Origin of the sequence: Flavobacterium sp. ABG, assembly GCF_001027725.1 — a bacterium.
Taxonomy (GTDB): Bacteria; Bacteroidota; Bacteroidia; order Flavobacteriales; family Flavobacteriaceae; genus Flavobacterium; species Flavobacterium cupriresistens.
Map to the genome: position 1 here is coordinate 1 of NZ_LEKS01000023.1, position 57,671 is coordinate 57,671.

The 57,671-nt window shown below is 35.1% G+C and carries 48 protein-coding genes and 1 pseudogene; 26 read left to right on the plus strand and 23 right to left on the minus strand.

All coding sequences use genetic code 11. The annotated features are described in order from the left end of the window. From AB674_RS19075 to AB674_RS19085, 3 genes and pseudogenes are all read right to left on the minus strand, one after another. Positions 1 to 266, minus strand: a pseudogene (locus AB674_RS19075) (flagellar motor protein MotB); the annotation flags it as partial. An 11-nt stretch (positions 267 to 277) separates the two neighbouring features. Further along, positions 278 to 1,348 (minus strand): type IX secretion system membrane protein PorP/SprF, encoded by a 1,071-nt coding sequence (locus tag AB674_RS19080; RefSeq protein ID WP_047778881.1) that lies wholly within the window; start codon positions 1,346 to 1,348, stop codon positions 278 to 280. 135 nt (positions 1,349 to 1,483) lie between these two features. Beyond that, positions 1,484 to 1,831, minus strand: coding sequence for a helix-turn-helix domain-containing protein (locus AB674_RS19085; protein WP_047778882.1), 348 nt, complete (start codon positions 1,829 to 1,831; stop codon positions 1,484 to 1,486). Between the two features lie 376 nt (positions 1,832 to 2,207). Between AB674_RS19085 and AB674_RS19090 the strand changes: the two genes are divergently transcribed. The 3 genes from AB674_RS19090 (at position 2,208) to AB674_RS19100 (ending at position 7,601) form a co-directional block, all read left to right on the plus strand. Further along, positions 2,208 to 5,639, plus strand: a complete 3,432-nt coding sequence (locus tag AB674_RS19090) for a hypothetical protein (RefSeq protein WP_047778883.1) — start codon at positions 2,208 to 2,210, stop codon at positions 5,637 to 5,639. Between the two features lie 62 nt (positions 5,640 to 5,701). Next, positions 5,702 to 6,295 (plus strand): hypothetical protein, encoded by a 594-nt coding sequence (locus tag AB674_RS19095; RefSeq protein WP_047778884.1) that lies wholly within the window; start codon positions 5,702 to 5,704, stop codon positions 6,293 to 6,295. A gap of 235 nt (positions 6,296 to 6,530) precedes the next feature. Further along, on the plus strand, positions 6,531 to 7,601 hold the full coding sequence (locus AB674_RS19100) for a glycosyltransferase (RefSeq protein ID WP_047778885.1): 1,071 nt from the start codon (positions 6,531 to 6,533) through the stop codon (positions 7,599 to 7,601). A 2-nt stretch (positions 7,602 to 7,603) separates the two neighbouring features. Here the strand turns inward: AB674_RS19100 and AB674_RS19105 are convergent, their stop codons facing one another. The 3 genes from AB674_RS19105 to AB674_RS19115 form a co-directional block, all read right to left on the minus strand. Beyond that, a complete protein-coding gene (locus tag AB674_RS19105) occupies positions 7,604 to 8,899 on the minus strand; it encodes a porin (protein ID WP_047778886.1) in 1,296 nt (431 codons plus the stop codon). A gap of 168 nt (positions 8,900 to 9,067) precedes the next feature. Next, positions 9,068 to 10,147, minus strand: a complete 1,080-nt coding sequence (locus AB674_RS19110) for a sensor histidine kinase (protein ID WP_047778887.1) — start codon at positions 10,145 to 10,147, stop codon at positions 9,068 to 9,070. A 230-nt stretch (positions 10,148 to 10,377) separates the two neighbouring features. Beyond that, entirely contained in the window at positions 10,378 to 11,061 is a 684-nt protein-coding gene (locus AB674_RS19115; RefSeq protein ID WP_047778888.1) for a response regulator transcription factor, read from the minus strand. 231 nt (positions 11,062 to 11,292) lie between these two features. Between AB674_RS19115 and AB674_RS19120 the strand changes: the two genes are divergently transcribed. The 4 genes from AB674_RS19120 to AB674_RS19135 all read left to right on the plus strand — a co-directional run bounded on the left by AB674_RS19120 (position 11,293) and on the right by AB674_RS19135 (position 17,533). Then, positions 11,293 to 14,064 (plus strand): TonB-dependent receptor, encoded by a 2,772-nt coding sequence (locus tag AB674_RS19120; RefSeq protein WP_047778889.1) that lies wholly within the window; start codon positions 11,293 to 11,295, stop codon positions 14,062 to 14,064. 337 nt (positions 14,065 to 14,401) lie between these two features. Continuing rightward, the gene (locus AB674_RS19125) at positions 14,402 to 15,595 is read left to right on the plus strand and encodes a hypothetical protein (RefSeq protein ID WP_047778890.1); all 1,194 of its coding nucleotides are present in this window, start codon (positions 14,402 to 14,404) and stop codon (positions 15,593 to 15,595) included. A gap of 106 nt (positions 15,596 to 15,701) precedes the next feature. Next, positions 15,702 to 16,043 (plus strand): T9SS type A sorting domain-containing protein, encoded by a 342-nt coding sequence (locus AB674_RS19130; RefSeq protein WP_047778891.1) that lies wholly within the window; start codon positions 15,702 to 15,704, stop codon positions 16,041 to 16,043. Positions 16,044 to 16,552: 509 nt separating this feature from the next. Continuing rightward, positions 16,553 to 17,533, plus strand: a complete 981-nt coding sequence (locus tag AB674_RS19135; protein ID WP_047778892.1) for an acyltransferase — start codon at positions 16,553 to 16,555, stop codon at positions 17,531 to 17,533. Here the strand turns inward: AB674_RS19135 and AB674_RS19140 are convergent. Both AB674_RS19140 and tyrS read right to left on the minus strand, forming a co-directional pair. After that, complete coding sequence (locus AB674_RS19140; protein ID WP_047778893.1) at positions 17,530 to 17,874, minus strand: hypothetical protein; 345 nt, start codon at positions 17,872 to 17,874, stop codon at positions 17,530 to 17,532. The two genes, AB674_RS19135 and AB674_RS19140, sit on opposite strands and share 4 nt — an antisense overlap. Positions 17,875 to 17,913: 39 nt before the next feature. Beyond that, the gene (gene tyrS / locus AB674_RS19145) at positions 17,914 to 19,209 is read right to left on the minus strand and encodes a tyrosine--tRNA ligase (protein ID WP_047778894.1); all 1,296 of its coding nucleotides are present in this window, start codon (positions 19,207 to 19,209) and stop codon (positions 17,914 to 17,916) included. 247 nt (positions 19,210 to 19,456) lie between these two features. Between tyrS and AB674_RS19155 the strand changes: the two genes are divergently transcribed. Together AB674_RS19155 and AB674_RS19160 are read left to right on the plus strand one after the other, a co-directional pair. After that, positions 19,457 to 20,704 (plus strand): outer membrane beta-barrel protein, encoded by a 1,248-nt coding sequence (locus tag AB674_RS19155; protein ID WP_047778896.1) that lies wholly within the window; start codon positions 19,457 to 19,459, stop codon positions 20,702 to 20,704. A 176-nt stretch (positions 20,705 to 20,880) separates the two neighbouring features. Continuing rightward, a complete protein-coding gene (locus tag AB674_RS19160; protein WP_047778897.1) occupies positions 20,881 to 21,882 on the plus strand; it encodes an NAD-dependent epimerase/dehydratase family protein in 1,002 nt (333 codons plus the stop codon). Between the two features lie 2 nt (positions 21,883 to 21,884). Here AB674_RS19160 and AB674_RS19165 read toward each other — a convergent pair whose 3' ends face one another. Genes AB674_RS19165 through AB674_RS19175 form a run of 3 tightly spaced genes read right to left on the minus strand, consistent with a single transcriptional unit; the run spans position 21,885 to position 24,463 of the window. Further along, entirely contained in the window at positions 21,885 to 22,376 is a 492-nt protein-coding gene (locus tag AB674_RS19165; RefSeq protein ID WP_047778898.1) for a DUF4296 domain-containing protein, read from the minus strand. 10 nt (positions 22,377 to 22,386) lie between these two features. Beyond that, complete coding sequence (locus AB674_RS19170) at positions 22,387 to 23,727, minus strand: dihydroorotase (RefSeq protein ID WP_047778899.1); 1,341 nt, start codon at positions 23,725 to 23,727, stop codon at positions 22,387 to 22,389. A gap of 10 nt (positions 23,728 to 23,737) precedes the next feature. Further along, a complete protein-coding gene (locus AB674_RS19175) occupies positions 23,738 to 24,463 on the minus strand; it encodes a polyprenol monophosphomannose synthase (RefSeq protein ID WP_047778900.1) in 726 nt (241 codons plus the stop codon). Between the two features lie 105 nt (positions 24,464 to 24,568). Between AB674_RS19175 and AB674_RS19180 the strand changes: the two genes are divergently transcribed. The 3 genes from AB674_RS19180 (at position 24,569) to AB674_RS19190 (ending at position 26,612) form a co-directional block, all read left to right on the plus strand. Further along, complete coding sequence (locus tag AB674_RS19180; RefSeq protein WP_047778901.1) at positions 24,569 to 25,237, plus strand: DUF4271 domain-containing protein; 669 nt, start codon at positions 24,569 to 24,571, stop codon at positions 25,235 to 25,237. A 14-nt stretch (positions 25,238 to 25,251) separates the two neighbouring features. After that, on the plus strand, positions 25,252 to 26,001 hold the full coding sequence (locus tag AB674_RS19185; protein WP_047778940.1) for a uroporphyrinogen-III synthase: 750 nt from the start codon (positions 25,252 to 25,254) through the stop codon (positions 25,999 to 26,001). A gap of 140 nt (positions 26,002 to 26,141) precedes the next feature. Then, positions 26,142 to 26,612, plus strand: a complete 471-nt coding sequence (locus tag AB674_RS19190; RefSeq protein ID WP_047778902.1) for an Lrp/AsnC family transcriptional regulator — start codon at positions 26,142 to 26,144, stop codon at positions 26,610 to 26,612. 122 nt (positions 26,613 to 26,734) lie between these two features. On the opposite strand, the gene AB674_RS19195 is transcribed toward AB674_RS19190, so the two are convergent. The 5 genes from AB674_RS19195 to leuS form a co-directional block, all read right to left on the minus strand. Continuing rightward, positions 26,735 to 27,424, minus strand: coding sequence for a zinc metallopeptidase (locus AB674_RS19195; RefSeq protein WP_047778903.1), 690 nt, complete (start codon positions 27,422 to 27,424; stop codon positions 26,735 to 26,737). 99 nt (positions 27,425 to 27,523) lie between these two features. Next, complete coding sequence (locus AB674_RS19200; RefSeq protein ID WP_047778904.1) at positions 27,524 to 28,120, minus strand: hypothetical protein; 597 nt, start codon at positions 28,118 to 28,120, stop codon at positions 27,524 to 27,526. After that, positions 28,110 to 28,580: an RNA polymerase sigma factor gene (locus AB674_RS19205; protein WP_047778905.1), complete on the minus strand. Its 471-nt coding sequence runs from the start codon at positions 28,578 to 28,580 to the stop codon at positions 28,110 to 28,112. The genes AB674_RS19200 and AB674_RS19205 overlap by 11 nt, the downstream gene beginning before the upstream one ends. Beyond that, a complete protein-coding gene (locus tag AB674_RS19210; protein ID WP_047778906.1) occupies positions 28,580 to 29,431 on the minus strand; it encodes an alpha/beta fold hydrolase in 852 nt (283 codons plus the stop codon). Before AB674_RS19210 ends, AB674_RS19205 begins: the two co-directional genes overlap by 1 nt. Positions 29,432 to 30,046: 615 nt before the next feature. Then, complete coding sequence (leuS, locus tag AB674_RS19215; protein ID WP_047778907.1) at positions 30,047 to 32,950, minus strand: leucine--tRNA ligase; 2,904 nt, start codon at positions 32,948 to 32,950, stop codon at positions 30,047 to 30,049. Between the two features lie 749 nt (positions 32,951 to 33,699). Between leuS and AB674_RS19220 the strand changes: the two genes are divergently transcribed. The 4 genes from AB674_RS19220 to truB all read left to right on the plus strand — a co-directional run bounded on the left by AB674_RS19220 (position 33,700) and on the right by truB (position 36,455). Continuing rightward, complete coding sequence (locus AB674_RS19220; protein WP_047778908.1) at positions 33,700 to 34,575, plus strand: cell division protein FtsX; 876 nt, start codon at positions 33,700 to 33,702, stop codon at positions 34,573 to 34,575. A 58-nt stretch (positions 34,576 to 34,633) separates the two neighbouring features. Further along, on the plus strand, positions 34,634 to 34,879 hold the full coding sequence (locus AB674_RS19225) for a DUF3098 domain-containing protein (protein WP_047778909.1): 246 nt from the start codon (positions 34,634 to 34,636) through the stop codon (positions 34,877 to 34,879). Positions 34,880 to 34,962: 83 nt separating this feature from the next. Continuing rightward, entirely contained in the window at positions 34,963 to 35,760 is a 798-nt protein-coding gene (locus AB674_RS19230; protein WP_047778910.1) for an undecaprenyl-diphosphate phosphatase, read from the plus strand. Next, positions 35,760 to 36,455 carry a tRNA pseudouridine(55) synthase TruB gene (gene truB / locus AB674_RS19235; protein ID WP_047778911.1) on the plus strand — a complete coding sequence of 232 codons (696 nt, stop codon included), beginning with the start codon at positions 35,760 to 35,762 and terminating at the stop codon, positions 36,453 to 36,455. The genes AB674_RS19230 and truB overlap by 1 nt, the downstream gene beginning before the upstream one ends. 362 nt (positions 36,456 to 36,817) lie before the next feature. On the opposite strand, the gene AB674_RS19240 is transcribed toward truB, so the two are convergent. Further along, positions 36,818 to 37,435: a thioredoxin family protein gene (locus tag AB674_RS19240; protein ID WP_047778912.1), complete on the minus strand. Its 618-nt coding sequence runs from the start codon at positions 37,433 to 37,435 to the stop codon at positions 36,818 to 36,820. Between the two features lie 191 nt (positions 37,436 to 37,626). Between AB674_RS19240 and pyrH the strand changes: the two genes are divergently transcribed. The 3 genes from pyrH (at position 37,627) to AB674_RS19255 (ending at position 41,585) form a co-directional block, all read left to right on the plus strand. Further along, positions 37,627 to 38,334 (plus strand): UMP kinase, encoded by a 708-nt coding sequence (pyrH, locus tag AB674_RS19245; RefSeq protein ID WP_047778913.1) that lies wholly within the window; start codon positions 37,627 to 37,629, stop codon positions 38,332 to 38,334. 75 nt (positions 38,335 to 38,409) lie between these two features. After that, entirely contained in the window at positions 38,410 to 38,973 is a 564-nt protein-coding gene (gene frr / locus AB674_RS19250; RefSeq protein ID WP_047778914.1) for a ribosome recycling factor, read from the plus strand. 116 nt (positions 38,974 to 39,089) lie between these two features. Further along, positions 39,090 to 41,585 (plus strand): DUF5686 family protein, encoded by a 2,496-nt coding sequence (locus AB674_RS19255; protein ID WP_047778915.1) that lies wholly within the window; start codon positions 39,090 to 39,092, stop codon positions 41,583 to 41,585. A 674-nt stretch (positions 41,586 to 42,259) separates the two neighbouring features. Here the strand turns inward: AB674_RS19255 and AB674_RS19260 are convergent. The 4 genes from AB674_RS19260 to AB674_RS19275 form a co-directional block, all read right to left on the minus strand. Further along, the gene (locus tag AB674_RS19260) at positions 42,260 to 44,530 is read right to left on the minus strand and encodes a cation:proton antiporter (RefSeq protein ID WP_047778916.1); all 2,271 of its coding nucleotides are present in this window, start codon (positions 44,528 to 44,530) and stop codon (positions 42,260 to 42,262) included. 190 nt (positions 44,531 to 44,720) lie between these two features. Continuing rightward, complete coding sequence (locus AB674_RS19265; RefSeq protein ID WP_047778917.1) at positions 44,721 to 45,440, minus strand: LytR/AlgR family response regulator transcription factor; 720 nt, start codon at positions 45,438 to 45,440, stop codon at positions 44,721 to 44,723. Continuing rightward, on the minus strand, positions 45,403 to 46,164 hold the full coding sequence (locus AB674_RS19270; protein WP_047778918.1) for a sensor histidine kinase: 762 nt from the start codon (positions 46,162 to 46,164) through the stop codon (positions 45,403 to 45,405). The genes AB674_RS19265 and AB674_RS19270 overlap by 38 nt, the downstream gene beginning before the upstream one ends. Positions 46,165 to 46,595: 431 nt before the next feature. Then, a complete protein-coding gene (locus AB674_RS19275; protein ID WP_047778919.1) occupies positions 46,596 to 46,925 on the minus strand; it encodes a DMT family transporter in 330 nt (109 codons plus the stop codon). A gap of 178 nt (positions 46,926 to 47,103) precedes the next feature. Between AB674_RS19275 and AB674_RS19280 the strand changes: the two genes are divergently transcribed. The 4 genes from AB674_RS19280 (at position 47,104) to rpoN (ending at position 53,613) form a co-directional block, all read left to right on the plus strand. Then, complete coding sequence (locus AB674_RS19280; protein WP_047778920.1) at positions 47,104 to 49,467, plus strand: efflux RND transporter permease subunit; 2,364 nt, start codon at positions 47,104 to 47,106, stop codon at positions 49,465 to 49,467. Positions 49,468 to 49,717: 250 nt separating this feature from the next. Next, the gene (locus tag AB674_RS19285) at positions 49,718 to 50,383 is read left to right on the plus strand and encodes a hypothetical protein (RefSeq protein ID WP_047778921.1); all 666 of its coding nucleotides are present in this window, start codon (positions 49,718 to 49,720) and stop codon (positions 50,381 to 50,383) included. Positions 50,384 to 50,618: 235 nt separating this feature from the next. Continuing rightward, entirely contained in the window at positions 50,619 to 52,052 is a 1,434-nt protein-coding gene (asnS, locus tag AB674_RS19290) for an asparagine--tRNA ligase (RefSeq protein ID WP_047778922.1), read from the plus strand. A gap of 100 nt (positions 52,053 to 52,152) precedes the next feature. Further along, a complete protein-coding gene (gene rpoN / locus AB674_RS19295; protein ID WP_047778923.1) occupies positions 52,153 to 53,613 on the plus strand; it encodes an RNA polymerase factor sigma-54 in 1,461 nt (486 codons plus the stop codon). A gap of 90 nt (positions 53,614 to 53,703) precedes the next feature. On the opposite strand, the gene AB674_RS19300 is transcribed toward rpoN, so the two are convergent. Both AB674_RS19300 and AB674_RS19305 read right to left on the minus strand, forming a co-directional pair. Then, complete coding sequence (locus AB674_RS19300; RefSeq protein WP_047778924.1) at positions 53,704 to 54,147, minus strand: hypothetical protein; 444 nt, start codon at positions 54,145 to 54,147, stop codon at positions 53,704 to 53,706. A gap of 44 nt (positions 54,148 to 54,191) precedes the next feature. Beyond that, positions 54,192 to 54,782, minus strand: a complete 591-nt coding sequence (locus AB674_RS19305; protein WP_047778925.1) for a thymidine kinase — start codon at positions 54,780 to 54,782, stop codon at positions 54,192 to 54,194. Between the two features lie 241 nt (positions 54,783 to 55,023). Here AB674_RS19305 and AB674_RS19310 point away from each other — a divergent pair, with 241 nt between their 5' ends. The 3 genes from AB674_RS19310 to AB674_RS19320 all read left to right on the plus strand — a co-directional run bounded on the left by AB674_RS19310 (position 55,024) and on the right by AB674_RS19320 (position 57,621). Next, positions 55,024 to 56,136, plus strand: a complete 1,113-nt coding sequence (locus AB674_RS19310; protein ID WP_047778926.1) for a hypothetical protein — start codon at positions 55,024 to 55,026, stop codon at positions 56,134 to 56,136. Between the two features lie 106 nt (positions 56,137 to 56,242). Then, positions 56,243 to 56,962 (plus strand): 16S rRNA (cytidine(1402)-2'-O)-methyltransferase, encoded by a 720-nt coding sequence (gene rsmI, locus AB674_RS19315; RefSeq protein WP_047778927.1) that lies wholly within the window; start codon positions 56,243 to 56,245, stop codon positions 56,960 to 56,962. Between the two features lie 314 nt (positions 56,963 to 57,276). Then, positions 57,277 to 57,621, plus strand: coding sequence for a HopJ type III effector protein (locus AB674_RS19320; RefSeq protein ID WP_047778941.1), 345 nt, complete (start codon positions 57,277 to 57,279; stop codon positions 57,619 to 57,621). Positions 57,622 to 57,671: the final 50 nt, after the last annotated feature.

Below are 57,671 nucleotides of genomic sequence, written 5' to 3' on the forward strand. Positions count from 1 at the left end.
ACATTGGTATTCATGGCAAATAATTCGCCGTACCATTTTGCTGCACCTTCAAAAGCAGAGTTAAAATAATAGGAGTTACCAAGTTTTTTGAACATATCTTCAGACTTGTATCCTTTTTCGGCCACACGTTCATAAGTCTTTATGGCATCGATATAGGCATAATGATCGTATTTTTTATCGGCGGAATTTACTTTCGACTGCTGAGAATAACTGTCAAATGAAAAAACAATAATAATTGTCAGACAAAGTAGGATATAATTTTTCATGATTATCATTTTTAGAAGAAACGAGGAGTTGTCATTTTACCTTTATTGGAGAAGAATTCATATCGTAAGAATATTTCATGCGATCCTGAATTGTAGTTGTTTAGTCTCGTAGTTTCACGATCGTAACCATATCCAATATATAAACCATCTGTGACTTGAAATCCGACCATTGCACTGAGTGAAGCGCTCCATCTGTAGGCTAAACCGGCAACAAATTTATCGTTGAACATAAAGTTGGCTGAAACATCTACTTGTAAAGGAGCACCTTGTACCATTTTAACCAGTGCAGCCGGTTTGAATTTGATGTATTGGTAATGATCTAAATTAAAAACGTAACCGGTCATGAAATAATAATTGATTTTATCTTTGTAGATCGCGATATCATTGTCATCATAACGATTGGTTTCAATAAAGTTTGGTACCGATAGTCCAACATAAGCTTTATCAGAATGCCAGTAAACCCCGGCTCCGATATTAGGAGAGAATTTACTGCTGAAATCCTGAAATTGCGGATCTCCCTGATCGGCTGGGTTCAATTTATTGATATCTAAATTGAATAAATTAGCAGACCCCTTGATTCCAAACGAAATTTTAGATTCGGCAGAGACCTGAATGCTATACGAGAGATCTGGATTGAATTTATTGCTGAAATCTTGAAATTGCGGATCTCCCTGATCGGCTAGGTTCAATTTATTGATATCTAAATTGAATAAATTAGCAGATCCCTTGATCCCAAACGAAATTTTAGATTCGGCAGAGACCTGAACACTATACGAGAGATCTGCAGAAAGCGTGTTTTCATTGGTCGGTCCGATTTTGTCGCTAACCAATGAAACTCCAACTCCCACATGACTATTGTTTATAGGTGTGTTAACCGAAAGAGTACCCGTCTTAGGTGCGCCGTCAAGTCCAACCCATTGTGTACGATATAAACCGAAAGCACTTAATACTCCTCGGGATCCCGCATAAGCCGGATTGATGTTTATGGTGTTGTACATGTATTGCGTATACTGTGCATCTTGTTGCGCATGACTGGCAATCGCAGTAAACAGTATGACGAATAAAATTAATTTTCTTCTCATAGTAGTTATTTATTATACCAATTGTTTTTATCAATGTTTGTGATTCGATCTCTTTTTTTCTATTTGCTCTTATTTCTTGTCTCTAAGCGCTCTGATTCGGCTTATGTGGTTTCACTACAAGTCGAACCTTTTTTATTACTGTTTATCTTCCTTTAAATCCTTAATTACTTGCTCCAATTCTAAGATTTGCGTTTCATATTTCTTTATTATTTTTTGATAAACACTGAGTAAAGCATTTTGAGTCATTTCATCGTGTCCGGTTTCCACGCTCTTTATTTCTTCTTCCCTTTTAAATAACGCTTCTGGTTTTATCTCAAAGATTTTACATATGTTATCAATATGACCTGCCCACGATTGACTTTGACCATTTTCCATGCGAGCATATGCCGACTGCGAAATAAATAATTGATCAGACATCCGCTCTTGTGTCCATCCTATATTCTTTCTGAGAATCTTTAATTTATAACCTACAAATAAGTTCATTGTCTATAAAAAAATAAAATCTTACCAAGTTGTTACTTTATTTACGTTCAAACCTAAACTAAGATTATTCTTTACCATACAATTATTTTACAGATCAACACATCTACTTTATTTCTGTTACTGAATAAAAACTGACCGTACAAAAAAACAGTCAGAAATAACTATCTGCAATAGATACATTATTGTGCCCTTTCCATAGTGAGTAAAATAGAAAAGCGAATCCTCTTTAAAAAAATACTTAAAGACGCTCCTTTGAAAAAGATTAAGTCACAAAATCAAAACAACCCAGCCAATTCCACTAAATCACAGTGGCATAAAAGCGCCCTGATTTCCCAATTATAAATACTACTTTTGACTTTTTAGAGTTAAAGTATTTATGTTGAAAAAATTACTGTTTTTTGCGGTGTTTCTTTGGTATTCCGGACTACAGGCCCAGAATACAGAATCAGCATACCAAACCAAAAAAGTAATTGTAACGCGGGATACTATTCACCTCGAAAAATTCAGCATCAATTCCAGTTTTTTTGAGCTTTTAAATACTAAAAAAGAACCTATTGATTCTACTTTCTATAAAATTGACTTCCAAAAGGGAACTTTACTTCTCAACGAAAAATTCACCTCAGCATCCGATACTTTAATCGTAAACTATTTAAAATATCCTGATTTTTTAACCAAAGAATATGGACTTTATAACGAAAGTCAGGTGGTTAGTAATGATATTGGTTCCGAAAAACTATACAAACTGGAGAATACCAATTCAAAAAAAGTCACTCCGTTTGATGGTTTAAATACTTCCGGGAGCATTACTCGCGGTGTGACCATTGGCAATAACCAGAATGCCGTTTTAAATTCAAATTTAGATCTTCAGATTACCGGAAAAATATCCGATAAAGTCAGTTTAAGAGCCTCACTTCAGGACAGTAATATTCCGTTGCAGGATGGTGGTTATTCTCAAAAGCTGGATCAGTTTGATAATATTTTCATGGAACTTTTCAGCGATGATTGGAACATTCGCGCAGGTGATGTCTTTTTAGAAAACAGAAAAACGCAATTTTTGAGCTTTAACAAAAAGGTACAAGGACTCTCAACAAGTTTTAATTTTGATACCGAAAAAAGCAAAACCAATATTTTTGCCTCGGTTGCTTTTGTAAAAGGACAATACGCCAAAAGCACTTTTACCGGTCAGGAAGGCAATCAAGGTCCTTATAAATTAAAAGGTCAGAATGGCGAGCTCTATGTTTTAGTTATTTCCGGTTCTGAGCGTGTTTATGTCAATGGTATACTGCTCAAACGTGGCGAAAACAATGACTATGTGATTGATTATAATGCCGGCGAAATTGTTTTTACTTCACTCTTCCCGATTACTTCAGAAATGCGAATCACTATAGAATACCAATATTCAGATCGTAATTACAACCGACTGGTAACCTATGCCGGTGCAACGCATGAAAACAAAAGCTGGAGTTTTGGTGGTTATTTATATTCCGAGAATGACTTAAAGAATCAGCCTTTACAACAAAACCTTTCTACAGAACAGGTTCAGATTTTAAGCCAAGCCGGAGATGATCCGAATTTAATGACCGCGCCATCGGCTTACGAAGACAAATATGCGGACAATAAAATTTTATACAAAAAAACAACTCTTAACGGTATTGAAATTTACGAGTATTCCAACATTCCTACTGATGTTTTATACAATGTAAAATTTAGTCTGGTTGGAAATAATCTGGGCAATTACATCATACAAAACAATAATTCGGTAGAACGCATTTACAAATACGTAGATCCGATAAACGGAATTTTACAAGGAAATTACGACCCAATCGTAAAACTGGTAGCTCCTATGAAAATTCAGGTGGCCACTTTCTTAGGGAAATACAATCCGGATGAAAAGACACTGGTTGATTTTGAAATCGCCATGAGCAATAACGATAAAAATTTATTCTCTCAAATTGATGACTCCAACAATACAGGAATTGCCCTAAAGACCACTATTAAAAAACGTCTTTTTTCCAGAGAATGGACCTTGGATGCTTTTGCCAATTATCAATTTGTACAAGACGATTTCAGATCTGTAGAACGTTTGTATACAATTGAATTTAATCGGGATTGGAATTTAAACGCGACACTTCTGGGCAATCAGAGTTTATTGGTAACGGGCTTAAACTTTGATTTATTCGCCAAGAAAAAAACTGCCAATACTGCTTTTATTACCTATCAGTTTGAGAAATTAGATTTCACAGCAAGCTACTCGGGATCACGACATACGGTAAATGTTTTCTCTAAATTAAATAAATGGACAATTGAAAATCAGGGTAGTTTCCTGAATTCTGATGCTACTACTTCGACTTCTAAATTTATTCGGAATCTAACTAAAACCAAGTATCATTTTGGTAAAAACTGGGTTGGCGGAAGTATTCAAATTGAAGACAACCAACAAAAAGACAAAGTTACCAATCAGTTTTCGGCCTTGAGTCAACGGTTTTCAGAATATGGTGTTTTTGTTGGCCGTGGCGACAGTACCAAAGTTTTTGTAGAACTGGGTTATTTGCAACGTCGCAATGACAGTTTGCAAAATGGTTTGTTACAACACGTAAATGATTCGAAAATGTATGTTTTGAAATCAAAATTAATTCAGAACAAAAAAACAGATCTGGCGGTTTATGCCAGTTACCGAACACTGGCCTTTACGGATCCTTCCCGGAAGAATGAACCTTCGTTGAATTCCAGAGTACTTTATAACGATCGTTTTTTTAATCAACTCCTGCAAATCGGAACGGTTTACGAGACCAGTTCGGGAACTATTGCACAACAGGAATTTACTTATATTGAAGTTCCAACGGGACAAGGAGTTTATACCTGGAATGATTATAACGGCAACGGCATACAGGAATTAGAAGAGTTTGAAGTTGCTCTTTTTCCGGATCAGGCAAAGTTTATCCGTCTCTTTTTACCCAACCAAGTTTACATCAAAACCAACCAGAATAAATTCTCGCAATCGGTGACTTTGAATCCGTTGCAATGGCAAAACGAAACCGGTTTCAAAAAATTGGCCTCCTATTTTTACAACCAGACTTCGTTTATTATGGATCGAAAAGTAAAAAATAACGGCGGTCGTTTTGAACTCAATCCGTTTAATTCCTCGGATGAAAATTTACTGGGCCTCAATTCAAGTTTTAGAAACAGTCTTTTTTACAACCGTGGCAAACAAAAACATTCGGTAACCTACTCGTACCTCATTAATAAAGGAAAAAACCTGCTTTCGATTGGCTCGCAGGACGTCCGAAACAAATCGCATCAACTGCAATACACGCATCTGTATCAAAAAAGCTGGTTGTTTAATTTCTTTACCAAAACAATTAAAACCACCTTAGTTTCTGAAGATTTTACCGAAAAGAATTATGATTTGGAAGGCTATCAGATTGCCCCGAAAATCAGTTATTTGTTTTCTAAAAATACCAGTTTGGATTTCTTTTACGAATTACAAAATAAAAAAAATCAGATTGGAAACTTCGAGACTTTAGTACAAAACCGACTGGGAACCTCTTTTTCTTATGCGGGAGACAAAAAAGTAACGGTAAACGGAGAGTTTTCTTTTTATGAAAATAAATTTACCGGAAACGAATTCTCTTCAGTAGGATTCCAGATGTTAGAAGGACTGCAGGCCGGGCAAAATTTAGTCTGGAAACTCCTTTTACAGAAGAATCTAACGCAGTTTTTAGATGTCAATTTAAATTATCAGGGACGAAAAAGTGAGACGGGTTCCACTATTCATACGGGCAACGTGCAGCTACGTGCTTATTTTTAACGTGTTGCGAAAAACCTGTCAATAAATTGTTTAACTTTAATTGAATTTTAAACGATACTCTTATGAAAAAATTATTATTACTTTGTCTTATAGTAGTTTTATCTACTAATTTCTACGCTCAGGACGTCACGAAAACAGCGAAAAAAACCGAGGCTTCAGCAAAGAAAACCAAAGCAAGCGCTGACAAAACGAAAGCCGATGCTAAAAAAACTACTGATAAAGCCACAAAAACAAAAGAAAAAGCAGACAAAACAGCTGCTGACGCTACAAAAACAAAGGCAGACAAAACAAAAGCAAGTGCCGATAAAGTAAATGCCAGCGCCAAAGACACTAAAGACAAAACCGCTGCAAAAACTAAAGCAAGTGCTGATAAAACTAAAGCAAGCGCAGACAAAACCAAAGCAAGTGCTGACAAAACTAAAGCAAGTGCTGATAAAGTAAACGCGAGTTCAAAAGCAACACTAGATAAAGCTACAAAAACCACAACGGCTGCCTCAAAAACGACTACTAAAAAAGTCAAAGAGACTAACGAAAAAGCACCAAAAGTGGCCGATAAAGTTACCGGAGAGTACAACGGAAAAAAAGTATATACAGGACCTAAAGGCGGTAGATACTATATCAACTCTAACGGAAACAAAACTTATATTCAGGATTAAATCATTTTTTTACTACGATACAAAGAAAGAACTGCTCAAACAGTTCTTTTTTTTGTTTAAAAAACAAATCTACTGTTAACATACGAGTAACTTTGTCTGCAAATCATGTCATTCCCACTTCTCTTTAAAGTAATTTTGCGGCCTTGACAGCTCTATAGAGTTAATAATTTAGTAATATGTACGAAATAACACAAAAAACATATTTCTTTATCTTCGTCTTAAAAAGCGCTACATTATGAGCATTGACTATTCTGCGAACAAAACTATTTTAGTTGCTCCGTTAAATTGGGGCTTAGGACATGCAACAAGATGTATTCCTATCATAAAAGCGCTTCAGGAAAACAATTATATCCCAATAATCGCTTCTGACGGAATTGCATTGGCTTTACTGCGAAAAGAATTTCCATACATAGAAACACTTGAGTTGCCTTCTTATCATATAGAATATGCCAAAAACGGCAAAAACTTCAAATGGAAACTAATTAAAAACTTACCTAAAATGATTACAGCCATTTTAGATGAGAAAAAAATGGTGAAGGGACTAATAAAAAAACACGGAATTGACGGTATTATATCCGATAACCGATTGGGCGTTTTCAGCAAAAAGATTCCATCGGTTTTTATGACACATCAGCTCAATGTGATGACGGGGAATACCACCTGGTTTACCAGTAAATGCCATCAACACATTATAAAAAAATACGCTGAATGTTGGGTTCCTGATACTAATGAAGTCGTAAACTTAACCGGTACTTTAGGACACCTCGAAACTAATGAGTTGAATTTAAAGTATATTGGTCCATTAAGCCGAATGCGTAAAAAAGAAACGCCTAAACTTTATGATCTGATGGTTATACTGTCGGGACCTGAACCTCAACGTACTTATTTGGACGAAAAACTACAAGAAGAGGTTAAAAATTATAAAGGCAAAGTTGTTTTTGTAAAAGGAGTAGTAGAGAAAACACAAACCAAACAGGAAATTGGAAATGTTACTTACTACAATTTCATGAATTCAAAACAATTGGAACAGACCTTTAACGAAAGCGATTTGGTTTTATGTCGTTCGGGATACACCACTGTTATGGATTTGGCGAAACTGGGTAAAAAAGCCTTTTTTATTCCAACCCCGGGACAGTATGAGCAGGAATATCTGGCCATAAAACTTCAAAACGAGAATCTGGTACCTTATGCAACGCAAAACGACTTTACGATTGAAGATCTTTCAAAAGTAAAATCGTTTAAAGGTTTATCTCAATTTAAAAATAACATCGACTGGGATTCGTTATTTTCTATTTTTGAAGCGTAATTTTAGAAGTTGAACTGCGCTTGTAATCGCAATACATTTCCTTGTTGTCTGTTGATAGGCAGAACGCTGTCTTCAAAAGTCCTGTCAGCAATAACATATTCTGCGGTAAGTTCAAGCGCTTTGATTGGCTGCCATTCAACTCCTATTTCGAAGTCTCTTACAACATAACTTCTGGCATCTTTCTCGTATTTCTTTCCTCCGTCATAATATTGAAATTTTGCAAAAGGATATAAATGTTGTTTTTTGAAATCTAACTTATAATTTAATAATACATAACCACCGTTCAGACTTGTTTCATCAACCGTTTTGGTAAGGGTATTGTATCTTGGTCCTGTTCCAATATTATACTCTGCCTGGATTCCAAAAGGTTTTGGATATAAAACGAAGGTCGCTCCTAATCTTTGGTCTTTCACATATTGCGGATCATTAACGGTAACTCCTGAAGAAATTTCGCCGGTAAAAGCCCATTTTCCAGTATACGCCTGAATCCCCGGTTCTATAATCTGATTACCAATTACAAAAGGATAGGTAACTCTTGCCACAACATTCAGGTCTCTGTTTCCGTCCAATTTATTGGCTATCTGTCCGTTGTAAACTCCAAAAGCAAAAACACCATAATCACCTGAACCTTTATAACCATCCTCTACCAACATAGCAAAACGTTTTCTGATTTCGCTTGGTGCCCAATAAAAGATAAGTCCCAAGTCACGTTCGTTCAATATTGCACTGTTGATTGCATCACTTCTGTCTAATGTTAACCTTTGAGAACTGGACTGCATGTTTTCGAACCCATAAGGAATCTTGCTTTGTCCTACACGAACACGGTATTCTCTTTTTTTATCGAAAGAAAGATCAAAATACAAATCTCTAATTTGTACAAAATTCTGAATTCCGGTAACCGGTGAGCTTGCAAAGTCGGGTTGAAAATAAAAATATACATTTGGATGTACTTGACCTGAGAACACTAAACGTGCACGTCTGATAAAAAGTCCGTTATTGGCTTTTGCATCGGGTGCTGTTGAAGTTGTTCCCCAGGATTTATCACACTGTTCGCAGGAAACTTTATCGTTTGTAGAAAGTAAACCGTTGTATCTTATTTGAGCATAACCTCTTAGAGAAATTTTATCGTACCAATGTTCAGAAGTACCACTTTCTTCTTTTACCTCAGAAGCTTTTGCTTTGTTTATAGAATCCATAAGACGGATTACTTCTTTCTTTACGTCTTCTTTCTTTAAATCTTGGGCATTTACTGCACCTGTAATCAGCAATAAAACTGCGATTATTTTTGTTTTTATCATTTTCACGACTGCACTTAATTTTCAGGTGCAAAGATGTATCACCTATGTTAAGATATCATTAACAAGACGTTACTATAATAAGAAGATTTGTTTCGAAATAGTTATGCCATCATGAACCCCTTTCGCAAGCCCAGATTTTATAGTACTTCGTCTCAATAAAGCTTACATTTACTTAACTTCAGCTTTTTGATTTTTGTACGCTTTTTCTAACGTAAAAGAGAACTCAGAACCAATTCCGAACTCACTTTCTACGTATACTTTCTCTTTATGTGCTTCAATAATATGTTTTACAATGGCAAGTCCAAGTCCGGAACCACCTTCAGAACGGGTTCCGCTTTTGTCAACTCTGTAAAAACGCTCAAAAAGTCTTGGAATGTTTTGTTTTTCAACTCCTTCGCCATTATCACTAATACGGATTAAGACTTTTTTCTTCGTCAGGTTTACCACACCAACTTCTGTCAAACCGCCTTCTTTACCGTATTTAATAGAATTTACAATCAGATTTTCTAATACCTGTTGGATTCTGTCCTTATCTCCTCGTATGATAACAGAATGCACATTTTTACTTTCAAAAGCCAATTTGATTTTCTTTTTATCGGCTTTCATTTCCAATAAATCAAAAACATTCTGGATCAGTTCGACGATATCAAAATCTGTAATTAACAAATCTAAATCTCCCGACTCCAATTTGGTAATCATATCCAGATCCTCTACAATATAGATGAGACGCTCTACTCCTTTTTCGGCACGTTTCAGATATTTTTTACGAATCGTTTTATCATCCATCGCCCCATCAAGCAAAGTTGACACATATCCTTGAACAGTAAACAAAGGTGTTTTAAGTTCGTGCGAAACATTGCCCAGAAACTCTCTTCGGTATTGCTCCCGTATTTCGAGCATTTCGATTTCGAGTTTTTTATCTGTGGCAAACTTTTTCACTTCGCGTGAAAGCGTTTCCATGTCAGTTGTTATAGGCTGATTGATCAGAGTTGTTGATTCTAACAAGGAAACCTCATCGTATATTTTTTTTACTCTTCTATATATAAACCGTTCTACTCGATATTGTAAAACCAGAAAGGAAAAAATATAAACCGAGATAATAAAGACTAATCCAAACGCAATCTGATGTTTTAACTGGTTCTTATAAAACAGAGACATCAGAATCAATACAAATCCTGTTGTAAAAAGACTGATATACAATGCTGACTTTACAGCAAATTTGTAGGTTTTTTTAAAATTAATTTTCATTGGATCATTTAAAATAATAAACTATAGGGATTACTTTTTTCACCAGATAAGCGATATAAATTCATTACCTATTAAACCTTATTTCTCAGGATTAGATAACAACCTAAAAAAGTAAATCTTTGTCAAAATTAAAACTTTGACAAAGATAAATTTTCAATTACAAAAGTATGTACCCTAATAATTTAAAATGAACTTATATCACTTATAAGGTTCAAATTTTTACAGGATGTTTAAACTTCAAATTTATAACCAACACCTTTAATTGTTTTAAAAAGATCTTCTCCGATCTTTTCACGTAACTTTCTGATGTGTACATCGATTGTTCTTCCACCTACTACTACTTCATTACCCCAAACTTTATCAAGGATTTCATCTCTTTTAAAAACTTTTCCCGGTTTTGAAGCCAATAGATAGAACAATTCGAATTCTTTTCTTGGCAATGCGATCTCTACATTTCCCTTGATGATTTTGTATTCTTCACGGTTAATTTCGATTCCGCCAACGTTTAAGGTGTCACTAACAACTTCTTGTTCTTTTAACCTTCTTAACAAAGCCTTTACTTTGCTTACCAATAATTTTGGTTTTATTGGTTTGGTAATATAATCATCTGCACCTGCATCAAAACCGGCAACTTGAGAATAGTCCTCACTTCTTGCGGTTAAAAAGGTTATGATTACATTATTTAATTCTGGTATTTTTCTGATGTGTTCGCAAGCTTCCATTCCATCCATTTCGGCCATCATTACATCCATAATAATTAGGTCTGGTATTTCTTTCTGCGCTTTTGCGATTGCATCTTTTCCATTTGAAGCAGTTACAATCTGATAGCCTTCCTGAGCAAGGTTATAGCCAACAATTTCCAGGATATCCGGCTCATCATCAACTAATAAAATCTTGGTTTGTGTTTTTTTCATAAAATAGCAAAAATTGAGTTTTCTTATCAAATTTCATATCTTAAAATCCGATAGTTTTTTAATTGCGATGGTAAATATAACGATAAAACGACCGTTAAAAATTGCTGTTAACGGTAATTTAATCTGGTAACAATTTGATAATCTACAGCACACAAAAACATAACAAGTGCGTAACATGAACTTTACAGGGCGGTTCTTTCTTTGCAAAAAAATAAATTAAACACAACTCAAATGAAATTCAATTTTAAATTTCTATTAATCACATTATTTATCTGTTCGATTTCGATCGCTCAAAACAAAGGTACAATTTCTGGTGTATTAACCGATAAAGAATCGAATAATCAATCACTACCTTTTGCTAATGTTTTACTAAAAGGAACAAAAATTAGCGCAAACACTGACATTGACGGAAAATATTCCTTAAATGTAAACCCTGGAAACTATACTATTATTTTCAGTTTTGTAGGTTATGAATCTGTTGAACAACCCGTAACAGTAACCGCAGGTCAAACCGTAACCGTAAATCAGATCCTTTCTTCGGGAGGTTATACATTAAAAGATGTTGTTGTAAAATCTGCTGCTGTAAGCAAGCAAAAAGAATCTGCTTTATTGTTAGAACAAAAAAATGCTGTAGAAATTAAACAATCTATCGGAGCACAAGAGCTTTCCAGAAAAGGAGTAAGTGATGTATCGGGTGCGGTTGCAAAAACTACCGGTATCACCAAACAAGAAGGCACAGGAGCTATTTTCGTGAGAGGTTTAGGAGATCGTTACAACTCGACTACAATGAATGGTTTGCCAATTCCATCAAATGATGCTGAAAAGAAAAACATCAATTTAGATATCTTTTCAACAGATATTATTGAATATGTTTCTATCGACAAAGTATACAACAGTAAATTCTTTGGAGATTTCGCAGGAGGAAACGTAGATATCGTTTCTAAAGATTATAAAGGAAAAGGATTCTTCAGAATCGATGCTGAATCAAAGATCAATACTAACGCTGTTGGTGAAAAAAACTTTACACTTCAGGATGGACCAAGTGCGTTTGGATTTAGTAAAGCTACAATTCCTAACAACCCATTGACTCAATACAACTTCAACACTCTACAATTAGACAAAAAAACACCTCTTGGTGGTTCATTTGGATTATCTGCCGGAGACACTTACAAAGTAGGTGATGAAGGAAAAATCAGCCTATTTGCAACTGCTGCTTTCAGCAATGAATATGCATCCAGAACAAATGGAATTGCAAAAGGTAGTGTGAATGCTGCCGGTGTAGCTGGTAAAGACTTAGATTACAATTATCTGTCATACAACACTAACACAACTGCAATGTTGAATGGTGGTTACAAAATAAACAACAACAACAAAATTAACTTCAATACTTTATATATCAACACTTCTGCTCAAAAGAAAGAAGAATCAAACGGATATATAGTTGATTTAGCAAATGACGGAAATGGTTATATCCGTAGAAATGATTATGAGAAATCAGATTTATGGGTAAACCAATTATTAGGAGAGCATAAATTGAGCGAAAGAACCATCTTTAACTGGGGAGGATCGTACAACATCATCAATCAGAACACTCCGGACAGAACGTACAATACCATGAACAAAGTGGCTGGTGGTTATGTAATCAACTCTCAATCGGCACCAAATAACAGCCGTTATTTTCAAAACTTAAAAGAAACTGAAACTGCTGCTAATTTATCTGTAGCGTATAAGTTTAAAAAAGACGAGGATGGTCTTTACAAAGGAAAAATTACTGCTGGTTACAACGGTAGATTCAAAAACAGAGATTTTGATGCTACTCAATTTAATTTCAAGACTACAACCTTCCCTGTTTCACATTCAGGAGACATTGTTGATCCAAACAACTTAGATTTGTTTTATAATCAGGCAAATTTTGCAAATAACTTTTTTACAATCTCTACTTTCCGTGGAGGATATCAAGTGCCGGACGCACTAGACCCGCAAGTGTATAGTGGTGATTTAACAATTAATGCTGCTTTTGTAAACACCGAATACAGATTCAACAAATTGACTGCCGTAGTAGGATTAAGAGCAGAACACATTCTTCAAAACGTAAGCTGGAATACTTCTTTAGACCCTACAGGAGACAGTAATGAGTTAAAGAAAACTGCTTTTTTACCTAGTTTAATTTTAAAATACGAATTAAACGAAAAACAAAACTTACGTTTAGGATTGAGCAAAACTTACACTTTGCCTCAATTTAAAGAAAGAGCAAAATTTGTTTACGAAGAATTTTTACAAGCAAAATTTGGTAACCCTTACTTATATGCATCAGACGATTACAACTTAGATTTAAAATGGGAAATGTTCCCTAAAAGTGATGAGTTAATTTCGGTAACAGCATTTGGTAAATACATCGTAAATCCGATTAACGAAACTACTGTAAACTCTTCTACAAACGATATTTCATGGGCTAATACCGGTGATTATGGTTACGCAGCGGGTGCAGAAGTGGAGTACAAAAAAACGCTTTGGACATTGGACACTGAGAATTCACAAAAATTAACCGGAGGTCTTAACGTATCTTATTTGTATAGCAACCAAGAACTAAACGATGCCAAAGTATTAAAAGAAACTAAAGGAACGATTCCAACAAATTTCACAAATAAAACCGGCAAATTTACAGGTGCTTCCGATTTATTATTAAATGCAGATTTGTCTTTCTTTAACGAATGGAATAATAAGAACAGTAATTTAACAACTACTATTGCTTACAACTATTTTTCGGACAGAGTAAGTGCAATTGGTACGCAAGATAAAGGAGACTTAGTAGACAAAGCAGTTGGAACATTAGATTTTATCGCAAAATCTAAACTGAATAAAAACTTCGGACTAAGTTTTATTGCTAAAAACTTATTAGATCCAACAGTAAAAACCGTTCAGGAAAATACAAGTGGTGATGTATTGATCAGAAGCTACAAAAAAGGACTTAATGTAAGTTTAGGCTTCAGCTACGAATTTTAAAAAAAATTAAACTTAAATATCTAAGACAGCTTTCGGGCTGTCTTTTTTTTTAACCTGAGTTCGATTATTAAGTAATTGATTTAGGTATTGTCGTTTTCATGCAAGCTCTTTTTTGACCATCTAGGCATCCTAGTTTCTGTTTTACACCTACGACCAAAAAAGACCTTACAAGTGCAGAACCTATTAATTACAATCAGATAACATTTAGGTAATACAACAATAGCTTTAACTTAAACTAACATTCACATTGGGTTAACACGCCAAAAAGAATTCTGACCCATCTTTGCAACAAGAAATTAAACACAATTAAACACACACAAAAATTATTAAAACGACCATGAAAAAATCAATCGTACAATTAATGGCAATTGTTACTTTGTCTGCAGGTTTATTTACTAGCTGTTCAAGTGATAATAACAATAATGATGATAAAACACCTTCATCTACTTTTGTTGCTAATCCAGATAACTTCACTGGAGTTATTAATGATGGAGAAGTAGTTCTTGATGCTACTAAAATATACAAGCTTACAGGAAAGATCCAAGTAAACAACGGAGCGACTTTAACTATACCAGCAGGAACAGTTATTCAAGGTACAGGTGGAACAAAAGCATATATTGCTGTTGCACAAGGAGGAAAAATCAATGTAAATGGTACTGCTGCTAAACCAGTAGTTATGACATCTGGATTAGCTAGTAAAGCTGCCGGAGACTGGGGAGGTTTAGTAATTTGTGGTAAAGCAACTATAAACCGTGACAATGGTAAAACTACAACTGCTGTATCAGAAGTTGCTGAGTTAACTTACGGAGGAACAAGCGATACTGATAGCTCAGGATCTATCAAATATTTAAGAATAGAATATGCAGGTGCTGCTTTTAACAGTGAAAAAGAATTTAACGGAATCTCTTTCTTCGGAGTTGGTTCTGGAACTACTGTTGATTTTGTAGAGGCAATTCACGGAGCTGATGACGGATTTGAATTCTTCGGAGGAACTGTTAATACTTCAAACATGATTTCTATTGGTAATGAAGATGACCAATTTGACTGGACTGAAGGATGGAGAGGTACAAACACAAACTGGTACGGAAAATTAGATTTCGGAAAAGGTAACAGAGGTATTGAAGCGGATAACTTCGAATTTGGATATGCTTATGCTCCAATTTCTAACCCAACAATCACAAACTTAACTTTAGTTGGTCCTGGAAGTACTGCTGCTGCTGCAAACTTTGCTGAAAACCAAGGTATAAAATTAAGAAGAGGAACTAAAGCTTTAATTTCAAATGTAGTTTTAAGCTCTTGGGCAACTGGAATTGATGTTGAAAATGACGAAACTATTGCTTTTGTTGGAACAGCTTTAAAAGTAACTGGTGTAAACTTTATTGCTGACGTTGCTAAACAAACTAAAGGAAAGAAAACTGACGGAACTGCTGCTGATGTATCTGCTGTTGCAACTGTATCTGCTGCTTCAAATGGAGCTGGAAATGGTGTAGCACAACCTACATGGGCTGCTGGTTGGTCAACAGGTTTCTAATATCCTAAAACACATAATGTTAAAAACATCCTAAAATTTTAGGATGTTTTTTTTTGGTGTAATTTTTGTAATTTTTTTTGTATATTTACTTATCTAAAAAAATGCGATGGCAAAAAATTACTTTTATATTATAATCTTACTGGCTTTTTTCTTTACTGTTAGCTCTTCTGCACAAGACAGTAAACAAACGTCAAAACCTCAAGATGGATCTGCCACTATTGAGGGACTAAGTTTGTACCCTAATCCGGTCACAAATGGAAAGGTTTATATCACCTCTAAAAACGATTTAGAAAAGGAAATTATTGTATTTGATCTCTTGGGTAAAAAAGTAATTCAGACACATTTAATTTCCAAAGAATTAAACGTTGCTGATTTATCACCCGGCGTTTACATTATAAAAATAAGCGAACAAAATGTTTCCGCTACGCGAAAGTTGATTATTCGATAAAAAAATAAAAAAAAGGCTGTTCATTTTGAACAGCCTTTTTTAGTTTTCAGTTTTTGGGGTCGATCTCAGGTTCGGTTTTTGGGGTTGCTTAAATTTTCTTCGAAATCTGCTTTTCTAATTCTTCTAAAATGATTCACTCGTACTCCCTTTTTGTCAATTGACGGAGGAGTACTCGCATTCAACTGAACGTGATCTGCGTGTGTGATCTCTCCTTCGTCGAGATGACAATACTGTGGAAAATAATATTCTCATGGATCAAATACAAAACCCTTCGACTTCGCTCAGGGCGACAATGAATGTAAAAACTAAAACTGAAAACGGAAGACTGAGACTGAGACTGAGACTGAATACTAAAAAACCCTAATGTCAGGCTGAGCGAAGTCGAAGCCCTGCTTAACCCAAAACCCTTCGACTTCGCTCAGGGTGACTTTACGAGTATCGAAACTGAAAACTGAGACCGAAAACTAAAAACTATCTACAATAATACCTACCTTTGCGCAAAAAAAGTTTTGATTACAGCCAACGATATATTTACCATTTCGAGTCAGAAACAATTTGAAAAAATAGCCTTAAAGGTGTTTCGTTTTCAGCATGAGAACAATCAGGTATATCGTGATTTTTGTGATTTTTTGAAAGTAAATCCACAACAGGTAAAATCAATACAACAAATTCCTTTTTTACCCATTCAGTTTTTCAAAAGCCATGATGTTGTTTCGAATGCAGATCCTGCTCAGGTTACTTTTACCAGCAGCGGAACTACCGGAATGATTACCAGCAGACATATCGTAACTGATGTTTCTTTATATGAAGAAAGTTACCGAAAAGGGTTTTCTGAATTTTACGGCAATATCGAGGATTACGTTGTTTTAGCCCTTTTACCGTCTTATCTCGAACGCGAGGGCTCTTCGTTAATCTACATGGTAGAAGATCTGATAAAACTATCCAATCAGGCTGAAAGTGGGTTTTATTTACACAACCACGAAGAACTTACTCAAAAACTAATAGAATTAGACCAATCCGGACAAAATACCATTCTGATTGGAGTGACTTATGCTTTATTGGATTTAATTGAAAAACATCAATTTCAACTTCAGAACACCATTATCATGGAAACCGGAGGAATGAAAGGCAAACGAAAAGAAATGATTCGCGAAGAACTGCACGAGCAACTTTGCGAAGGTTTTGGTGTTACGGCCATTCATTCCGAATATGGAATGACCGAACTTTTAGGTCAGGCCTATTCTTTAGGTGAAGGTATCTTTGAATGTCCGTCTTGGATGAACATTTTAGTTCGCGATCCTGAAGATGCTTTGACCTATGTAAAAGAAGGAAAAACGGGTGGAATAAATGTGATCGATTTGGCCAATATCAATTCCTGTTCTTTTATCGCAACGCAGGATTTGGGCAAAAAATATCCCAACAACTCTTTCGAGGTATTGGGACGTTTTGATAATTCTGATATTCGTGGCTGTAATTTGATGGTACTTTAATTCTCTTCCAACAAACCAATACTATCTATTCCTTCTTTACTAAGTAACTCTTTTTCTTTCTTGCCTTTGCTTTCAAGGGATTTATAGACTGCATAACAACCTAATCCTCCTAAAATTGAATAACATATATTATGAGCCGGGCTATCATAATTTCCATTTTCTATAGTCTCAAATCCATCAACAAGTCCCATCACAATCATAAAACTTACTGCGAATATAAAAGACAAACCAAAATAAGACCCTAGTCCTAAAAAGAAATATTTCCATTTATTTTTATTGTACAAAATCGCCAAATTGCTGAAAGCTTTCCAAATCCAATAAATAAAAATAAATCCGAACATATATTAATTTAGACAATAACCGTAGTTAAGTTAGTATTCTTATTTTACTCTAATCACAAAATAGTTTTTCTTTCCACTTTGCAATAACACAAACTGATTATTGATCAGATCATCTGCCGTTAAAACAAAATCTTCTTTTATTTTCTCTCTGTTTACCGAAATCGAATTTGCTGTTAGCGCACGTCTTGCTTCTCCGTTTGATTTAAAGAAACCGGTTTTTTCATTTAGAACCGTTACAATTTCCAATCCGTTTTCAAGATCTGCTTTTGCAATTTCTGCTTGTGGAACTCCGTCAAAAACTTCTAAGAAAGTAGCTTCATCTAATTGCTTCAAATCTTCCGCAGTTGAGTTTCCAAACAAGATATTTGAAGCTTGAATCGCTTTTTCCAACTCTTCTTTACTGTGCACAAAAATGGTGATTTCTTCAGCTAGTTTCTTTTGTAAAACTCTCAAGTGTGGTGCTGTTTTATGCTCTTCGATTAAGGCATCTATTTCCTCTTTCTCTAAAAAAGTAAAAATTTTAATATACTTTTCAGCATCAACATCAGTGGCATTTACCCAAAATTGGTAGAATTTATATACTGAGGTTTTATCAGTATCCAACCATACGTTTCCTCCTTCAGATTTTCCGAATTTAGATCCGTCTGCTTTTGTAATCAATGGTGTTGTTAAGGCAAAAGCTTTTGCACTTTCTCCTCCCATTCTGCGCACTAATTCTGTACCTGTGGTGATATTACCCCATTGGTCAGAACCTCCCATTTGCAAAAGGCAGTTGTTGTTTTTATATAAATGATAAAAATCGTAACCCTGAATCAATTGATATGTAAACTCTGTAAAAGACATTCCTTCTCCTTCTCCACTCAATCTCTTTTTTACAGAATCTTTCGCCATCATATAGTTTACGGTGATTCGTTTTCCAACTTCACGCGCAAAATCAATAAACGAAAATTCTTTCATCCAATCGTAGTTATTCACCATTACCGGAGCATTTTTATCTGTCGAATTAAAATCTAAGAAACGAGACAGAACACTTTTAATACCGGCTACGTTTTTAGCCAAAGTCTCTTCGTTTAATAAATTTCTTTCGTCCGATTTTCCAGATGGGTCACCAATCATCCCGGTTGCACCCCCTACCAAAGCGATAGGTTGATGACCAAAATTCTTTAAATGAACCAATAAAATAATCTGAACCATACTTCCAATATGAAGTGAATCTGCTGTTGGATCAAAACCAATATACGCTGTTGTTACTTCTTTCAGTAATTGTTCTTCCGTTCCAGGCATACTGTCATGATATAACCCGCGCCATTTTAATTCTTCAACTAGATTTTTCATTTTTAAAATAATTTGTGCAAATATAATTAATTCCGCTAGTAGTGGGATACTATAAAATTTTATATCCGAAAAGATTTTTTAGTTACCACTTTATTTTAATTCTCAAACTGGCACCGCAAAAACAAAGCATCAGACTCATACTGAAAGCATTACGACAAACCTTCCTAAATCGTAAAAAAATTCTTAAAAAATCGACATATTTTCAAATTTCATTAGCTACTTTTGGCGAAAAACCAAAAACCTTTTTATGAAAAAACTATTACTGATTGCCTTATTACTTTGTTACTCATTTACTAACGCACAAATTACCTTCGAAAAAGGATACTTTATATCCAATGACGGAAACAGAACGGAATGTTATATTAAAAATTTAGACTGGAAAAACACTCCAACAGATTTCAAATACAAAACACAACTTAGCGATTCCGAAATCAAGACAGAAAGCATTGCCACAACCCAGGAATTTGGTATTGATAATGAAACTACCTACAAAAGATTTAAAATAAAAATCGACCGTTCCAATGATGATCCAAGAAAAATGACAACAAACAGAAATCCGGATTGGAAAGAAGAAACTCTATTTTTGAAAATACTTGTAACCGGTGATGCAATTTTATACAGCTACACAGAAGACAATACAAACAGATACTTTTACGCTACTAAAACAGTTCCTACAGAACAACTAATCTACGTTAAATACCTTACGACGGATCAAAACGAAGGGGCTGAAAAAGTAACAGAAAATAATGAATACAAACAACAGCTTTATAAAAATGTTGCCACTACAGCGACAACCGAAAAAAGCATCTTAAATCTTACCTACAAAAAAGCAGATCTTGTTACTTATTTTTCGAAATACAATAACATCAGCCCTGACGCTATGAAAAAAGAAAATGCAAAATCGAGCAAAGGTCAGCTTTTGATTAAGGTAACAGCAGGTCTAGGCATGGTTTCGTCATCACTAAGCAATGAGGATAATTCGCAACAAAATACTGAATTTGACAACAAAACGATTTTCAAATTTGGTGCCGAGGCTGAATACATACTTCCTTATAATAAAAACAAATGGAGTGTTTTCATCAATCCTGTCTATCAAAAATACCAGGGCGAAAATGACTATACTATTCCTAGTGGTTTTATGGCGTTTCCAGACATACAATACAATGTAAAAATAGACTATAACGCTGTACAAGTACCGATTGGTGTGAGACACTATATGTTCTTAAATGAAAAATCAAAAATATTCATTAGCGCAGCCTATTCATTTGACTTAAGCAGCAACACCAAAATAACGTACACAAATAAAACAGGAAATAACATAACCAGTTTCGAAGGCAATTCAAGTGGTAATTTAGCTTTTGGATTAGGCTATAATTTCAGCAACAAATTCACTGTAGAAGCAAGATTGAATACAAAAAAAGAGCTTGTAAACTACAACTCTTATTCGGCAAAATACAATGCAATAGATTTCATATTTGCCTATACTATTTTTTAGTAAGCAATAAAATCATTCGATCTCTAGGTGATGCAAATGAATTAAAATTCTTAATTCATTTGCATCACCTTTTTTTAACCATTTGCATAAAAACAAAGATTACCAATTTCAAAACAAACAAAAACTTCACACCTTCCCTACTTTGCACCTTTAAACCAAAATAGTATATTTACAAAATGGTATTAGTAACAGGAGGAACAGGTCTGGTAGGCTCACATTTAGCACTTCATTTAATTGAAAATGGAGAAACTGTACGAGCAATATATAGAAATCCAAACAAAATTGAGAAAACAAAAGCTGTTTTTGAATTATACAAAAAAGCCGATTTATTTGAGAAAATAGAATGGCTGGAGGCTGATATTCTTGACATTCCTTCATTAGAGATTGCTTTTATTGGCATTGAATATGTTTACCACTGTGCCGCATTTATTTCGCTTGATCCAAAAGACGAAGATTTACTGCGAAAAACCAATATTGAAGGAACTGCCAATATGGTTAATTTTTCTATTACGAAACAAATAAAAAAATTCTGTTTTGTGAGTTCAATAGCCGCTTTAGGAGATCTGGCAGCTCATGAAACCACCATTACCGAAGAAACAGAATGGAATCCTGAGAAACCACACAGCGATTATGCAATTTCTAAATATGGTGCCGAAATGGAAGTCTGGAGAGGACTTCAGGAAGGCTTAGAAGTGATCATTATAAATCCGGGAGTAATTTTGGGGCCAATTCCAACTACAAAAACAAACGAGCAGGGAAGCGCTGAATTTTACACCAGAGTTGCCAAAGGCCTCCCTTTTTATACCCTTGGAAGTACCGGGTTTATTACTGTAAATGATGTAGTAAAAATTGCTTTTGAATTAATGAAAAGCAGTATCAAAAATGAGCGTTTTACTCTGATTGCAGAAAATATCGTATTTCGAGACATCCTCAACACTATAGCCGACAGCTTAAAAGTAAAAAGGCCGAATATCCACGCGAAACCAATATTGTTAACTATAGCCTGGCTAGCAGACGGGATATTTTCAACTTTGTTTTTCCAAAAAAGAAGCATCACTAAAGCCACTGTGAAAGCTTCTTATTCCAAAAATCTGTATGGTAATGAAAAAATAAAAACCGCTCTGGGAACGGTTTTTCTGGATGTACACCAATATGTAAAAGACGTTTCTAAGTTATAAAACTATCTTGTTTGCCTTATTCTTCTTGCATGCATCGCCGTTTTTATCGAATCAATATTCGCTTTAGCTGGTATTGCTTCTTTAAGTTCAGGATTCAATTTTCTCAATTTTTCTTCCTGCTTTTTCTTCTTAATGGCTTTCTTCTCGTCTATTTTAGCCAATGAATCTGCTGCTCTTTGATTTTTCTCCAAGCGCTTGGCAATTGCATCAAACATATCTTTATACCCTTCGTAATCTGCTGCGTAATAAATATTACTTTGCGCAAACTGCAGACTATCTACTTTATATTTCTGCAAAACAAACCTTTTTTGATTCGCATCAATCGAGTCTAAGGATAACGGATGTTGGTATTTTACGGCTTCCAAAATAGACAAATCATACATAATATCAAGCATCTTTTCTTTCTCAATAAGCCCTTTGGGTTGTTTTACCAACTCTTTTTCGCAGCTCACAGAAAGAAACAAAACCAATGTTAGTATTATAAAATTCTTCATCTATACTTTTTTATCTGTCAAACAATAATCTTTTTCCATTGCGAAGGTCTTTCACCTTAAAGTTATTGTAAACCAGTTCTCCGTTTACAAAAGTATGTGTGATTCTTGATCTGAAAACAAAGCCTTCAAATGGAGACCAGCCGCATTTTGCTAAAATATTGTCCGCATTCACACTCCATGGTAAACTCGGATTCACGATAACTAAATCGGCAAAATAACCTTCTTTTATAAAACCTCTTTTTTCGATTTTGAAAATCTTAGCCGGATTATGACACATTTTTTCAACGATCTTTTCGATAGAGATTTTCCCTTGGTGATGTGCCTCAAACATAGCCACAACAGCATGTTGAACCAATGGGCCGCCAGAAGGTGCATTTAGGTAAGGTTGTTTTTTCTCTTCTTTTGTATGTGGAGCGTGATCGGTAGCAATTACATCGATACGACCATCATTTAAAGCTTCCCAAAGTACTTTTCTGTCCGCTGCCGTTTTCACAGCCGGATTCCATTTTATGAAATTACCTTTTGTTTTATAATCTTCATCTGTAAACCACAGATGATGTATACAAACCTCAGCCGTTATTTTTTTATCTTCTAATGGGATTTTGTTCGTAAACAACTCCATTTCTTTAGCAGTCGAAAGATGAAAAATATGCAAACGGGCACCTGTCTTTTTTGCTAAAGCTACAGCTTTAGACGACGAAATATAACAAGCCTCAGCACTTCTGATTAAATGATGCGCCGTTACCGGAATATCATCACCATACTGCTCTTTGTACAAGGCCAAATTGTTTTGAATAGTTGTTTCATCTTCACAGTGTACCGCAATTAACATTGACGTACTTGAAAATATTCTCTCTAAAATGGCTTCATTATCCACCAACATATTTCCGGTTGAAGAACCTAAAAATATTTTTATTCCTGCAACATTTTTTGGATTCGTTTTTAAAACTTCTTCCAGGTTATCATTGGTTGCTCCCATCATGAACGAATAGTTCGCATATGATTTTACGGCAGCAATTTGATATTTATCTTCCAGTATTTCCTGAGTAACAGCATTTGGCACCGTATTCGGTTGCTCGATAAAAGAGGTGATTCCTCCTGCAACTGCGGCTCTGGATTCTGACTCAATATCTCCTTTGTGTGTTAACCCTGGCTCTCTAAAATGTACCTGATCATCGATCGCACCCGGAATCAAATAACTTCCTTCGGCATCAATCACTTTACAATCCGATGATTTTAAACTGATGCTGTCTGAAATTTCAACAATTAAGTCGTCTTCGATCAATACATCACCTTCAAAAATGGATCCTTCGTTTACAATTTTAGCGTTCTTTATTAAAATTCTGTTCATCACCGTGACTTTATAAAGTATTGAATAATTTTTTTAATCGAAGTGTTATTACACCCAGAATTGCTTCTTTTATAATGGCGTTGCTCATTTTCGAAACTCCTTTGGTACGATCCGTAAAAATGATCGGAACTTCGGTAATTTCAAATTTAGCACAATACGTTCGATATTTCATTTCGATTTGAAAAGCATAACCAACAAATTTAATTTTGTCAAGTTTTATCTTTTCTAAAACTACTCTTTTATAGCAGATAAAACCTGCTGTAGCATCATGAATTTTCATTCCGGTAATAAATTTGACATACACGGAAGCAAAGTAAGACATCAAAACACGGCTTAGTGGCCAGTTTACGACATTTACACCTTTTACATATCGTGATCCGATAGCTAAATCAGCACCACCAAAATGACAGGCGTCGTACAACTTTTCGAGATCGTTTGGATTATGAGAAAAATCGGCATCCATCTCAAATATAAACTCATATTTGCGCTCTAAAGCCCATTTGAAACCATGAACATAAGCGGTTCCTAAACCTGATTTTTTGGCTCTTTTTTCTAAAAACAATCTATCGGGATATTCTTCCTGCAGTGCAATTACTTTATTCGCAGTAAAATCCGGCGAATTATCGTCAATAATTAAAAGATGAAAAGGTTTATGTTGAGAAAGTACAGCTCTAACTATACTTTCTATGTTTTCAATTTCGTTATAAGTGGGAATTATGACAATACAATCATTCATTTTTCTGGGTAATTTCACCGCAAAAGTAAACTTTTTATGCCATTTGATTCACAATAAATTTATAATAAAAGTATTGATACAAAAAATTACTAATTTTGCAACGTTATGATTGAACAACTTCATCCCCGAATTATCGAAAACAAAGACTGGGCGACACTTTTATTTGTGTTGGCTTTTGCTCTTGTTGCCATTACTAAATCAGCATATGAATCCCGATTTAGCGAATTCAGCAAGCTTATTTTCTCTGATAAATATGCCAAAATCTATCGGGATTCAAGTAATCTGAAAGGTAGTTTTATTGTTGGTTTGTTTTTTGTGCAGATTATTTCATTTTCTTTTTTCATTCAGCTTACGATGCATACTTTTGGATATGCCTCAAAAACGGACTGGGTTTTATTCATTCAAATCGCCACTTTTTTATTATATTTTATTCTGGCAAAATATTTAATCGAAAAAATCGTTGCTACTTCATTCAATATTGAAGATTTTATAGACCTTCTTAACTTACAAAAAGCAACATACCGTACGTATATTGGTGTTTTAATCCTTCCTTTTAATGCGGTTTTGTTTTATTATGACAACATTCCGAAAAGTGTACCACTAGCAATCATCGGTGTTTCACTGTGTATAAGTCTATTCTCCTATTTTATTTCGATTAAAACGCATCAAAATATAATAATCAGCAAGTTATTTTATTTTATTTTATATCTTTGCGCTCTTGAAATAGCCCCTTATTATTTCATCTATTATTGGATTACAAAAGAGGCGGCTTAGTAAAAGTTTATAATATGAAAGTGAAAACAATTTTGGTGTCACAGCCTGAACCTAAAGTGGAGAATTCTCCGTACTTTGAGCTCCAACAAAAACACAAAATAAAAATTGATTTCAGACCATTTATTCATGTGGAAGGGGTTAGCGCAAAAGAGATTCGATTACAAAAAATCGATCTTAATCATTATACTGCGATTATTTTGACAAGCAGAAATGCCGTAGATCATTTTTTCAGAGTAGCCGATGAAATGCGTTATAAAGTACCTGAAGGACTGAAATATTTTTGCCAGTCTGAAGCAGTTGCGTTTTACTTACAAAAATATGTAGTGTACAGAAAACGTAAAATTTATGTAGGCGCAAAAGATTTTGCAGATTTATCTCCATTAATTAAAAAGTACAAAGACGAAAAGTTCTTACTTCCGGCTTCTGACCAATTAAATGCAGATGCACCCGTTACTTTAAACAATTTAAAAGTAGACTGGACTCAAGCCATTTTTTACAGAACCGTAATGAGCGACTTATCTGATTTAGCAGACGTTTATTATGATGTCTTAGCCTTTTTTAGCCCAACAGGAATCAAATCTTTGTTTAAAAACTTCCCTGATTTTAAACAAAACGAAACCCGAATTGCTGTTTTTGGAAGCACCACTCAAAAAGAAGCTTTAGATTATGGTTTAAGAATTGATATTCTTGCTCCAACTCCTGAAACTCCTTCTATGACAATGGCTTTAGAAAAATACATCAACGAAGCAAACAAAGGAAAATAACCTTTTAAAATATACAATATAAAAATTCCAAATTCCAACTTAATCGTTGGGATTTGGAATTTTCTTTTTTACAGCATTTTAACTACATTTGGTTTCTATTCAAAACCCAAAACACTAATTATAGTTTCAAATTGTAAATTATGAAAATCAACTCCCTCTTAATTGAAATTGATGGTATCGATAAAGAAATCCTTCGTTATTTAATGGATGATGCGCGAAAACCCATTTTACAAATCGCCAATAAAATAGGCATTTCGGGAGCCGCAATCCATCAGCGTTTGAAAAAACTGGAGCAATCGGGTGTCATTTCGGGATCAAAATTTATTGTAAATCCAAAAGTATTGGGCTACAACACTATGGCTTTTGTAGGTGTATATCTGGACAAAGCCTCTCGAAATTCTGAAGCTGTAAAAGATCTAAAAAAAATCCCCGAAGTTTTGGAATGCCACTACACAACCGGAAACTGGTCCGTATTAATAAAAATCATTTGTCGTGATAACGAACATTTAATGCAGCTTTTAAACACTAAAATTCAAGCTATCGAAGGCGTTTCTAGAACAGAAACCTTTATATCCTTAGACCAACAAATTGACCGACAAATACAACTTTGAGGTTAAATTCTAAATTCCAAATTTGTTGGGATGAATTAAACCCGACAGGTTTTAAAAACCTGTCGGGTTGTTTTTTTAATTGGAATTTGGGATTTTAGAATTTGGAATTTATTTTTTAAAATTTAATCCCTTCTGTTACTTCCGGAATAAATAGAGATATAGTACAGCAACGTTGCAATTGAACCGAGCGCTGCTACTACATAAGTTCGTGCAGCCCATTTTAAGGCATCTTTTGCTCCCGCCTGCTCTTCTTGTGTCAGCATATGTTTATTCTCTAACCAAGCCAGCGCTCGATTGCTTGCGTCATATTCTACAGGCAAAGTAACGATAGCAAATAAAGTTGTTGATGCAAATACGATAATCCCGATAAGCAATAATTGTGGAAAAATATTAATCATCAATATCCCCGCTAGCAAAATCCATTGCATATAACTGGATGCTACATTAACAATCGGGACTAATGTGGAACGCATCGTCAACATTTGATAACCGATAGCGTGTTGTACTGCGTGACCGCATTCGTGCGCAGCGACCGCAGCTGCAGCAGCATTGCGATGACTATATACTGCTTCGCTTAAATTTACCGTTTTATCCGACGGATTATAATGATCGGTTAACTGTCCGGGTGTCGAAATAACACGTACGTCAGTTATACCGTTATCGGCTAGCATTTTTTCAGCAATTTCAGCGCCACTCATTCCGTTTCTTAATTGTAGTCTTGAATAAAGCTCAAATTTACTTTTCAGCTTTGAGCTTACCATCCAGCTAAGCAACATTATGACTCCTGCAATTATAATATATCCGTACCCCATGTCTTTCGTTTTTTAGTTTGAATTTTAAAGTTACAAAACAAACTGCAAATTGCGAACCACTTTAACAAAATGCCAAGAGGTTTCAGAAAGCATCGATAATCAAAAATCAGTAGTCAATTGCTTATTTATGGTTTCAAATTTTTCAATCAGCGCATTGATTTTTGCATTCTCTTTTTTGATTTGTTTTGGACGCAGATAAAGCCAAACAAAACCAAACCACAGCAACAGCATTGCATAAGTAAAAACAGCCCAGAATGCAGTCATTCTTGACGTATATTCAAACATATACAAACACAACCCCGCTCCCAGCATTACAAAGTACAAACTCAACATAGTGGATTGCAGGAATTTCTGTTTCGTTTTTATTTCAATTAATTTTTGCAAATATTCTGTATTGCTTTTCGTGCCGTCAATTTTCTTATAAGCACCAAATAATCTATTGTAAACCGCCAAATAAACGACCATTGCAACAACACACAAAACAATTCCGATTTTGGTCGAAACAAATTCGGGTTTGAAGCGGTACCAGATAAAAACAATAAATATGCAGGTAGCCAAAAGCAGCGCATTGGTTAGCATTAATTTCCTCAAACTCGACTGTTTGAAACGACTTAACTTAACCAACAAATCTTTTATATCGGGTGGACTTACGGACTGTTTGTTCCATAAATCTTTAAAATCTATCTTATTGTCCATTTTGTTTGAATTTTTGAGTCAGTTTTTCTTTTATTCTGTGAATTTTAACTCTTGTATTAGCTTCAGAAAGTCCGACAATTTTAGCGATTTCAGCTTGTTTTACATCCTCCAATTCTAAAGAAATAATGATCCGCTCTGCTTCCGGTAATTCAGCAATACACTTATACAGAAACTGGATCCGCGGTTCTATGGAATACTGTTTTTCCTCTGTGAGATCAGAAGGCAATTCCGATTTAGGAAAACGTTTTTGCTTTTCGATCTGCCTTAAACAATTATTAGACGCAATTCTAAAAATCCAGGTCCCAATACCTGATTCATTCCTGAACGTATCTAATTTCTGCCAGACTATAATAAAAGTCTCCTGAGCCAAATCTTGTGCAACATCATAATCATTGACAAAACCCATGCAAAGCCGGAAGATTCTGTCCCAATACATTTTATAAATGCTTTCAAACTCCATTATTTAACTTTTATAAAGTTGTTTAAATGTTTGAAATAAAATTCTTTGTCATCATACATAATAAAATGCAATCCTTTAGACGCATATTGAAGATTAGCGGTTTTAAGATTTTTATACTGCGCTTCGATAGCCGGTTTTATATTTGCAAAATAAGACTCTAATAAAATCAATGCAGGACATTTTACAGTAGCAATCTTATCTCTTAAATCTGTGTTCGAAAAATCACAATACATCTCAGCAAAAGTCTTTCTGTCCGATTTCGCACTCCAACCTAACAACAAGTCATGCTTAGAAGCATCTTCCGTCAGTCTTACCAAATATTTCTTTTGATTTTCCAAAAATTGTTCATCGGTCATGCTGGTCATTTGATCCACAATTGGCTTACAATCGTTATTTACTTTTGGCTTAAAAGAGGCATCCATCAAAGCCGCGAGGCAAGGAACGGCATCAACAACAACTATTCTGTCAGCCAGATCGGGATAATCTGCAGCAATTGCTAAAGCTAATCCTCCGCCCATGCTGTGACCAATTATAATCGGTTTCTCGATTTTATTGTCTTTTATATAACCCATTATAGCATCTTCCCAATTCTTAAAAGAAGCATTGGACTGTGGTTGTACACCTGCGAATCCCGCCATGGTAAGCGTATAACATGTAAAATTCTTTTCGAAATTAGCTTTTGTATCATTCCATACTTCTCCCGAAGAAGCAAAACCCGGAATAAATAAAATAGCCTGTTTTCCTTTTCCCGATTTAACAACCTCAAAAGGATATGATTTTGTTTGTGCAAACACATTTAAACATACTGCAGAAAATAATAATGCGATAACCAGGATGATATACTTTTTCATTTTTAATAGTTTTTTAAATTGTTAATGAATCAAATTCGCCTTTTGGATACGGGAAAAATCAAAATGTTACAAATTTTATAAAATAAAATTAAAATTCAATTTTTTAAATTCCAAATTCCAATTTTTGACGACATCGTAGAGACGCACTGCTGTGCGTCTCTACCATTGTGCGTCTCTGCCATTGTGCGTCTCTGCGGTGCGGGTAAATTTTAACACGGATTACACGGATTTGCACGGATTGTTTTTTGAAAATTTGTGGTGAAAAAAAATTTCGCCGCGAATTACACGAATCTCCACGAATTGATTTGTGATCATTCGTGAAATTTGTAACATAAAAAAGTAGAGACGCACAGCAGTAGAGACGCACAATGGTAGAGACGCACAGCAGTGCGTCTCTACGGAGGCACGTCAATACCGTATGATTAAATTTCAACACGAACTGCACGGATTTCCACGGATTGTTTTTTTTGAAAATTTGCGGTGAAAAAATTTCGCCGCGAATTACACGAATAACCACGAATCGATTTGTGAAAATTCGTGTAATTCGTGGCAAAAAAAATTCCAAATCCCAACAGAATTGGAATTTGGAATTTAAAATATTGGAATTTACTCCCTTTATCCGACCAAATTAATGATCTTCCCGGGAACAATAATTACTTTATTCGGAGTTCTTCCTTCTAACTGACGTTGTGTTCTTTCGTCTTTCATAATGATTTCTTCGATTTGTGCTGCTGTTAAATCCAGCGGTAACTCGATCGTGAAACGCATTTTTCCATTAAATGAAACCGGATATTCTTTACTACTTTCTACCAAATATTTTGGTTCGAAAACAGGGAAAGCAACTGTCGAAATCGAAGTCGTATGTCCTAACAAACTCCAAAGTTCTTCTGCAATATGCGGTGCATAAGAAGAAACTACAATTGCCAATGGCTCTAGAATAGCACGTGAATGGCAATTTTGAGTCGACAATTCATTCACACAAATCATAAACTGAGAAACGGAAGTATTAAAAGAGAAATTCTCGATATCCTCTGCTACTTTTTTGATTGTTTTGTGCAATGATTTTAGATTGTCTTTTGTTGGTTCTTCATTCGTTATAATCAAACCGTTGTCATCAAAATACAAACGACATAATTTTTTAAGGAATCCAAAAACTCCTGAGATACCAGCGGTATTCCAAGGTTTTGCCTGCTCTAATGGACCTAAAAACATTTCGTACAAACGCAATGTATCTGCTCCGTACTCATTACAAATATCATCCGGTGTTACTACATTGTATTTCGATTTTGACATTTTTTCAACCTCGCGGCCTACAATGTATTTTCCGTTATCGTCTAAAATAAACTCAGCATCAGCATAATCCTCTCTCCAGGCTTTGAATCTTTCAATATCTAGTTCATCAGATGAATTTACCATTGAAACATCAGCATGAATTGGTTGTACGCTCTGATCTCCAATTTTATTCTTAGACACAAAGCTATTTGTTCCTTCAACTCTATAAACAAAAGCACTAGTCCCCAAAATCATTCCCTGATTGATCAGTTTTTTGAATGGTTCTTCGGTTGGAGCGAATCCTTTGTCTTTTAAGAATTTATTCCAGAAACGAGAATATAGTAAATGTCCGGTTGCGTGTTCGCTTCCACCAATATACAAATCAACACTTTCCCAGTATGCTAAAGCTTCTTTGCTTGCAAATTCGGTTTCGTTGTGTGCATCCATATAACGCATCCAATACCATGAACTTCCAGCCCAACCCGGCATCGTGTTTAACTCTAAAGGAAAAATCGTTGCATGATCTACTAAATCAGTATCCACAACTTTATTCTCCTTGGTATCCCAAGCCCAAACTGCTGCGTTTCCTAAAGGAGGCAAACCGTCTTCGGTTGGTAAATATTTCTCTACTTCCGGCAAAATAATTGGCAAATGTTGTGCGTCAATCATTTTCGGAAGACCGTTTACATAATATACCGGAAAAGGCTCTCCCCAATAACGCTGACGTGAAAATACGGCATCACGCAAACGGTAATTGGTTTTCCCTGTTCCTTGTTCAATTTTCTCTAATTCAGCAATTGCCTTTTGAGTAGCTGCTTTATAATTTAATCCATTAAGAAAATCAGAATTAGCGATTTCAACATTATCTTTTGAACCGTAAGCGGCCTCAGAAACATCAACATTCGCGAAAATATTTTTGATTTCCGGCATTCCGTTTTGACCTTTAAAGAAATTTGCAAAAGCATAATCTCTCTCGTCTCCACAAGGAACCGCCATTACAGCACCGGTACCATAACCCGCCAAAACATAATCCCCAATCCAAACCGGAATTGGCTCTTTTGTAAAAGGATGTTCTGCATAAGCTCCGGTAAACACTCCTGAAATAGTCTTAACATCAGCCATACGTTCACGCTCCGAACGTTTTGCTGTTCTCTCGATATACCCCTCAATAGCCGCTTTTTGTTCCGGAGTTGTAATTTCAGCTACCAAAGGATGCTCCGGAGCCAAAGTCATAAACGTAACTCCAAAAATAGTATCAGGACGTGTGGTAAATACTTCGATAAATTTTGTTTCAGGTTTCACGTTTGAAGTTTCCACCTCTTGAGAGTTGGAACTTGAAACTTGAAACTTAACCATCGCACCAACAGATTTTCCAATCCAGTTGCGTTGGCTTTCTTTGATGCTTTCGCTCCAGTCAATATCATTTAGGCCTTGTAACAAACGCTCTGCATAAGCAGAAATACGCATGCTCCATTGGGTCATTTTTTTACGGATAACAGGGTAACCCCCACGTTCCGAAACCCCGTTTATAATTTCATCATTTGCCAAAACCGTTCCTAAACCGGGACACCAGTTCACTTCCGTTTCTGCCAAATACGTCAATCTGTATTGTAATATTATTTTTTCTTTCTGATCTTCTGAATACGAATTCCATTCGCTTGACGAAAAAGGAGCAATATTATCATCTGAAACGGCATTTACGTTTGTATTTCCTTCTTTTTCAAAAACAGAAACTAAAGTTGAAATATCTTCGGCTTTATCAGATTCTTTATTGTACCACGAATTAAACAACTGAATAAAAATCCACTGTGTATGTTTGTAATAATCCGGATTTGATGTACGAACTTCTCTCGCCCAGTCAAATGAAAATCCAATTTTATCCAATTGTTTTCTGTATCCGGCAATTTCTTTTCCTTCTTTATCTACTCCACCGTCAATATTTACACGGGTCGTATCTTCGGGACGTTGCCCGGTTTGAATGGCATATTGTTCTGCCGGCAATCCGAAACTGTCGTAACCCATCGGGTGCAAAACATTAAAGCCCTGATGTCTTTTGAAACGCGAATACACGTCTGAAGCAATATATCCGAGTGGATGTCCAACATGTAATCCAGCACCGGATGGATATGGAAACATATCTAATACGTAGTGTTTTGGTTTGTCAGAATTATTTACGGCTGCAAAAGTTTGATTATCGGCCCAATATTTTTGCCACTTGGCTTCTATTTCGTTCGGATTGTATTTCATTTTGTGAGTTGCTGAGTTACTGAGTAACTGAGTTGCTAAGTTTTAATGCATTATGTAATAAGATCGCAAATTTACATTTATTACAGATTGTAACAAAAGTATTTTAATACATAAAACAATTAACTCAATGGGTGCAATTAATTTTAACACATAGAAGCATAGCTAACAAAGCTTAAAAAAGACGTTTCACTCCAAATAAATCACATCAGAGCTTGTTTAAATTTCTGATTCCAAAAAGAAAAAACCAAACTAAATTCTTAAACGTAAAAATAAAACCACACCATCTTAATCGATCACTATTGCTTATCAATATAAAAAAAATCCGTTTTTATCAGCGTTTTTTGCCCTTGCAAATCCGCATAATCCGCGTCCAATTCTGCATAATCTTTACACACAGACCTTGCAACTTAATTTCACACACGGATTAAACAGATTCGTTATCACGAAGACGCGGATTAAAACGGATTTAAAATTCTTTCCGATGAAATTTTAACAAGCCTTATGACTACATGAAAAAATTATGATTTCCTTGAAACATCTCAAATAGCAGATCCTAAATCTATGTCTCTATGTGTTAAATAAATTTAGCGAAATAACCCCAAATACGTTAAATTTCAATTTCTTCATTCTTATTCCGACAAAATGCAACACTAAAATTGCTTATATTGTACAAAAGTTAAAACTTTGATCGTTATTAACTTTAAATAAAGAAATTGTTTATTATTTTTACCACATAATTTAAGCAAACTATGAGTTCTAACTTTGATAAATTTCAAAAGCGCAGGTTAATTTCCTCTTATTTTTCGGTTGTATTAAGTGTCTTTCTGGTACTATTCCTTTTGGGAGTATTGGGATTGTTCATCGTTAATTCTAAAAAACTGGCAGACGATTTTAAAGAAAAAATCGCCATGACTGTTTTCTTTAAAAACGAAGCGAATGACAGTGTTATAAAAGCCTTTAATACCGAACTAAAAAGAGCTCCTTTTGCAAAATCATACGTTTATGTAACTAAAGAAAAAGCGGCTAAAGAGCATACTGATATAATTGGTGAAGATTTCCTGACCTTTTTGGGAGAAAATCCATTATTAAATTCTTACGACATTCACTTCAAAGCGGATTATGTTGAAAGAGACAGCATTCAGAGAATTGAAAGTCATCTGCGTAAAAACACCATGATCTCTGATATCGTTTATGACAAACAATTGGTCAATCTGGTTAATGACAACATCAAAAAAGTGAGTATGTGGATTTTGATTATCAGCGGATTCCTGACTGTAATTGCGGTTTTACTAATCAATAGTTCCCTTCGTTTATCGATACATTCTAATCGTTTTATCATTAAAACCATGCAAATGGTTGGTGCAACAAAATCATTTATCCGTAAACCATTTGTAATGCGTAGTGTAAAACTGGGTATGTTGGGCGCTGGTCTGGCGATTATTGCCTTGATTGCGCTTTTAGTTTATGTAGAAACCAATTTCCCGGGACTAGGAATTTTAGACGATAAACTGGTAACCGGTTTGATCTTACTTATTGTTTTCGGATTGGGAGTTTTAATCACCTGGGTAAGCACACACTTTGCCACACAACGTTTTCTGAATTTAAGAACTGACGACCTTTATTAACTTATAAAAACAGTCACAGTCGCAGTTTTCAGTCACTTTATAATCGAACTTAACAGAAATGAAAAATAATACAACAGAACAAAAACAAGAATTCCTTTTTGAAGGCATCAACTACAAAATCCTTTTGATCGGAATTGCGGTAATTGCATTGGGTTTTATCTTAATGTCCGGTGGTGGTAGTGATAATCCGAATGTTTTTAACGAAGACATTTTTAACTTCAGACGCATCCGATTAGCTCCAACAACTGTTTTAATAGGGTTTGGAATCACGATTTACTCGATTTTTAAAAAATCAAAACAATAGCATTTTATAGATTTTCATTCCGCTTCCTTGCATTTAATAAAGGCAACCGATCTAAAATCTAAAATCTAAAATCTAAACTTTTAATGAACACATTACAAGCTATTATCCTTGCCATTATTGAAGGAATTACAGAATTTTTACCTGTTTCTTCAACTGGTCACATGATTATTGCCTCTTCTTTTTTTGGAATTGCCCATGACGATTTCACTAAACTCTTTACAATAGTTATTCAATTAGGCGCCATCCTTTCGGTTGTCGTTTTATATTTCAAACGTTTCTTTCAGACACTTGACTTTTACTTTAAACTTTTAGTGGCTTTTATTCCAGCAGTCGTTTTAGGATTATTGTTAAGTGATTTTATAGACGGATTGCTAGAAAACCCGGTTACAGTTGCCATATCTCTTTTGATTGGGGGACTTATTTTACTAAAAGTTGACCAATGGTTCAATCAGCCAAATGCAACTGAAGCTTCTCAGGAAATTACCTATTTACAGGCTTTCAAAATAGGCCTTTTTCAATGTATTGCCATGATCCCCGGAGTTTCCAGAAGTGGTGCCAGTATTGTAGGCGGAATGTCGCAAAAACTAAGTCGTACTACCGCAGCCGAATTTTCGTTTTTCCTTGCTGTACCAACCATGTTAGGCGCAACGGTAAAGAAATGTTACGACTATTACAAAGACGGATTTGTATTATCTCACGACCAGATTAACTTGTTAATTATTGGAAACATTGTAGCTTTCATTGTAGCACTTTTAGCCATTAAAACTTTCATTGGTTTCCTTACTAAAAACGGTTTCAAAGTATTTGGTATTTATCGAATAATTGCCGGAATCATTTTATTGGCCATTCACTTTTTCATTCACCCGCTTACCATTATATAATGACTCCTGAAGAATATTTAAACGGACAGGTTTTATTGATCGACAAACCTTTAAAATGGAGTTCGTTTCAAGCAGTCAATAAATTAAAATACCTTTTAATCAACAAAGTCGGACTTCCAAAAAAGTTCAAGATCGGTCATGCAGGGACATTAGATCCTTTAGCAACAGGACTCTTATTGATCTGCACCGGAAAATTCACCAAAAGCATTTCTGAATTGCAAGGTCAGGCCAAAGAATATACGGGAACTTTTTATATTGGAGCCACTACTCCATCTTACGATTTAGAAACCGAAATCGATCAGACCTTTCCAACCGAGCATATCGATGAAACGCTGATTCATGAAACGGTAAAACAATTTTTAGGTGAAATTGATCAAAAACCGCCTATTTTTTCTGCCATTAAAAAAGACGGTGTTCGTTTGTACGAACATGCGCGTGCGGGAGAAACTGTTGAAATCGCAAGTAGAAAAACAACGATTCACGAGTTTGAAATCACGCGAATTGCATTACCGGAAATTGATTTTAGAGTAGTTTGCAGTAAAGGAACTTACATTCGCTCCCTGGCTTTTGATTTTGGAAAAGCAATGAATTCGGGTTCACACCTAACTGTTTTACGCCGAACTAAAATTGGTGACTACGATGTAAAAAACGCCATCGACATCACTTTGTTTGAAGAAACTCTGGAACAAAAATAAGACATCAAGCACATTACAAAAGACAATAGTAATGTGCCTACCCTTAAATTAGAATAGTGCTATTTTTATCCCCGCTGTTGTTTTGGACTAGTAGTGAGTCGCTTTTTCACTTCCAAACAAAAAACCTGAAATAAAATCATAAAACCTTTCGAATAACTTTTTCATAATGGTGGTATTTTTTAGTTGTTAAATAATAAAAACACCAATAAAAAGAGCAAATAAAAAGTAAATAATAGAATTGGGATTCCTCAAGCAAGATACAAAATGTATTAAAATAAAAAAAACATTTTAATACATTTTAAATCTTTAGCCTATTTAACATCAACCAATTAGCAGTAAATTAAGGGCATCACAGCCCAAAATTACAGGCGATCGTATTTGATATTCTCCATAATCTCCAGTAATTCTTCCTGAACAGAAAGTCCTTTGTCTGCCAGATACCACAACTGCAAATCGGTTTTGATTTTTTCATCAATTACACCAAATTCTTTTTTATAGTTTGCCATTAATTCTGTGGCTCCTTTGGGTCTTGGACCCCAATCGGTACGGACAATTCCGGCTTCTTTACAAATCACAATGACTTTGGGTATTGCCCTTCCTCCGTTTGTTAAATAATGACTCATTAATTCATCATTTTCATCACGTAAAACAATTCGCAGATCAACTTTTTTATCTGATGATGAGGCCATCTTATTTAGTATAGGAAGTATTTGAGCTGCATCACCGCACCAGCCTTCCGAAATTACGAGCCAGATATAATGATTCTCCAGTTTTTGAAGTTTTTCGATTGTTTCTTCCGAAATTTTTATTGTTTTCTCCAATCGGTTCATTCGGGCTTCATTGAGACTTGTGTAATGCGTTAAACTTTCAGATTGTTCATCGCCTGTTGATTTTCCGTCGGATAATAAATCGGTAACAAGTTTTCGATATTCATAATAAGAGTGACTATTGAATAATGCTTTGGCTACAATACTTTTCATACTTAATTTGTTTAGAATACCATAAAAATACGATTTTTAAAAAGACCTTGAATTGATTTTTATCACATTCAAAAGAAATAAAACCGGACTCCTCTTAAAAGAGCAAAGTATACAATCCGAAATTATTTTTAAAACACTATTTCTAAAAATCAGAATATGTCTATATTTGCACAAATTAACGCAAGACACACATGAAATATAAAAGGATTCTTCTAAAACTAAGCGGTGAAGCCTTAATGGGTGATTTACAATACGGAATTGACCCAAAAAGACTGGCCGAGTATGCTGAGGAAATTAAGCAAATTCACACTAAAGGAGTAGAAATTGCTATTGTTATTGGAGGAGGAAATATTTTTAGAGGCGTTGCAGGAGCAAGTGCCGGTATGGATCGCGTACAAGGCGATTATATGGGAATGCTTGCAACCGTAATTAACGGAATGGCATTACAAGGTGCTCTTGAAGATAAAGGAATGAAAACGCGCTTACAGACTGCTTTGAAAATGGAATCTATTGCAGAGCCTTACATCAAAAGAAGAGCAGATCGTCACCTTGAAAAAGGAAGAATTGTAATTTTTGGTGCTGGAACCGGTAATCCTTATTTCACTACTGATACAGCTGCTGTTTTAAGAGGAATCGAAATCAATGCTGATGTGATCCTAAAAGGAACCCGTGTTGATGGTGTTTACGATTCTGATCCTGAAAAAAATGCATCGGCAGTAAAATTTGATTACATCTCTTTTGATGATGTATTGAAAAAAGGATTAAATGTAATGGACACAACTGCTTTTACATTAAGCCAGGAAAACAAATTGCCAATCGTTGTTTTTGATATGAACAAAATTGGAAATTTATTAAAAATCTGCGAAGGCGAAAACATAGGAACTGTAGTTAATATATAAGTCTTCAGTGACAGTTTACAGTCGCAGACTGCTTGAACTGAAAATGAGGATTGAAAACTGAAAACTAAAAAAACAATGACTGAAGAAATAGAATTTATATTAGATAGTACTGAAGAATCAATGAATGGTTCGATAGCGCATTTAGAGAAAGAATTTCTTAACATTCGCGCAGGAAAAGCTTCACCGGCAATGCTTGGAAGTGTTTTTGTAGACTATTACGGATCTGCAACACCACTTTCGCAAGTGTCAAAGATTAGTGTTCCTGATGCGAGAACAATTACCTTACAACCTTTTGAAAAAAACATGTTGTCTGTAATTGAAAAAGCAATTATGGTTGCTAATATTGGTTTCAACCCAATGAACAACGGAGACGTAATCATTATCAGTGTACCACCTTTAACAGAAGAGCGTCGTAAAGACCTTGCTAAACAAGCAAAATCTGAAGCAGAAGATGCAAAAATTGGTGTTCGTAACGTACGTAAAGACTCCAATACTGATATTAAAAAACTAGAAAAAGAAGGAACTTCTGAAGATGTTTGTAAATCTGCTGAAGAAGAAGTTCAGAATTTAACGAATACTTATATTAAAAAAATTGATGAATTATTGGCTGCGAAAGAAGCTGAGATCATGAAAGTTTAATTTTATTCGATACAAAACAAAATCCGTCTGGTATATTTAACCAGACGGATTTTTTTATTCTTATTTTTACCTATTGAAAATTAAATATTTTCGTTTCTGAAACCATAATCCTCTGTATGAAGCTATTTTGTTTATTGACTTTGTTTTTTACGCTTACCATTCAGGCGCAATTTCAAATAAACGGAATTGTTACGGACTCCGGCAACAAACCGCTTCCCTTTGCCAGCATTAAAACAGCAGACCACAATAACACCATTACAGATGTTGATGGCAAATTTTCTTTTACGGTTTCCTCTGAAACCGGATTTTTTACGGTTTCCTATATTGGTTTCGAAACCAAAAACATTACCCTAACAAACAACAAAAAATTCTACTCTGTTTCACTTTCTCAGAAAACGGATGATTTAAAAGAGGTTGTTATTTCAAATGAAAACCCGGCGCTGAGCATTTTAAGAAAGGTCATTTCCAATAAAAACAGCAACAATCCACAGAAAAAGCTGAGTAGTTTTGAGTACAAAACTTACAACAAACTTATCGTCACTGCCAATCCTGATTCTATCGACGGACGCATTGACTCTTCGGCAACTTATAAAGATTTAAAGAAAAAGAAAATCAATATTGATTCTTCCGATTATAAATTCAAAGAAATAATAAGTAAACAACATTTATTTCAAACAGAAAAAATATCACAATATCAATTTGGGAGTAAAAGGCTTAAAGAAACCGTATTAGGTACAAAAATGGCGGGTTTCAAACAGCCTGTGTACGAAATTATCGCTTTCAGTCTGCAATCTATTTCTATTTATGATCCGAAATACGAATTGCTGGAAACGAAATATGAGAGCCCAATTTCAAACAATGCACTTAAAGATTACACGTACAAGCTGCTTGACACGGTGACAGTACAGGGGCGTGAAACCTACATGATCCATTACAAAAACAAGCAAAAAAGAAATGCATCTGGCTTGGAAGGTGTTTTATACATAGACGCAGAAAATTTTGCTATCGCCAAAGCTGTAATGCGTATAAAAGGTGTTTTGGACATTAGCGGAATCCATGAGTTTGAATATGTTCCAAGTGAAAAAATATGGTTTCAAAGCCGTACCACATTCAAAATTGTAAAAGGAAAAAACGACGAGGATATTAAAATTCTGGGAGGAACCATTCAATTTGATGCAGATACCGGAGAAAACTTTGAACCGAGAAAAAAAGCAGCGTCCGACTTCACCTATTTACTTTCTGAGAGTAATAATTTTGATATTCACTACAACACTAATCCGGTCATAAAAAACCCGGCACTTTATATCGAAATTAAAGAGGATGCCAGCAAAAAACCGGAAGCTTTCTGGAACGAATATCGCAAAGAAACACTTGATCTGAAAAGTCAAAAAACCTATTTATTGCTGGACAGCATTTCCATCAAAAAAAGAATTGAAAAACGTTTGGGCCTTGGTCGAAAAATCATCAACGGTTACATTCCGGTGGGCCCAATTGATTTTGACCTAAAAAAACTAATCAGCTACAATAATTACGAAGGTTTTCGTCTGGGTCTTGGCGGAATTACGAATGACCGTTTTTCTAAAAATTTCCGAATTGAAGGATATGCCGCTTATGGAACAAAAGACGGCACAACGAAATACAGCATCGGCTCCGGCTTTTTACTCGATAAAAACACCAATACATGGCTAAATGGGTATTACTCGGATGATGTTCGGGAAATTGCGAGTACCGTTTTTGCAGTCGACAAACGCGTTTTTAAAATTTATGATCCACGTCCAATAAACATTAGTACTTTCTATCAGTATGTAGGCTGGAGGGGTAATATTCAGACTAAGATCATTCCGAAAACGGAGGCTGTTCTGGAATTATCTCGAAATCACATCGAACCTAAATTTGATTATCTTTTTAATCTGCATGGAAAACTGTATTCAAGTTATATCATGACTACAGCAATGCTTTCTATTGCCTGGTCGCCGTTTAGTGATTTCATGCAAACCCCAACCGGAAGAACCGAAGCGGATAAAAGGTTTCCAAAGTTTACTTTTCAATATACCCAATCGCTTCCAGATGTATTTGAAAATGATTTTAAATTTGGCAAAATCGATTTCAAAGCTGAATATGAAAAAAAATATTTAAACAGTCAGAAAACTGGTGTACTACTACAAGGGGGATATGCTTTTGGCGATGTGCCCATTACCCACCTATACAATACGGCTCCGAATAACCTGACCAAAGAAACAATTGTTCAACGTATTACTTTTGCCGGCAGAAACAGTTTTGAGACCATGTATTTTAATGAGTTTTTCTCCAGTCAATATGTAATGTTTCAAATTAAACATGGTTTTGACCGAATCCGAATCCTCAGAAAAGTTCGCCCTTCATTGGTACTGGTTACCCGAATGGCTTGGGGAAATATGGAAAACCCACAACAACATGTCGGTCCTGCTTATAAAACACTTGACAAAGGTTTCTTTGAATCCGGAATCGAATTAAACAAAATCTATAAAGGCATCGGTTTAGGAGGTTTCTATAGATATGGGCCAAATCAACTGCCGCGATTTGAAAATAATATTGCGGTTAAAATATCTTATGTATTGGATTTGGGGATCTAAAAAATTTTAAAATTCCAATCCTTTAAAATTCCAAATTCCAATGGAATGCTTTTTATGATTCTGAAATTTGTGAAATGTGAATACATCTGCGTTTACTGAGCTTATCTTTACGGAGTTACTTGCGGAGATTTCTCCTTTGTCGAAAGGACAAATGGGGTGTCTTTTTTAGATAAACTAAATTGCCCCTTTTAATGTTTAACTAACACTTGATCCCTAAATCTGCGGCTTTTGTTTTTATGCCACAGATTTCACAGATTAAAATGATTTCTCTATTTGGCTTCCTTGTATCTTCTGGATTTGATTCTTTATCACTAAAATCAATCATCACACAAACAAAAAAATCCCAAACTCCAACAAAATTGGAATTTGGAATTTAAAAAGATTGGAATTTAACCCCTGTATTTTATAAAATTAAATATAGGTCCATTGAGTTAGATGCACTGCTGTGCATCTCTACGGAAGGGAAAAACAAAAAAAAATCCAAACCCCAACAAAATTGGAATTTGGAATTTAAAAAGATTGGAATTTCATCCCCCCTCTATTTTATAAAATTAAACATTCGGGCATTGAGTTAGATGCACTGCTGTGCATCTCTACGGGAGGGAAAAACAAAAAAAATCCAAACCCAACAAAATTGGAATTTGGAATTTAAAAAGATTGGAATTTACCCCCCTCTATGGTTTCAAAATCAGAACTGAGGGCGTATTATTCAACCATATGCTTTGTGATTCAATCAGTTTTTTCCAACTGTCTAAACTGATGATCATCAGATTCTGACTTTCTAAAAACTCTTTTTTGATTGTTCGGTCGTGCATGATCATGATGTGATTTGGAGCGATTTGCTCTATCGAACGAATGGTTTCCTGAATATCACGGGTGCTTTTCATTTCACCGCTTGCATCTAAAACTGTAATCTGAGAACCATTATTATTGATTAACTTTTTAGCATATTCAATTAAAAAAGCATCTTCTTTATTGAAAATCGGCATAAAAATCTGGTTGACGTCTTCTAAGTCTTTGTCGATAAAAATACCGACCGGCATTTTACTTTTAGCAATAATATGACGTGTTCTCTCATCAAAAGGAGAATTTTCAAACAGACCTTCTTTTCCTGTGAACTTATCAATTAAGCGATCCGGGTTTACAATTCTGGAGGTAAAGCCAAGTATTTTTCCAAGCAAAGTCCCTTCAAAAATAGATTGTCCCAAACCTACCAATAACAAATCATAGTCCCCTTGATTGGCGGTATCGATGATATCGGTATCAATATCGTTTGTAACTTTAAAAACACTAACCATATTTTGATTCAGACGTTCTGACTCTTCGATAACCGGAACCAACATTTTGCGTTCCTGATCTTTCACATCAAACGAATGCACTTCTGTACTTAAGGACAAATGCATTGCTGTAACAATAGAATTATCAGATTGTTTTTTAACCAGGCTGTTCGCAATTCGCAACAGTTTTTTACCTTTCTCGGGAGTCGCAAAGGACAGCAGAATCTTAAACTTGCTTTTGTTCCCAATCTCTTGTGGAATGGCCGTTATTTTATCTTTAAAAATAAAGCCTATAAAATCCAACGCCGGGCCCGTCATAAAAGTGGTCACTAACGCCATAATCACCATCATAGTAAAAATCTCAGTAGACAGAACACCTAAATCATATCCGATATTCAGTACTACGAGCTCCATTAAACCCCTCGTATTCATTAAAGCGCCAATCGCCAGACTGTCTTTCCAGCTTTGTCCCATAAACTTGGCAGCAAAAGCACTTCCAAAAAATTTACCTACTACGGCAACGGCAATAATTAAACCTGTGATTTTCCACAAATAAGGATCATTCAATAAACCAATTTGTGTACGTAATCCAGTAAATACAAAGAACAACGGCAATAACACGATGATGGCGACATCTTCGACTTTTTCAATAAAAATATTTCTGAACGTATTGTTTTCCGGCATAATGGCTCCGGCTAAAAAGGCTCCAAATAAAGCATGAATTCCAATTAGCTCAGCCGCATAAGCAGAAAATAGTAAGGTTATAAAGAAAATCGCAACAACCGGTTTATTCAGACTTTCGCGGGTTGAGTTTAAGTCCCCCACTCGTTTTAGAAACGGACGAACTATTTTGAGCATGATAATAACATACAAAACCGCCAAACCAATTACATACAAAGAACTAGTAAAAGAACCCGCTTTTACAATTGCAATTACAACAGCCAAAATACACCAAGCGGTAATATCATCTGCGGCAGCACAGGTTATCGCAATTGTACCCAGTTTTGTTTTTTGCATCCCTCTCTCCTGAACAATTCTGGCCAAAACAGGAAATGCGGTAATACTCATGGCAATTCCCATAAACAATCCGAAAGAAGAGAACTCTACGCCAATTGGAGCAAAAGTGTGGTAAATAAAATAGGCTAAACTTAACCCTAATGCAAACGGAATTACGATACTGGCGTGGCTTATTACAACTGCATCATGGGCTTTATTCTTCAGTACTTTTAAGTCCAGCTCCATTCCAATAACGAACATAAAAAGGATTAAACCAATCTGACTTAAGAACTGCAGATTCCCTAAAGATTCTTTTGGAAATAATGTAGCGGAGAATTCCGGGAAATACATTCCGACCAAAGACGGCCCTAACACAATTCCGGCAATCATTTCGCCGATAACAGAAGGTTGACCAATTTTTCTAAAAATCCACCCGAATAAACGTGCCACCAGAATAATCGTAACAATCTGCGCTAACAAAATAGCCAAAGGATGTTGCAGGTTTTCGACCATAGAATGCAGAAAATCATTCCAATGATTGCTTTCTATTTTTTTGCGAACAATTCCACGGCCTACTTCCAGCGAAGCGCCCTTAACAATCACCCAATATATCAAAGCAGTAAAACCTCCAATAATGGTAACGTAAAACGCTGAGTTTTTTATGCTGTTCATAACTTCTCTTTTAATTTTTATGGGGCAAATATCAGAAGTGATTTCTTATCCAAGAAGTAAATTTAAACCTAATTTTCAATCCATGTAACAAGTCCGAAAAACTTTGTAATAAGTTGGAATAGTTGATAAAAAAGAGCTTCGACTTTGCTCAGCTTGGGCTTCGGCTTTGCTTAGCCTGACAATTGGAAAGTTATATTTTTATTTTTTTTAAGAAGTCTGAACGATAGGTTTCGCTAAGTAATAGTGTGCTGTTTTTTTCATTCTTTTCTAAATGATGCAAAACAATTTCGTTGTGATTGAAAAACTTAATGGCTTTTACCGCGACAATCTCTTTTTTGTTTACGCGACAAAAGTCGGTTTCGGGTAATTCTTTTAGGAGGGTATCAAATTTAACGTTTTTCAAATTCAGAAAACTGCCATCGGTCAACAGTACCGTTTTATCGCGGCTGTCGCTGATTGCAGTTTTTATGTATTGAATCTGATCAAAATACAGCAAAGTCTTTCCTTTATCGGTATTGAGCTGTATGAATTTTTTGGCTGCGTCGGGTTTGTGGAATCGTTCTGCTGCTTTTGAGATCGCTTTCTGTAAACGTTCCAATTTTACCGGTTTCGTGATATAATCTACTGCCTCGATTGTAAAAGCATCTGCAGCATATTCTTTATAAGCGGTACAAAAAATAACCAGCTTATTTTGCAACATTTCCGCCAAATGCAAACCGTTAATTCCCGGCATTTCGATGTCAGAAATTAATAAATCAAAATCGAGTTGGTCCATTTCGGCCAATAGTTTCTCGGGATTATTAAACGTTTTTACGATTTCGACTTCGGAAATTTGTTCGCAAAGCATTTTCAAATACGTCAATCCAGGTAACTCATCGTCCAGAAGCAAGCATTTCAGTTTTGTATTCAAGTAGATCAATTTTTAGGTGAGCAATGTAAACATCATTTTCTACAAATCTCTCGAGTTTGAAATTATTTCTGTAAATAATCCGCAGACGATGTTCTAAAGTCGAGTGACCAATACCGCTTCGCTCTTTTTTCAGCACTTTTTTATCTGAGATTTTATTGGAAACGGTCATAGAAAAGGCGTTGTCTTTAAACTCAAAAATCACAGAAATAAAAGCATCAGCACTTTGCAAATCGGCATGTTTGAAAGCATTTTCGATTAAATCAATAGAAATTAGTGGTGCCAATAAAGGCTGCTCGTACAATTTATCCTCTTTATTGATATTGGTTTTGATTTTCAATTCAAACAGCGGACTGATCTTGATTTTATTGATTTCGATTAAATTCAATGCAAAATCAATTTCTTCTTTTGCAGTGACAAATTTCTTTTTGCTTTCGTATAAAATATAATCCAAAACATTCGCCAGTTTATCTAAAGCAAAGTAGGTTTGATAGGCATGCGATTGAATCGAATTTAGAATATTCTTAAAAAGATGGGGATTCAGTTTTGCTTCCAGTGTTTCCAGCTGCAAGTCATTGACTTTCATCTCGAGCGCATAAAAACTTTTTTCAGCATCGTCTTTTGCTTTTTTTGAATGCATTAATTGATACACCATAAAACCAATGATGACAACCAATAATAAAATAATGGCTAAAAAAATAAAAGTAATGGTATCGTTTTCCTGCATAGTACTATTTTTTTTTGAACACGAATTTCACGAATTTTCACAAATTGAGCTCTCTTTTGACACTAAAAAAATCGTTTAATTCATGTCATTCGTTGCGTTGTTTTGCCACAGATTAAACGGATTAAACGGATTCTCGCAGATTTTTTTTGTTTGGTCCTAAAAAAACTTTAAATCTACAACTGTTTTTTTGCCACAGATTAAGCGGATTAAACGGATTCTCGCGGATTTTTTTTTAGCTTGGCGCTAAAACTTTAAACCTGTAACCAGTTTTCTTGCCACGAATTACGCAAATTTCACAAACTAAAATATACGATCTGTGTAAATCCGTTTAATCCGTATAATCTGCGACCTTTTTTAGCCACCAATTGCGCAAATTTCACGAATTGAAATATACAATCTGTAGAAATCTGTTTAATCTGTGGCTAAACTTTTTAATGACTAGATACAAACTTCAACCCAATGATCGAAGCAATTAATGTCGAAAGAAAAAAGACTCTCCAAAAAGTAACCGGTTCTTTAAAAATCAGAATCCCTACCAAAACGGTTCCTACTGCTCCGATTCCTGTCCAAACGGCATAAGCGGTACCAATTGGTAAAACCTGTGTTGCTTTATATAGTAAAATCATACTGATAGAAAGACAAACAAAAAAGCCTGCCATCCAATAGGTTGAAATAATTCCGGTTGTTTCTTTCGCTTTTCCTAAGCACGAAGCAAATCCAACTTCAAAAAGTCCCGCAATAATTAACAAAATCCAATTCATTTTTGTTTCATTTTAAATTAAGCGCAAATATCCGAAAAGCTAAGCTAGTAATTCTAAAATCAACTATAAAACTTAGAAATCCAATGGTAATTTTGTGTTAACATACCGTAAAAACTGAACCAATTGTTTATGATTTTGAGCACTTTTCACTACATTTGCATCCATTTTTAAAGATTTTATGAAAAACACTATTCAAGTCGGATTTTGGGAAAAAATAGCCCGAATCATACTTAAAAACAGAGTTGCAATATTAGTTCTCCTATCTGCCTTAACCATTTTCCTTGCTTATCAATGGAAAAACCTTTCTATGACCTATACCGAAGCCAATCTGCTTCCTAAAAATCATATTGCCAATAAAGACTATCAAAAATTCTTAGACAAGTTTGGTGAAGAAGGAAATCTTGTTGTAATTGGTTTTAAAGATCCTACCTTTTTTACTCCGAAAAATTATGCTGCCTGGAATGAATTAATGACAGGTTTAAAAGAATCCAAAGAAGTAGATTTAGTGGTTTCGTTAAACGATTTAAAGAAACTGGAAAAAGATACGGTTAACGAGAAATTTGTTTTGTCACCGTTTATCAACCAAAGCAAAACACATGATCCGGCTTATCTGAAAAGTGTTCAATACGATTTATTCCACAATCTGCCTTTTTACGAGGGATTATTGTTTAATAAAGAAAGCGGCAGTGTTCGATCTGCTATTTACATCAATAAAAAGATTGTAAATACAGCCGAAAGAAAAACTTTTATCCTTGAAAATTTAGTCCCAAAAATCGATAAATTTGAAAAAACTACGGGAATTGACCTGCGTGTTTCGGGGATGCCTTATATCAGAACTATCAATGCTGCCAATATGAAAGGCGAAATCGGACTTTTTATCGGTGCGGCTTTACTGACTGTTTCTTTGATTTTCTTTTTCTTTTTCCGTTCGTTCAGAGCTACTTTTATTTCCATCTGTATTTTGATTGTCGGGGTAATCTGGTCCTTCGGAACACTTGGATTATTTCATTACAAAATCACGATTCTAACGGCTATTATTCCGCCATTAATTATCGTAATCGGAATCACGAATTGTATTTTTCTGATTAATAAATACCAGCAGGAAATCAAACTTCACAATAATCAGGCAAGAGCTTTGCAACGTATTATTTCGAGAATCGGAGTTTCGACTCTAATGACGAATCTGACGACTGCAATTGGTTTTGCTACTTTTATGATTACGGGCAACGATCTGCTTTTTGAATTTGGTTTAGTGACTTCTATCAATGTGATCTCTGTTTATTTATTGACTCTTTTAATTGTGCCAATTATATACAGCTTTATGTCGATGCCAAATGAAAAACATTTGTATCACTTAACCAAAACCTATATTTCTACCCTGCTTGACTTTGTTGAAAATGTGGTAAAAAACAAGCGCAAAGTAATTTACATCCTTTACGGTTTGCTTTTAGTTTTTAGTGTTATCGGAGTTTCACAAATGAAAGTTTCGGGAAGTTTGATCGGAGAAATGCCAAAAAGTGCTTCGTTCTTTAAAGACATTTTATTCTACGAAAAAGAATTCAATGGTGTAATGCCTTTGGAAATAATGATTGACACTAAGAAGAAAAAAGGTGTTATGAAAGCGTCTACCATTCGTAAAATGGATGAATTGCAAAATACAATTATCGAAATGCCTGAATTGGCAAAACCAGTTTCGATTGTAAATTTGGTTAAATATTCAAAACAGGCTTTTTACAACGGAAATCCTGAATATTATCAACTGCCAACTTCGCAGGAGCAAACTTTTATTTTGGGCTATGCTAAAAATGCGACGAAAAACAGTAAAGACAATCTAATGAAAGCTTATGTAGATTCGACTGGTCAATATGCCCGTATCACTACTTTCATGAAGGATATCGGTACAGATGAAATGGCGAGAGTCGAGAAAAAACTACATAAAAAAATTGACGAAATTTTCCCAAAAGACCGTTATGAAGTTACGGTTACCGGAAAAGCTTTGGTTTTCCAGAAAGGAACTTCGTATTTAGTAGACAACTTAATCGAATCGTTGATTTTTGCTATATTGGTGATTGCGATACTGATGTTGTATTTATTCCGCTCTTTCAAAATGGTTTTCGCTTCGGTTATTACGAATGTTTTACCGCTTTGCATTACTTCGGGATTAATGGGGTATTTTGGAATCCCTCTAAAACCGTCTACTATTTTAGTATTCAGTATTGCGTTCGGAATTTCGGTAGATAATGCGATTCAGTTTATGGCGAAATACAAACATGATTTATTGCAAAGTAACGGAAAGGTCAAAAAATCTGTTTTCAGTGCTTTAAGGGAAACCGGAATTAGTACTTTTTATACTTCGGTAGTTTTGATTTTAGGTTTTGCTACTTTTACGCTTTCCAGCTTTAGCGGAACAATTGCACTTGGGGGATTAATTTCTTGTACGCTTGCATTTGCGATGTTTGCGAACTTATTGGTTTTACCGGCTTTGGTTTTGACATTTGAGAAGAAGAAGGCGAAGAAAGAGGATTTGGAGAATTTGGAGTAGTTTTTTTGCCTCGAATTAGCGCGAATTATTCTTATGCTTGTAGCTTACCCGCTCCTAATCTTGTCATTTCGAGCGAAGTCGAGAAATCACGCACGCTGAGCACGCAATACATGGATTATTGAATGCGATTTCTCCTTACGTCTTAATAGACAAGAAAATAAGAATCGTAATTCTACAAATAAAAAATAGCTAAGAATTTCACAAATTAGTGCGAATTAAAATCGACTAACTTCATTGTCATTTGTATTTTATGAAAAAAAGATTATTTATTCTGATTTTACTTTTTCCTGTTTTTCTTTTAGGTCAAACTAAAATTGATGAGAATATTTCAGTTAATTTCCTTGAAAAACCTGAAACAACTGAATTCAACATTGAAAATACAAATCCTGAAAATGTAAAAGCGAAAGCAACAGCATTTTATCTCAATTCTAAAGACGATTCTTATATTGCAATGCGAATAAATGCAATAATTGATGGCAAACCATACAATGAACTTTCTCAAAGCATAATTGCTTTAAAAGCAGTCTATAAATATATCTTGACTGAACAACTTAAAAGCATGGAAAAAAAAGGCATGTTTTTAAAAGATTCATCACAAATAAAAATCGACAATTACTTAGCTTACAAACTAAGTTTTAAGGGAAAAAACTCAGAAGAAGAAAATGCAGAAAGTCGAATTTTAATTTTGAATGGTATAACTTATATATTTATTTATTCGCAAGTTGCATCTTATGATAAAGTAAAAAAAGATCAATTTTTCAAGTCAATAAAAATTAACCATTCTGAAAATTTAAAACAAATCGAGGAACCTTATAATTATTTTAATGTAATAATAAGGATTTTAGGTGGCGTACTTTTTCTATATTTCATTAGGAAATTTTTGAAAAAAGAGAAAGAAAACAATCGAATAAGGTAATTTCAAATTTGAATATTGAATGCGATTTCTCCTTCGTCGAAAGGACAAAAATGAGACAAATTGCTATGTTTTAAAACGAGAGTCCTAGCCCTGATAGTAGCGGCATCCTTTTTCTTGCTTCTTTAGCAAGAAAAAGATATAGCGGATAGCAGGAAACAGCTACTAATTTTAATTATTATCGTTTATATTTGCAGTTATTGAACAACAATATTATTTAATATCAATTTTATTAAAAATGAAACACACAAAAGTTAAAGACTTATTAAACAGTACTACGACGCTTCAGGAGGTTAATGCAAAAGGATGGGTGAGAACTTTTAGAAATAATCAGTTCATCGCTCTTAATGACGGTTCTACCATTAATAATATACAATGTGTTGTTGATTTTGAAAATACACCGGAAGAAATTCTGAAAAGAATCACAACGGGAGCTGCCGTTTCTGTAACTGGAACTTTGGTTGAAAGCAAAGGTGCTGGTCAGAAATACGAAATTCAGGTTTCTAAAATTGAAATTTTAGGAGATTCTGATGCGGAGAAATTCCCAATGCAGCCTAAAAAACACTCCCTTGAATTTTTACGTGAAAATGCACATTTACGTGTACGTACGAATGCTTTTGGCGCGATTATGCGTGTGCGTTCGGTATTGTCGTTTGCGGTTCACAAATATTTTCAGGAAAAAGGTTTTGTGTATGTAAACACACCAATTATCACCGGTTCTGATGCTGAAGGTGCAGGAGAAATGTTTAAAGTTACGGCTTTGCCATTTGACAACACACCAAGAACAGAAGACGGAAAAGTAAATTATAAAGAAGATTTCTTCGGAAAAGAAACCAACTTAACAGTTTCAGGACAATTAGAGGGAGAAACTTTTGCTATGGCATTGGGTCAAATCTATACTTTTGGACCAACTTTCAGAGCTGAAAATTCAAATACTTCTCGCCACCTGGCAGAATTTTGGATGATTGAGCCAGAAGTGGCTTTCAACAATCTGGATGACAACATGGACTTGGCGGAAGATTTTATTCAATATGTAATAAAATATGCTTTGGACAATTGTGGTGATGATTTAAAATTCCTGGAAGGAAGATTATTAGAAGAAGAAAAATCAAAACCACAGGCTGACAGAAGCGAAATGGCTTTGTTGGATAAATTAAACTTTGTACTAGAAAACAACTTCAAACGTGTTTCCTATACTGAAGCAATTGATATTTTAAGAGATTCTACTCCGAATAAAAAGAAAAAATTCAACTATATCATTAACGAATGGGGAGCTGATTTACAGTCAGAGCACGAACGTTATTTGGTTGAAAAACACTTTAAATGTCCGGTAATTTTATTTGATTACCCGGCAAACATTAAGGCATTTTACATGCGTTTGAATGAGGACGGAAAAACAGTTCGTGCCATGGATATCCTTTTCCCTGGAATTGGAGAAATCGTTGGTGGTTCTGAAAGAGAAGAGCGTTACGACGTTTTGATTGAGAAAATGAAAGCTTTAGAAATCGACGAAGAAGAATTATCATGGTATTTAGACACCAGAAGATTTGGTTCGGCAACACACTCAGGATTCGGTTTAGGATTTGAGCGTTTGGTATTGTTTGTTACAGGTATGTCAAACATCCGCGACGTAATTCCTTTTCCTAGAACTCCTGGAAGTGCTGAATTTTAATAAAAAATAAAGTTTAAAAATTGTTTCAAGTTTCAAGCTTCAAGTTACCTCAACCTGAAGCTTGAAACTTGAAACATTAAACTAAAAGAACAAAAAATAAATGCTAAAGCAATTTTTAAATTTAAAATTATCCCAAAAATTATCTCCACAGCAAATCCAGCTGATGAAGTTAATTCAATTGCCTACGCAAGCATTTGAGCAACGTTTATTAGAAGAAATGAACGAAAACCCGGCTTTAGAAGCTGGAAAAGAAGACGAATACGAAGCTGATGAATTCTCTAATGAAGAATACGACGATTACGATGATGCAGAATCAGACCGAATTGAAGCAGACGACATTAATATAGACGAATATTTAAGCGACGACGATACCCCGGATTACAAAACGCAGGTTAATAATTACGGAGACGAAGAAGAACGCGAAACGCCTTTTGCTTCTCCGATTAGTTTTCATCAGGATTTAATCAATCAGCTGAATACTTTTATTTTGAATGATGAAGAGCGCGAAATCGCTGAATTCTTAGTGGGAAGTATTGACGATATGGGTTACATCCGCAGAAGTGTGCCGGATATTGTTGACGACATGGCTTTTACTCAGGCGATTTATACGGATGAAGCTATGGTTGAAAAAATGCTCCATATCATTCACGAACTAGAGCCATCAGGAGTTGGTGCGCGCGATTTGCAGGAATGTTTATTGTTGCAGTTAAAGCATAAAACACCTACTGAATATGTTGACTTAGCGATTGATATTATCGAAAATCAGTTTGATGCTTTTACCAAAAAACATTACGATAAATTAATTCAAAAATACGGTGTTTCGAACGAGCAGCTTAAAAAAGCCATTCACGAAATCGAAAGACTGAATCCGAAACCCGGAGGATCTTACACCGGAAACAATAAAGTAACCGAAAATGTAGTTCCTGATTTTGCCATCAGAATTGTTGACGGTGAGCTTGAATTGACTTTAAATGGCAGAAATGCCCCTTCCCTGCATGTTTCTAAAGATTATCAGGAAATGATGCAGACGTATAAAGATTCTCGTGATAAATCGACTGCACAGAAAGATGCGGTTCAGTTTATCAAGCAGAAACTGGATTCGGCCAAATGGTTTATTGACGCGATCAGACAACGTCAGGAAACGCTTTTTGTGACGATGAATGCCATCATGCATTATCAGGAAGAATATTTCTTAGACGGAGACGAAACCAAGTTAAAACCAATGATCTTAAAAGACATTGCAGATATGGTTGGTTTGGATATTTCGACGATTTCACGTGTTGCTAACAGCAAATATGTGGAGACACCTTACGGAACGAAACTGATTAAAGAGTTTTTCTCTGAAGCCATGAAAAATGATCAGGGCGAAGATGTTTCAACACTGGAAATTAAAAAAATTCTTCAGAACACCATTGAAGAAGAAGATAAGAAAAAACCACTTCCGGATGATCAACTTGCCGATATTCTAAAAGAAAAAGGATATCCTATCGCCAGAAGAACAATTGCCAAATACCGCGAACAACTTGATATTCCGGTGGCTAGGATGAGGAAGAAAATATAATTTTTTTCGACAAATAATAGTAATGTATATATAAAACCCGACAGGTTTCAAAAACCTGTCGGGTTTGTTTTTTATTTTAAACTTCGAAAATTATTTATACTGATCCGGTAGTATAGTCACTTTAAACAAAAACACCTTCTTTTTGTCCTTGTAACTGTACACTAATGTAAAGTCATTATTGGCAAAAACTCTAAGACCCGGATTTGCTTTAGCCGTGCTCAGCAGACTTTTTTCAATCTCTTTATGAACTACATCGAGATCGGTCTTTTCTTTTTCTATGTTTACCAAAGTCAAGTTATACTGCGCGATTTTCTCATTTCCTTCCGGCAGACTTACACTATCTAAACGAATTCCCTCTTGTATGGTTAAGGGGCAATTTGTATTGTATTTCTCTACCAATTCCTTTATTTCAGTATCTACTTCATCCGTACTTTTATAAAAATAAAACTGAATCACAAACACCAAAACCAATGCAATTCCAACCGTAATCATCAACCGAATATTCTGTCTTTCTTTACTTTCCTTTTTTTGCATTGTTTATCTTGGTTTTAATGTTATTTAGAAAATCAAAAATAAAGCTATTTCTCCTGATTCTTTTTCATGGCATTGTAATAGGCAGCACGACTAAGCGGCTCATATTCTTCTGTTTCACCAAGCATAACCAGCTTGTCATTATCTGTTTTTCTGAAACTATAGTTGGCTAAATTTCCCGTTCTGGTGCAAACGGCGTGCACTTTAGTAACATATTCAGCGGTTGCCATAAGTGCCGGCATGGGCCCGAAAGGGTTTCCTTTAAAATCCATATCCAATCCGGCAACAATTACGCGAATTCCCTGATTGGCCAAATCATTACAAACCGTAACAATTTCGTCATCAAAAAATTGGGCTTCATCGATACCAATGACATCGCAACCTTGTGCTAAAATTGAAATATTAGCTGCTGCCGGTACCGGTGTTGAACGAATTTGATTGGCATCGTGTGACACCACCATTTCGTCATGATAACGGGTATCTATAGCGGGTTTAAAAATTTCGACTCTTTGTTTGGCAAATTGGGCACGTTTTAATCTGCGAATTAACTCCTCGGTTTTACCCGAAAACATTGATCCACAAATAACTTCAATCCAACCAAATTGTTCTTTGTGATTTACTGTATTTTCGAGAAACATTTTGTATTTTTCTACCTTTTAAAATGAATAGTTTTTATTACTTTGTACTGGTAATAATTTGAAGTAAAAAAATGCTTTTTTACATTTTTCAAAAATAGATAATTTTTATCAAATCGAAGATTCGCAAACGCTTATTAACAGAAATAAAAGTAAGATTAAGCGATTTTCTTTCGGCAATCAAAGCCATTCAGACTCATTAAAAACACACTAAAGTACCGTATTCACTATAATTTCAACCGTTATGAAAAAAAAATTGGAAGCCGATTTAATCAGCATTGCACATCGAATTCTAAAGCTTAAAAGCAAATCCGATATCAATCAGTTATATCTTGAGACACAGAAATTATATGAAAAACTAGCGGTTCTGAAGTTTGTAGACGAAAACTTCGACACTTTGAAACCAACAATCGGACGCAGTGAAGTAGAATCTCATTTAGAAACCATTTTCGAAAAAGAAGATTTAGCTCCTGTAGCGATTGAAACAGAAGAAATAACTCCGGTTGCCGCTGAAGAAACTTCAGAAACCGCAGCAGAAGTAATTCCTGATCCGGAAGTTAATGAAGAAACAGAAGAAGTGCCAGTAATTGAAATCCCGGAAGAGGAAATCAAAGAACCAATTGCTGAAATTATTGAAGAAACTGCTACAGAAGAAATTGTAGCAGAAGAAATCGAAGAACCAATAATTGAAACAATTGTTGAACCGATAACCGCAACTATCGAAGACGAAGAACCTGCAACAGAAATAATTTCAGAAGAAAAGGTTGAAACGCTTTCCTTTGATGCATCCATTTCCGAAGAAACAGCAGAAACAGAGCCAAAAGAAACACTTTCTTTTACAACGAAAAGTGATTTAAACCCGATTCCGGATTTCAAACCTGCTTTTGAACTTACAGAGGAACCGGAAGAGAAGCCAAAGGAAGAAACCGAAATAAAACAAAATCCAATTCAATTTTTGTTTGAAGATTTCGGAGTCAATTATGCGGATGCTGAATTTGTAAAAGTAGATAGTTTTGAAGCCGTAGCGCCTACCTCATCAATTCCGGAACTTAAAGAAAATAAAACCGTTGAGACTGTCGTTATAGAGAAAACAGAAACAAAAGCAACTTCCTTAAACGAAAAACTGGCAAAAGGTTTTCATGTTGATTTGAACGATCGAATTGCCTTCACTAAAAACCTTTTCGGAAACAGCACCGAAGATTACAGCCGTGTTTTAAATCAGCTATTAACTTTCGATTCTTATGGCGAAGCAGCCGAATTTATTGAAAATATGGTAAAACCGGATTACAACAATTGGGAAGGAAAAGACGATTACGCACAACGTTTTCTTGAAATTGTAGAGAAGAAATTCTCCTAAACACAAATCACACCCATTTTCACGAATTTTAATACTTGATGCCATTTCGAAAGACAATGATTTGCATCAATCTGTGAAATTCGTGTTTTAAATAACAAGCTTAATTATGTCTAAATTATATATCGTTCCAACGCCAATCGGCAATCTAGAAGACATGACCTTCCGCGCCATCCGGATTCTGAAAGAAGTCGATTTGATTTTGGCCGAAGACACCCGAACGAGTGGTAAACTCCTAAAGCATTTTGAAATCGGCACGCACATGCACAGCCATCATATGCACAATGAACACAAAACAACAGAAAACTTAATCGCTCGTTTGAAAGCGGGTGAAACAATTGCGCTAATTTCGGACGCAGGAACTCCTGCTATTTCAGATCCGGGATTTTTATTGACACGTGCTTGTGTTGAGAATAAAATTGAAGTGGAATGTCTACCCGGCGCAACTGCATTTGTTCCCGCATTAGTAAACAGCGGATTACCAAATGACCGTTTTATTTTTGAAGGTTTCCTTCCGGAGAAAAAAGGACGCCAAACCCGATTTTTGGCTTTAGCCGAAGAAACCCGAACCATGATTTTGTATGTTTCTCCACACAAACTACTGAAAACATTAGCAGAATTTGTGACTTATTTTGGAGAAGACCGACAAGTTTGCGTTTGCAGGGAATTATCAAAAATGCACGAAGAAAATGTCCGCGGTACAGCAAAAGAAGTATTAACTCATTTTGAAAAAACAGCACCACGCGGCGAAATTGTCGTTGTTGTGGCTGGAAAAACAATTGAGAAAGAAGCTAAGAAAAGTAAGTATTCTAAGGACGAAGAAGAATAAGAGTACATAATATTAGTTCAACACGAATTTCACAGATTAACACAGATTAAAAAATCCTTTGTAAATCTTTTAAATCTGTGACGAAAAAATAAAAACAAGATTACACAATACAAATTCAACACGAATTTCACCAATTAACACAGATTATAATCCTTTGTCAATCTTTTAAATCTGTGGCAAAAAAATAAAAACAAGAGTACGAAATACTAGTTCAACACGAATTTCACAGATTAACACGAAACTTTGTGTTTATACTCCAATTTTAATTCGAGAAATTAGTAAAATTCGTGGCAAAAAAACCTAACACACGCGACATGAACATACAAGCCTTTTTAGAAAAATTAAACCAGACTCCAACTGCAATCGCTTTTCCTGAAACCATTGCAACTGTAGAAGAAAATTACAACTTCACCCCAACTGCTTTTCAAAACGGAAATCAACACAATGCTGCCGGAGAAAATTCGGGTTCCTGTAAAGTTTTTGCTTTTGCTAAATTGCAGAACTTAACACAAGAGCAAACTTTAGCCTGTTTTGGAGCGTATTATTTTGATGAAGTGTTGGGCGATCCAAACGGAACAAACCATCAAAACATAAGAAACTTTATTACTAATGGTTGGAACGGAATTCAATTTGAAGGAACAGCTTTAGAAACAAAATAATGTAAATTTTACGCTGTCAGGTTGAGCGAAGTCGAAACCCCTCGATCTGA

What these genes read in the sequence shown, in the direction of transcription:
- truB (WP_047778911.1), top strand. Translation starts at nt 35,760, where the DNA reads ATGACTCCTGAAGAATATTTAAACGGACAGGTTTTATTGATCGACAAA.
- AB674_RS19080 (WP_047778881.1), bottom strand. Translation starts at nt 1,348, where the DNA reads ATGAGAAGAAAATTAATTTTATTCGTCATACTGTTTACTGCGATTGCC.
- AB674_RS19200 (WP_047778904.1), bottom strand. Translation starts at nt 28,120, where the DNA reads ATGGACAATAAGATAGATTTTAAAGATTTATGGAACAAACAGTCCGTA.
- AB674_RS19260 (WP_047778916.1), bottom strand. Translation starts at nt 44,530, where the DNA reads ATGAACAGCATAAAAAACTCAGCGTTTTACGTTACCATTATTGGAGGT.
- rsmI (WP_047778927.1), top strand. Translation starts at nt 56,243, where the DNA reads ATGTCTAAATTATATATCGTTCCAACGCCAATCGGCAATCTAGAAGAC.
- tyrS (WP_047778894.1), bottom strand. Translation starts at nt 19,209, where the DNA reads ATGAAAAATCTAGTTGAAGAATTAAAATGGCGCGGGTTATATCATGAC.
- AB674_RS19185 (WP_047778940.1), top strand. Translation starts at nt 25,252, where the DNA reads ATGAAAGTGAAAACAATTTTGGTGTCACAGCCTGAACCTAAAGTGGAG.
- AB674_RS19165 (WP_047778898.1), bottom strand. Translation starts at nt 22,376, where the DNA reads ATGAAGAATTTTATAATACTAACATTGGTTTTGTTTCTTTCTGTGAGC.
- pyrH (WP_047778913.1), top strand. Translation starts at nt 37,627, where the DNA reads ATGAAATATAAAAGGATTCTTCTAAAACTAAGCGGTGAAGCCTTAATG.
- AB674_RS19110 (WP_047778887.1), bottom strand. Translation starts at nt 10,147, where the DNA reads ATGAAAATTAATTTTAAAAAAACCTACAAATTTGCTGTAAAGTCAGCA.
- AB674_RS19090 (WP_047778883.1), top strand. Translation starts at nt 2,208, where the DNA reads ATGTTGAAAAAATTACTGTTTTTTGCGGTGTTTCTTTGGTATTCCGGA.
- AB674_RS19320 (WP_047778941.1), top strand. Translation starts at nt 57,277, where the DNA reads ATGAACATACAAGCCTTTTTAGAAAAATTAAACCAGACTCCAACTGCA.
- AB674_RS19220 (WP_047778908.1), top strand. Translation starts at nt 33,700, where the DNA reads ATGAGTTCTAACTTTGATAAATTTCAAAAGCGCAGGTTAATTTCCTCT.
- AB674_RS19120 (WP_047778889.1), top strand. Translation starts at nt 11,293, where the DNA reads ATGAAATTCAATTTTAAATTTCTATTAATCACATTATTTATCTGTTCG.
- AB674_RS19100 (WP_047778885.1), top strand. Translation starts at nt 6,531, where the DNA reads ATGAGCATTGACTATTCTGCGAACAAAACTATTTTAGTTGCTCCGTTA.
- AB674_RS19105 (WP_047778886.1), bottom strand. Translation starts at nt 8,899, where the DNA reads ATGATAAAAACAAAAATAATCGCAGTTTTATTGCTGATTACAGGTGCA.
- AB674_RS19280 (WP_047778920.1), top strand. Translation starts at nt 47,104, where the DNA reads ATGAAAAACACTATTCAAGTCGGATTTTGGGAAAAAATAGCCCGAATC.
- AB674_RS19155 (WP_047778896.1), top strand. Translation starts at nt 19,457, where the DNA reads ATGAAAAAACTATTACTGATTGCCTTATTACTTTGTTACTCATTTACT.
- AB674_RS19305 (WP_047778925.1), bottom strand. Translation starts at nt 54,782, where the DNA reads ATGTTTCTCGAAAATACAGTAAATCACAAAGAACAATTTGGTTGGATT.
- AB674_RS19085 (WP_047778882.1), bottom strand. Translation starts at nt 1,831, where the DNA reads ATGAACTTATTTGTAGGTTATAAATTAAAGATTCTCAGAAAGAATATA.
- AB674_RS19255 (WP_047778915.1), top strand. Translation starts at nt 39,090, where the DNA reads ATGAAGCTATTTTGTTTATTGACTTTGTTTTTTACGCTTACCATTCAG.
- AB674_RS19095 (WP_047778884.1), top strand. Translation starts at nt 5,702, where the DNA reads ATGAAAAAATTATTATTACTTTGTCTTATAGTAGTTTTATCTACTAAT.
- AB674_RS19210 (WP_047778906.1), bottom strand. Translation starts at nt 29,431, where the DNA reads ATGAAAAAGTATATCATCCTGGTTATCGCATTATTATTTTCTGCAGTA.
- AB674_RS19300 (WP_047778924.1), bottom strand. Translation starts at nt 54,147, where the DNA reads ATGCAAAAAAAGGAAAGTAAAGAAAGACAGAATATTCGGTTGATGATT.
- AB674_RS19160 (WP_047778897.1), top strand. Translation starts at nt 20,881, where the DNA reads ATGGTATTAGTAACAGGAGGAACAGGTCTGGTAGGCTCACATTTAGCA.
- AB674_RS19310 (WP_047778926.1), top strand. Translation starts at nt 55,024, where the DNA reads ATGAAAAAAAAATTGGAAGCCGATTTAATCAGCATTGCACATCGAATT.
- AB674_RS19115 (WP_047778888.1), bottom strand. Translation starts at nt 11,061, where the DNA reads ATGAAAAAAACACAAACCAAGATTTTATTAGTTGATGATGAGCCGGAT.
- AB674_RS19190 (WP_047778902.1), top strand. Translation starts at nt 26,142, where the DNA reads ATGAAAATCAACTCCCTCTTAATTGAAATTGATGGTATCGATAAAGAA.
- asnS (WP_047778922.1), top strand. Translation starts at nt 50,619, where the DNA reads ATGAAACACACAAAAGTTAAAGACTTATTAAACAGTACTACGACGCTT.
- AB674_RS19275 (WP_047778919.1), bottom strand. Translation starts at nt 46,925, where the DNA reads ATGAATTGGATTTTGTTAATTATTGCGGGACTTTTTGAAGTTGGATTT.
- AB674_RS19205 (WP_047778905.1), bottom strand. Translation starts at nt 28,580, where the DNA reads ATGGAGTTTGAAAGCATTTATAAAATGTATTGGGACAGAATCTTCCGG.
- AB674_RS19270 (WP_047778918.1), bottom strand. Translation starts at nt 46,164, where the DNA reads ATGCAGGAAAACGATACCATTACTTTTATTTTTTTAGCCATTATTTTA.
- AB674_RS19125 (WP_047778890.1), top strand. Translation starts at nt 14,402, where the DNA reads ATGAAAAAATCAATCGTACAATTAATGGCAATTGTTACTTTGTCTGCA.
- AB674_RS19170 (WP_047778899.1), bottom strand. Translation starts at nt 23,727, where the DNA reads ATGAACAGAATTTTAATAAAGAACGCTAAAATTGTAAACGAAGGATCC.
- AB674_RS19230 (WP_047778910.1), top strand. Translation starts at nt 34,963, where the DNA reads ATGAACACATTACAAGCTATTATCCTTGCCATTATTGAAGGAATTACA.
- AB674_RS19175 (WP_047778900.1), bottom strand. Translation starts at nt 24,463, where the DNA reads ATGAATGATTGTATTGTCATAATTCCCACTTATAACGAAATTGAAAAC.
- AB674_RS19285 (WP_047778921.1), top strand. Translation starts at nt 49,718, where the DNA reads ATGAAAAAAAGATTATTTATTCTGATTTTACTTTTTCCTGTTTTTCTT.
- AB674_RS19180 (WP_047778901.1), top strand. Translation starts at nt 24,569, where the DNA reads ATGATTGAACAACTTCATCCCCGAATTATCGAAAACAAAGACTGGGCG.
- AB674_RS19130 (WP_047778891.1), top strand. Translation starts at nt 15,702, where the DNA reads ATGGCAAAAAATTACTTTTATATTATAATCTTACTGGCTTTTTTCTTT.
- leuS (WP_047778907.1), bottom strand. Translation starts at nt 32,950, where the DNA reads ATGAAATACAATCCGAACGAAATAGAAGCCAAGTGGCAAAAATATTGG.
- AB674_RS19225 (WP_047778909.1), top strand. Translation starts at nt 34,634, where the DNA reads ATGAAAAATAATACAACAGAACAAAAACAAGAATTCCTTTTTGAAGGC.
- AB674_RS19240 (WP_047778912.1), bottom strand. Translation starts at nt 37,435, where the DNA reads ATGAAAAGTATTGTAGCCAAAGCATTATTCAATAGTCACTCTTATTAT.
- rpoN (WP_047778923.1), top strand. Translation starts at nt 52,153, where the DNA reads ATGCTAAAGCAATTTTTAAATTTAAAATTATCCCAAAAATTATCTCCA.
- AB674_RS19140 (WP_047778893.1), bottom strand. Translation starts at nt 17,874, where the DNA reads ATGTTCGGATTTATTTTTATTTATTGGATTTGGAAAGCTTTCAGCAAT.
- frr (WP_047778914.1), top strand. Translation starts at nt 38,410, where the DNA reads ATGACTGAAGAAATAGAATTTATATTAGATAGTACTGAAGAATCAATG.
- AB674_RS19195 (WP_047778903.1), bottom strand. Translation starts at nt 27,424, where the DNA reads ATGGGGTACGGATATATTATAATTGCAGGAGTCATAATGTTGCTTAGC.